Source organism: Clostridium sp. 19966 (assembly GCF_032335695.1).
GTDB lineage: Bacteria > Bacillota > Clostridia > Clostridiales > Clostridiaceae > JACTOJ01.
In genome coordinates, this window is record NZ_JACTOJ010000027.1 from 1 (window position 1) to 57,671 (window position 57,671).

General features: G+C 31.3%; 56 protein-coding genes, 3 pseudogenes and 1 other annotated feature (1 of these 60 running past the window's edge). Of the genes and pseudogenes, 9 read left to right on the forward strand and 50 right to left on the reverse strand.

Annotation, left to right across the window (positions count from 1 at the left end):
* The 30 genes and pseudogenes from IAI10_RS20290 to IAI10_RS20435 form a co-directional block, all read right to left on the reverse strand.
* A partial coding sequence (locus IAI10_RS20290; protein WP_315675135.1) for a BppU family phage baseplate upper protein occupies positions 1–1,347 on the reverse strand: 1,347 nt, incomplete at its 3' end.
* An 11-nt stretch (positions 1,348–1,358) separates the two neighbouring features.
* Complete coding sequence (locus IAI10_RS20295) at positions 1,359–2,057, reverse strand: distal tail protein Dit (RefSeq protein WP_315675136.1); 699 nt, start codon at positions 2,055–2,057, stop codon at positions 1,359–1,361.
* Between the two features lie 3 nt (positions 2,058–2,060).
* Entirely contained in the window at positions 2,061–4,505 is a 2,445-nt protein-coding gene (locus IAI10_RS20300; protein ID WP_315675137.1) for a hypothetical protein, read from the reverse strand.
* A gap of 16 nt (positions 4,506–4,521) precedes the next feature.
* Positions 4,522–4,674: a hypothetical protein gene (locus IAI10_RS20305; protein WP_315675138.1), complete on the reverse strand. Its 153-nt coding sequence runs from the start codon at positions 4,672–4,674 to the stop codon at positions 4,522–4,524.
* A gap of 41 nt (positions 4,675–4,715) precedes the next feature.
* Positions 4,716–5,072, reverse strand: a complete 357-nt coding sequence (locus tag IAI10_RS20310; protein WP_315675139.1) for a hypothetical protein — start codon at positions 5,070–5,072, stop codon at positions 4,716–4,718.
* A 55-nt stretch (positions 5,073–5,127) separates the two neighbouring features.
* On the reverse strand, positions 5,128–5,700 hold the full coding sequence (locus tag IAI10_RS20315) for a major tail protein (RefSeq protein ID WP_315675140.1): 573 nt from the start codon (positions 5,698–5,700) through the stop codon (positions 5,128–5,130).
* 22 nt (positions 5,701–5,722) lie between these two features.
* The gene (locus IAI10_RS20320; RefSeq protein ID WP_315675141.1) at positions 5,723–6,109 is read right to left on the reverse strand and encodes an HK97-gp10 family putative phage morphogenesis protein; all 387 of its coding nucleotides are present in this window, start codon (positions 6,107–6,109) and stop codon (positions 5,723–5,725) included.
* Positions 6,106–6,459 (reverse strand): hypothetical protein, encoded by a 354-nt coding sequence (locus IAI10_RS20325; RefSeq protein WP_315675142.1) that lies wholly within the window; start codon positions 6,457–6,459, stop codon positions 6,106–6,108. Before IAI10_RS20325 ends, IAI10_RS20320 begins: the two co-directional genes overlap by 4 nt.
* Positions 6,460–6,789 (reverse strand): phage head closure protein, encoded by a 330-nt coding sequence (locus IAI10_RS20330; RefSeq protein ID WP_315675143.1) that lies wholly within the window; start codon positions 6,787–6,789, stop codon positions 6,460–6,462.
* Positions 6,782–7,066 (reverse strand): head-tail connector protein, encoded by a 285-nt coding sequence (locus tag IAI10_RS20335; RefSeq protein ID WP_315675144.1) that lies wholly within the window; start codon positions 7,064–7,066, stop codon positions 6,782–6,784. The genes IAI10_RS20330 and IAI10_RS20335 overlap by 8 nt, the downstream gene beginning before the upstream one ends.
* A gap of 58 nt (positions 7,067–7,124) precedes the next feature.
* Positions 7,125–8,270 (reverse strand): phage major capsid protein, encoded by a 1,146-nt coding sequence (locus IAI10_RS20340; RefSeq protein ID WP_315675145.1) that lies wholly within the window; start codon positions 8,268–8,270, stop codon positions 7,125–7,127.
* A gap of 68 nt (positions 8,271–8,338) precedes the next feature.
* Positions 8,339–8,932, reverse strand: coding sequence for an HK97 family phage prohead protease (locus IAI10_RS20345; protein ID WP_315675191.1), 594 nt, complete (start codon positions 8,930–8,932; stop codon positions 8,339–8,341).
* Positions 8,916–10,166 (reverse strand): phage portal protein, encoded by a 1,251-nt coding sequence (locus tag IAI10_RS20350; protein WP_315675146.1) that lies wholly within the window; start codon positions 10,164–10,166, stop codon positions 8,916–8,918. Before IAI10_RS20350 ends, IAI10_RS20345 begins: the two co-directional genes overlap by 17 nt.
* A 17-nt stretch (positions 10,167–10,183) precedes the next feature.
* Positions 10,184–10,414 carry a hypothetical protein gene (locus IAI10_RS20355; protein WP_315675147.1) on the reverse strand — a complete coding sequence of 77 codons (231 nt, stop codon included), beginning with the start codon at positions 10,412–10,414 and terminating at the stop codon, positions 10,184–10,186.
* A 33-nt stretch (positions 10,415–10,447) separates the two neighbouring features.
* A complete protein-coding gene (locus tag IAI10_RS20360) occupies positions 10,448–12,115 on the reverse strand; it encodes a terminase TerL endonuclease subunit (RefSeq protein ID WP_315675148.1) in 1,668 nt (555 codons plus the stop codon).
* The gene (locus IAI10_RS20365) at positions 12,115–12,495 is read right to left on the reverse strand and encodes a phage terminase small subunit P27 family (protein WP_315675149.1); all 381 of its coding nucleotides are present in this window, start codon (positions 12,493–12,495) and stop codon (positions 12,115–12,117) included. Before IAI10_RS20365 ends, IAI10_RS20360 begins: the two co-directional genes overlap by 1 nt.
* Positions 12,496–12,657: 162 nt before the next feature.
* A complete protein-coding gene (locus IAI10_RS20370; protein ID WP_315675150.1) occupies positions 12,658–13,113 on the reverse strand; it encodes an HNH endonuclease in 456 nt (151 codons plus the stop codon).
* Positions 13,114–13,159: 46 nt separating this feature from the next.
* Entirely contained in the window at positions 13,160–13,573 is a 414-nt protein-coding gene (locus IAI10_RS20375) for a DUF4236 domain-containing protein (protein ID WP_315675151.1), read from the reverse strand.
* 50 nt (positions 13,574–13,623) lie between these two features.
* A complete protein-coding gene (locus IAI10_RS20380) occupies positions 13,624–13,884 on the reverse strand; it encodes a hypothetical protein (protein WP_315675152.1) in 261 nt (86 codons plus the stop codon).
* 71 nt (positions 13,885–13,955) lie between these two features.
* Complete coding sequence (locus IAI10_RS20385; protein WP_315675153.1) at positions 13,956–14,261, reverse strand: hypothetical protein; 306 nt, start codon at positions 14,259–14,261, stop codon at positions 13,956–13,958.
* 89 nt (positions 14,262–14,350) lie between these two features.
* Positions 14,351–14,701, reverse strand: coding sequence for a hypothetical protein (locus IAI10_RS20390; RefSeq protein WP_315675154.1), 351 nt, complete (start codon positions 14,699–14,701; stop codon positions 14,351–14,353).
* Between the two features lie 102 nt (positions 14,702–14,803).
* Entirely contained in the window at positions 14,804–15,274 is a 471-nt protein-coding gene (locus tag IAI10_RS20395; protein ID WP_315675155.1) for a hypothetical protein, read from the reverse strand.
* Between the two features lie 103 nt (positions 15,275–15,377).
* Positions 15,378–15,893: a hypothetical protein gene (locus IAI10_RS20400; RefSeq protein WP_315675156.1), complete on the reverse strand. Its 516-nt coding sequence runs from the start codon at positions 15,891–15,893 to the stop codon at positions 15,378–15,380.
* Positions 15,894–15,995: 102 nt separating this feature from the next.
* On the reverse strand, positions 15,996–16,517 hold the full coding sequence (locus tag IAI10_RS20405; protein ID WP_315675157.1) for a GIY-YIG nuclease family protein: 522 nt from the start codon (positions 16,515–16,517) through the stop codon (positions 15,996–15,998).
* Between the two features lie 631 nt (positions 16,518–17,148).
* Positions 17,149–20,010, reverse strand: a complete 2,862-nt coding sequence (locus IAI10_RS20410; RefSeq protein WP_315675158.1) for a hypothetical protein — start codon at positions 20,008–20,010, stop codon at positions 17,149–17,151.
* A gap of 25 nt (positions 20,011–20,035) precedes the next feature.
* A complete protein-coding gene (locus IAI10_RS20415; RefSeq protein WP_315675159.1) occupies positions 20,036–21,139 on the reverse strand; it encodes a hypothetical protein in 1,104 nt (367 codons plus the stop codon).
* 327 nt (positions 21,140–21,466) lie between these two features.
* Complete coding sequence (locus IAI10_RS20420) at positions 21,467–23,098, reverse strand: DUF3102 domain-containing protein (protein ID WP_315675160.1); 1,632 nt, start codon at positions 23,096–23,098, stop codon at positions 21,467–21,469.
* Between the two features lie 4 nt (positions 23,099–23,102).
* Positions 23,103–23,678, reverse strand: coding sequence for a hypothetical protein (locus tag IAI10_RS20425; protein WP_315675161.1), 576 nt, complete (start codon positions 23,676–23,678; stop codon positions 23,103–23,105).
* 477 nt (positions 23,679–24,155) lie between these two features.
* Positions 24,156–24,416, reverse strand: a pseudogene (locus IAI10_RS20430) (DUF3102 domain-containing protein); the annotation flags it as partial.
* A gap of 37 nt (positions 24,417–24,453) precedes the next feature.
* On the reverse strand, positions 24,454–24,753 hold the full coding sequence (locus IAI10_RS20435) for a hypothetical protein (RefSeq protein WP_315675162.1): 300 nt from the start codon (positions 24,751–24,753) through the stop codon (positions 24,454–24,456).
* A 171-nt stretch (positions 24,754–24,924) separates the two neighbouring features.
* Here IAI10_RS20435 and IAI10_RS20440 point away from each other — a divergent pair, with 171 nt between their 5' ends.
* Positions 24,925–25,143: a helix-turn-helix transcriptional regulator gene (locus IAI10_RS20440; protein WP_315675163.1), complete on the forward strand. Its 219-nt coding sequence runs from the start codon at positions 24,925–24,927 to the stop codon at positions 25,141–25,143.
* Between the two features lie 2,018 nt (positions 25,144–27,161).
* Complete coding sequence (locus IAI10_RS20445) at positions 27,162–29,513, forward strand: 5'-nucleotidase C-terminal domain-containing protein (protein ID WP_315675164.1); 2,352 nt, start codon at positions 27,162–27,164, stop codon at positions 29,511–29,513.
* Between the two features lie 236 nt (positions 29,514–29,749).
* Here the strand turns inward: IAI10_RS20445 and IAI10_RS20450 are convergent, their stop codons facing one another.
* The gene (locus tag IAI10_RS20450; RefSeq protein ID WP_315675165.1) at positions 29,750–30,712 is read right to left on the reverse strand and encodes an aldo/keto reductase; all 963 of its coding nucleotides are present in this window, start codon (positions 30,710–30,712) and stop codon (positions 29,750–29,752) included.
* Complete coding sequence (locus IAI10_RS20455) at positions 30,709–31,257, reverse strand: flavin reductase family protein (RefSeq protein WP_315675166.1); 549 nt, start codon at positions 31,255–31,257, stop codon at positions 30,709–30,711. The genes IAI10_RS20450 and IAI10_RS20455 overlap by 4 nt, the downstream gene beginning before the upstream one ends.
* A 282-nt stretch (positions 31,258–31,539) precedes the next feature.
* Here IAI10_RS20455 and IAI10_RS20460 point away from each other — a divergent pair, with 282 nt between their 5' ends.
* Positions 31,540–31,674, forward strand: a complete 135-nt coding sequence (locus IAI10_RS20460) for a hypothetical protein (RefSeq protein ID WP_315675167.1) — start codon at positions 31,540–31,542, stop codon at positions 31,672–31,674.
* A gap of 299 nt (positions 31,675–31,973) precedes the next feature.
* Here the strand turns inward: IAI10_RS20460 and IAI10_RS20465 are convergent, their stop codons facing one another.
* The 6 genes and pseudogenes from IAI10_RS20465 to IAI10_RS20490 form a co-directional block, all read right to left on the reverse strand.
* Positions 31,974–32,354 (reverse strand): MerR family transcriptional regulator, encoded by a 381-nt coding sequence (locus IAI10_RS20465; protein ID WP_315675168.1) that lies wholly within the window; start codon positions 32,352–32,354, stop codon positions 31,974–31,976.
* Positions 32,355–32,410: 56 nt separating this feature from the next.
* On the reverse strand, positions 32,411–33,565 hold the full coding sequence (locus IAI10_RS20470) for an aldo/keto reductase (RefSeq protein WP_315675169.1): 1,155 nt from the start codon (positions 33,563–33,565) through the stop codon (positions 32,411–32,413).
* Positions 33,566–33,608: 43 nt separating this feature from the next.
* Complete coding sequence (locus IAI10_RS20475; protein WP_315675170.1) at positions 33,609–34,727, reverse strand: metallophosphoesterase; 1,119 nt, start codon at positions 34,725–34,727, stop codon at positions 33,609–33,611.
* A 224-nt stretch (positions 34,728–34,951) separates the two neighbouring features.
* Positions 34,952–35,668 (reverse strand): MFS transporter, encoded by a 717-nt coding sequence (locus IAI10_RS20480; RefSeq protein WP_396334410.1) that lies wholly within the window; start codon positions 35,666–35,668, stop codon positions 34,952–34,954.
* A 488-nt stretch (positions 35,669–36,156) separates the two neighbouring features.
* Positions 36,157–37,346: pseudogene (locus IAI10_RS20485) on the reverse strand (class I SAM-dependent methyltransferase).
* 142 nt (positions 37,347–37,488) lie between these two features.
* The gene (locus IAI10_RS20490) at positions 37,489–38,007 is read right to left on the reverse strand and encodes a flavodoxin (RefSeq protein ID WP_315675172.1); all 519 of its coding nucleotides are present in this window, start codon (positions 38,005–38,007) and stop codon (positions 37,489–37,491) included.
* Positions 38,008–38,426: 419 nt separating this feature from the next.
* On the opposite strand from IAI10_RS20490, the pseudogene IAI10_RS20495 reads away from it, so the two are divergent.
* Positions 38,427–39,487: pseudogene (locus IAI10_RS20495) on the forward strand (IS1595 family transposase).
* Positions 39,488–39,625: 138 nt separating this feature from the next.
* Positions 39,626–40,162 (forward strand): GNAT family protein, encoded by a 537-nt coding sequence (locus tag IAI10_RS20500; protein WP_315675173.1) that lies wholly within the window; start codon positions 39,626–39,628, stop codon positions 40,160–40,162.
* A 216-nt stretch (positions 40,163–40,378) separates the two neighbouring features.
* On the opposite strand, the gene IAI10_RS20505 is transcribed toward IAI10_RS20500, so the two are convergent.
* From IAI10_RS20505 to IAI10_RS20530, 6 genes are all read right to left on the reverse strand, one after another.
* A complete protein-coding gene (locus IAI10_RS20505; RefSeq protein WP_315675174.1) occupies positions 40,379–41,491 on the reverse strand; it encodes an aldo/keto reductase in 1,113 nt (370 codons plus the stop codon).
* Positions 41,492–41,759: 268 nt separating this feature from the next.
* Positions 41,760–43,112, reverse strand: coding sequence for an MATE family efflux transporter (locus IAI10_RS20510; protein ID WP_315675175.1), 1,353 nt, complete (start codon positions 43,110–43,112; stop codon positions 41,760–41,762).
* Between the two features lie 100 nt (positions 43,113–43,212).
* Positions 43,213–43,428 carry a hypothetical protein gene (locus tag IAI10_RS20515; protein WP_315675176.1) on the reverse strand — a complete coding sequence of 72 codons (216 nt, stop codon included), beginning with the start codon at positions 43,426–43,428 and terminating at the stop codon, positions 43,213–43,215.
* A 157-nt stretch (positions 43,429–43,585) separates the two neighbouring features.
* Positions 43,586–43,810, reverse strand: coding sequence for a hypothetical protein (locus tag IAI10_RS20520; RefSeq protein ID WP_315675177.1), 225 nt, complete (start codon positions 43,808–43,810; stop codon positions 43,586–43,588).
* A gap of 153 nt (positions 43,811–43,963) precedes the next feature.
* The gene (locus IAI10_RS20525; RefSeq protein ID WP_315675178.1) at positions 43,964–44,116 is read right to left on the reverse strand and encodes a LysR family transcriptional regulator; all 153 of its coding nucleotides are present in this window, start codon (positions 44,114–44,116) and stop codon (positions 43,964–43,966) included.
* 32 nt (positions 44,117–44,148) lie between these two features.
* Entirely contained in the window at positions 44,149–45,054 is a 906-nt protein-coding gene (locus IAI10_RS20530; RefSeq protein ID WP_315675179.1) for a DUF362 domain-containing protein, read from the reverse strand.
* A gap of 300 nt (positions 45,055–45,354) precedes the next feature.
* On the opposite strand from IAI10_RS20530, the gene IAI10_RS20535 reads away from it, so the two are divergent.
* Positions 45,355–47,172: a beta-L-arabinofuranosidase domain-containing protein gene (locus IAI10_RS20535; protein ID WP_315675180.1), complete on the forward strand. Its 1,818-nt coding sequence runs from the start codon at positions 45,355–45,357 to the stop codon at positions 47,170–47,172.
* A 185-nt stretch (positions 47,173–47,357) separates the two neighbouring features.
* On the opposite strand, the gene IAI10_RS20540 is transcribed toward IAI10_RS20535, so the two are convergent.
* Positions 47,358–48,191: an AraC family transcriptional regulator gene (locus IAI10_RS20540; RefSeq protein WP_315675181.1), complete on the reverse strand. Its 834-nt coding sequence runs from the start codon at positions 48,189–48,191 to the stop codon at positions 47,358–47,360.
* Between the two features lie 93 nt (positions 48,192–48,284).
* Positions 48,285–48,485 (forward strand) — a binding site (T-box leader).
* A 47-nt stretch (positions 48,486–48,532) separates the two neighbouring features.
* On the opposite strand from IAI10_RS20540, the gene leuS reads away from it, so the two are divergent.
* Both leuS and IAI10_RS20550 read left to right on the forward strand, forming a co-directional pair.
* On the forward strand, positions 48,533–50,980 hold the full coding sequence (gene leuS / locus IAI10_RS20545) for a leucine--tRNA ligase (protein WP_315675182.1): 2,448 nt from the start codon (positions 48,533–48,535) through the stop codon (positions 50,978–50,980).
* A 73-nt stretch (positions 50,981–51,053) separates the two neighbouring features.
* The gene (locus IAI10_RS20550; RefSeq protein WP_315675183.1) at positions 51,054–51,380 is read left to right on the forward strand and encodes a HesB-like protein; all 327 of its coding nucleotides are present in this window, start codon (positions 51,054–51,056) and stop codon (positions 51,378–51,380) included.
* Positions 51,381–51,416: 36 nt separating this feature from the next.
* On the opposite strand, the gene IAI10_RS20555 is transcribed toward IAI10_RS20550, so the two are convergent.
* Complete coding sequence (locus IAI10_RS20555) at positions 51,417–52,208, reverse strand: GTP pyrophosphokinase family protein (RefSeq protein ID WP_315675184.1); 792 nt, start codon at positions 52,206–52,208, stop codon at positions 51,417–51,419.
* Positions 52,209–52,372: 164 nt separating this feature from the next.
* Between IAI10_RS20555 and IAI10_RS20560 the strand changes: the two genes are divergently transcribed.
* Positions 52,373–53,245 (forward strand): DUF2225 domain-containing protein, encoded by an 873-nt coding sequence (locus tag IAI10_RS20560; RefSeq protein WP_315675185.1) that lies wholly within the window; start codon positions 52,373–52,375, stop codon positions 53,243–53,245.
* Positions 53,246–53,301: 56 nt separating this feature from the next.
* Here IAI10_RS20560 and IAI10_RS20565 read toward each other — a convergent pair whose 3' ends face one another.
* From IAI10_RS20565 to tyrS, 4 genes are all read right to left on the reverse strand, one after another.
* On the reverse strand, positions 53,302–53,991 hold the full coding sequence (locus tag IAI10_RS20565) for a metallophosphoesterase (RefSeq protein ID WP_315675192.1): 690 nt from the start codon (positions 53,989–53,991) through the stop codon (positions 53,302–53,304).
* A gap of 4 nt (positions 53,992–53,995) precedes the next feature.
* Positions 53,996–54,262 carry an EscU/YscU/HrcU family type III secretion system export apparatus switch protein gene (locus IAI10_RS20570; RefSeq protein WP_315675186.1) on the reverse strand — a complete coding sequence of 89 codons (267 nt, stop codon included), beginning with the start codon at positions 54,260–54,262 and terminating at the stop codon, positions 53,996–53,998.
* A gap of 8 nt (positions 54,263–54,270) precedes the next feature.
* The gene (locus IAI10_RS20575) at positions 54,271–56,346 is read right to left on the reverse strand and encodes a hypothetical protein (RefSeq protein WP_315675187.1); all 2,076 of its coding nucleotides are present in this window, start codon (positions 56,344–56,346) and stop codon (positions 54,271–54,273) included.
* 288 nt (positions 56,347–56,634) lie between these two features.
* A protein-coding gene (tyrS, locus tag IAI10_RS20580; RefSeq protein ID WP_315675188.1) for a tyrosine--tRNA ligase crosses the window boundary here: on the reverse strand, positions 56,635–57,671 show its 3' portion. It continues 187 nt past the right edge of the window; 1,037 of the gene's 1,224 nt are visible here — the last part of the coding sequence; its start codon lies off the right edge, out of view — the gene reads right to left on this strand; it ends in the stop codon at positions 56,635–56,637.

Here is a 57,671-nt window from a genome sequence, read left to right on the forward strand (position 1 = left end):
TGTTGCTAATGTAAGTTGGATATTAACTCTTGTCCATGTAATGGGTGCTAATTTTTGAGTAACTGTATTAGATGATGAGCCCGCGCCGATACGAAAGCTTACATTTGAACCGTTTTGAGATTTTACATAAACAGTTAATGTAAAAGTTGCTCCAGCGGATAATCCTCTAGCAGTTAAATAGGTATACCAATCATTTATTCCAGTCGCTCCTGCGGTAGTTGCCGTTATTCTTAAAGAGTTATATGACCTTACTGTTGAACTAGAGTCTATTGCAATACTGTATCCACCTCTTGCAGCATAGGCGGAATTTAGCTGAATAAAATCTGAACCAACTATATAATTTCTTACACCAATCTGCACATTATCAGTATAGTTAAATGAATCTTCTGGCGCAGGACTCCATGTAGTAGCTTTGTCCCCTTCTTCCATCTTCAAATTGTCTACCCAATATACTGCATTTAGTTTAAATATTTCTATTCTTAAATAGCTTGCTGAAGCTACAAAGGTTTGAGAAAAATATGTCCATACTCCTGCTGGTATATCTGAGGCTCCATAGGTTTGTACTGTCCAATCGCTTCTAGCTATATTTATAGCCATAGCACTTATGGCAGTTTGAGAATATATCCAGCCGCTAATAGTATATTTTTTCCCACTAACAGTAGGAAGATTGCCATAAAATCCAGTTGAACTATTTGTGTAGCTTGTTGTATCTATTTTAAGTGAGTAAATGCCTTCCTTGCTTACAGTATTGTCTACAGTAGATTTTGCACCATTAGCAGTTCCCCACCAAACTGGAGCACTATATTCAAATCCACTATTTTGTATTAAATTTCTGCAACCAATCTGCATACTCTCCAAAGCATTTAATCTAGTGCTATACTTTTGGTCTAAGTTAGGATATATGCTTGTAAATTGGTCATTCCAATTTTGTGTCTGTGATAAAGCAGAAGATAAAGCAGTGAATTCATTTGTGCTTTGGATAGCACTATCATTTCTAATACCTTCTAACACATTAACTGTAAATGTCTTAGTGGTTAATATGCTGCTATCACTTCCGTATATTGCAAGTTCACATTCTAAAGCCCCCACTACCGCTAAAGCTTGGCTAGTAAGTTCTACAAGCACCTTACCATTTACGGCATCTTCTACCGTTACATTGTTGAATATAAGCTTGTTATCTGCTTTAACTGCAAATATTTTAACCGTATGGTTAGTTAAGTCCATAATCACCGAATTGCTATACAAAGTGAACTCTGTAAATCTACTCTTAGTATCATTCTGCTTAGCATCTATAGTCACATTAACATTCTTGTCTATATCTAGATTAATTCTTTTTATATACTGCATCATTTCACCTCCTACAAATACACCCAATTAGGTGTAATTTCTATTTTACTTACGTTTCCTGTCCATATTATAGAATTTTGTCCCTCCTGAAGCACTGGAAACTCTCCGCTCATCTGCTTATTACAATTAAAGCCGTCTTTGTAGCAATCCATTATAGTAGAATCTATAATTATATAGCTGTCTACATTGGCTAAATCTATCTCTGTAGAATTTACAAATAAGGTTATATTGCCAGTACCGTAAACTTTTATGATAGGCTTGCTTTCCCATGTTCCGAGGTTTAAAAGTGCACTTGGACTATTAGTTAAAATTATAGGGTTTAAGCCATCCTCCAGCCATCCGAATGGGTCTACAGTAAATTTAACATTAAAGCTACCTTTATACTTCATGCTCCTAGCTATATCATCACATTCAATTTTTTTAATTTTATAGAAAACGTCTATATCGTCACTAAATTTTAATTTATTTCCTCTTAGCCACTTACTAATTAGCCTGCATTGCTGGGTAAAGTTATCTCTATTTACAAAATTAAAAGCGATAGTTATTTCTTTGTCTACCCACCGCCCTTTATCTCTTATTAAACTTCCATTCCTGCCCTCTATATCTATAGTTTCTGTGTCCCTTTGTACAACTGGTATATTTACTCTATTAACTATTTTTAAGCCTAAATCTAGGCAGGATATATCATCTATTAAGCAAAAGTATTTCATATTCTATCTACCTCCTCTGCTTAAATTATTAGCTCTAGTAGCATTTAACAATTCCTTTTGGGTATATTTAAATGTCTTTTTAGCTATTATTTGTCCATCCATAGGCATTTCTATTGTAAGGTTTAAATCTCCACCTATACCAATCTTATTGCTTAATTTCCCTGCCAACTCATCAATCCATCCTGTATTATTTTCAAGTGGCATTACAGCCTCTCGACCAGCTTCACCTACACCAATTACGCTTGGTTTATTAAATATACCACCTTTAGCGTACCAATCTACTCCTATGCTCGGCATACTTGGAGGTACTAGAGAAAATTCGCCAGTCATTTTAAAATGAGGCAATGGAATATGGACATTGAACATACTGGACACTTTTTCTCTTATCCAACTCCATAAGTTTCCAAAGAACTCCTTAATTTGATTCCAGTGTGTAATAATCTGAAGCGGAATACCTAGAAATGGAACAAACACCGTTAAAATATCCAATCCCCATTTACTCAGAAAATCTTTAATACCATTAAATATCCATAGAGCTGTTTCTTTAACTTTATTAAACGCTTCATTAACGCCATCTCTAAACCATCCAACTTTGTTATAAGCTAATATAAAAGCACCAACTAAAGCAGTAATACCAATAATAATTAATGTTATAGGGTTCATGCTCATAACTAAATTTAAGGCAGCCTGCGCTAATGTTAAAGCACCTTCTGCTATGGTTGTAGCAACTATCTGTATCTTTGTAGCTATCCATGCTAATGCTTGCCTGCCTAGTTCCAGTGTCATTCTTGCCACATTTATAACGGCTTCGCCTATTCGTTTTCCAAAGTCAAGTACAGCTGTAGCTGCTTTTTTTATGCCATCTCCCATGTACATAGCTTTTATTTTCAAGGTGTCTAGTCCTGAGCCAAACACTTCCTGTGCTTTCTTAGCTATTGTAGTCGCTTTGTTGTATGTGTCCATAGCTGTTGTAATACCGTTTATAGTGCCTTTTACTCCGCTTAAAGTACCCCAAGCAATTCCTATGCCAAGTATTATATTTTTAGTTGCTTCGCCATGATTTGCAATAAAATTGAACAAGTCCTTTACTATTGGCATAAAAACTGAGCCTAGTTCCTTACCTACTTGAATTGAACTTTGAATAAATTTATCTATTTGTGTTTTATGTTCTTTAATTTGTACAGTGAGGTCTTGAAATAACTGAATAAGCGGAGGTAAAATCTGTTGAACCAGTGGAATTAATGATTTTGCCATTACTCCACCAGTAGCAGCCACTTGCATTTTTAACACTTTTAATTGTTCTTCTGTTTCATGTGCCTGTGCGGGGTCTATCCCAATGCCTTTTACTTTACTGGCTTCTTCCTTCGCTTCTGTATACTGCTCTAATAGCGGAACTAACTGAGCACCTTTTGCCCCTAGAACATCCGCAACGAAAGCTTCATCATTTCCTGAATCAGCGGCTTTTTTATAAGCATCACTTAATCTTTGTAATTGTTCATTTATAGGAAGAAACTTTCCTTGAGAATCTGTTAAGGTAATTCCATATTTCTGCAAAGTTGCTGTATTTGCTCCTACAGCTTCATCACTTTCTTTTAATTTAGAAGAGTATTCATCATTTTCTTTTTTTAAATCCTCAATTTTCTTTTTTACATCATCAGTAACTTTTTTTGTTTTTTCTAATGTAGCTATTTTTTCATTATTTTTTTGGATTGCTTCTTCAATTTTTTGATTACTCTTATCCTCAGAATCACCAGCTTTACCAATAGATTTATCCAAATTAGTTATTGTACTTATCAAAGGCTTTGCATCAGTGCCTGTAATACTTAATATCCTATTTAATTGCGTAGCCTCAGCTGTACTTAAATGCATTTTTTGACTTAGTAAATAAGCTTTATCTCCTGCTTCTATAGCACTTTCTGTAAACTTTACCAATCCAAATCCACCAGCTAATGCTGCACTAAATCCAACTATAGCATTTTTAACATTAAGTATTTTATTTTTAGTATTATCAACGCTCGTGCCAGCCTTCTCAAAAGCATTTTTAAAATCTATCTTTTTACTTTCATTACTTGTTTTAGCTAATTCAGTATCTACATTTTTTAATTCGCTTTGCATTTTAGCTAAATAAGCTACTGCATTATTAACTTTAGTTCCTGCGCTTTGAGTCGCATTACTAAATTCTCCAGTTTCAGTTTTAGCCTTTAAATACCCATCTTGTAACTGCTGTATTTTAGCTTTTTGCAATTCGATTGCTTTGTTAAGATACTCAGATTTATTTTTCAATCCATCTGTATCGCTGCCAAAACCTTTTATACTTGCAGAAGATGCTTTAAATTCACTTTGTAATAACCCCATAGCTTTATTAATTCTGCCTATGCCCTGTGTGAATAAATCATCAGTTATTCCAACCTTTACGGTCATACCTTGCAATTCTTCATTTCCTGCCATACTCTCACCTCACTTTCTAGAAAATAATATCGTCTATATAGCCTTTTTCTTCTTCATTTTTTATTCCGTTGACTTCACAATGTATCTCGTATAATGCGTTCAATTTTTTAGGGGTAGATTTCCAAAAACTTTCTTCAGAAAATCCTAATAAAGTAGTCCATATATACAAAAGCCAAGCCCAATCCCAATTATCAGATTCAGCTTGGCTTTCTATTCCCCCAAATTTTCTGTTTCATCATCTTTTTTTTCAGGCATTGTATCAAATAATGCTTTACCAAGTTTTCCAACAATATCATTCAAAAACTCTTTATTCATCATTTTACCGACTTGCTTAAGAGTTATATTTTCGTCCTCTTGCCTTACAATTCCGTATATTAATGCTCTTATGGCTTTTACTTTTGTATTTGCCAAATCATCAAGGATTTTTGGCATATTTGCATCATCACCATATATTTCTTCCATTTCACTAAAAACATTAAAATCTATATCAATTTTATATTCTTTATTTCCTAACTTAAATGTTTCAAAACTTGCTTTCTTTAAATCTTTAGCCTTAATATTAGCCATATTATCATCCTCCAAATTATATTTTTATTAAAATATAGAGTAGGGAAAACCTACTCTATGGCTGTGCTACTGGTATAGTTGGTACTGTAGTTAACCAACTAGCTAATGCAGTTACATCTGTAACATTAGCATCTTCATCTCCTATAAGTCTCCAGTTTCCGTCAAAATCTCTAGCCATAAATGTACCTTTTATGGTTGCAGTCTGAGATTTTACTTTGTCTGCCTGTGTTTCAAAGTTATCTGCTGTTAATTCAAATTTACCTTTGAATAATGCCACATATCTATATTTTCCATTAGCTTTCTTAGAACGAAATGCCATATAAACATATGGAGCAATATCGTCTTTATTTTCAATCAAAATGCCATTTACAACTTTTGAACCCTGTAGAAATGCTCTAGTTTCCAACGATAATTGATTTAATTCTATTTCTACATCTACACTTGTAAATTGAGATACTATATCTTCAACATTATCATCTGAATATTCTGTTTCTGTATCTGATTTAGGAGTTATCTTGGCAGATAATGTCCTCTCATATTTTTTTACCGTATCATATGTAGCACCTGCTAAAACATCAGTTAACATTTTTGCAAAACTAACATCTTTTAAACCTATTTGTCTACTCATAAATTATCATCCTTCCTATTTTCTATTCTTCATTTAAGCCATTTTGTATAGCTTGTTTTATTTTTTCTAATATTTGTCCTTTATTTTTTTCATAAGCTGGCTTCAGAAATGGTCGTGGAAGTCTTTTGCTATCTCCATACTCTACATACCAGCTATAATTAGCTTTTTTATCTATATCTCCAACCCAAACAAATTTACCATCTTTGTTTTTCTTTACCTTGCTTATTTTTAAGCTCTCTCTGAGCTTTCCAGTTCTGTCTTCAAAAGCTTTTGTGTTTTTAGCATCTGTTAATATTGGTTGTGCAGCTTCTACCAACGCATTATCTTGTATATTCACACCATTTTTGCCCATATTCGCAAGCTTATTTAGTAAACTTTCTAATCCTTCTACCTCAAAATCAGCACTCAACTTTCAATCACATCCTGTATGTAAAACCTTAAAGCCTTATGGAATAATTTTGTATCAGGCTCATAAAAATCTTGTCCCTGTTCATATGTGCAATTTTCAATAGTTTTCATAGCATTTTTTATTGTAACTTTTAAATCTTCTACATTTTCGTGGCTCCAAATGTCAACTTGCACATAATAAATAACAGATTCTGCTTCATCATCTGCAAAATCCGTTTCATTATCATTTAACTGTATAAAAGTAACATGAGTATCATTTATATTGGAATCATACCAACCATAAAAACTTTGGATATTTAAAGGTGTTAATACATTAGATAATACCGTGTCAATTGTTTGTATAATATCCATTTACAACACCTCCTGAGCCTTGATTACAATCTTTTCCTTATTGTAGCTAAAATAATCTACAGCTATAATATTAAAATTTCTATTGCTCCAAACTACCCTATATTCTTTGGTATTCAAATTATCTAAGGCTTTGGTGTACCTTACAGTAAATTGCATAATGTTTTGAAGCTGTATTTCCAAAGCTTTATATAGCTCTGTGCCGTAAAGACTATTTACAGAGCACCAGCAAGTATAATAATCATCCCATGTATCTATGGGAACACCTTTATCCTTTATAATATTTCTTTTCTGTATATTAATCCTTTGATTAAAACCATTAATATTAAGCATCTGCATCACCCACAAGAGATAATATAAGAAATATACTCTCAATTATTTTATCCTTTTGCATATTGCCGTCTATATATTGGCTTTTATTACCATACATATCGTTTACCAATTTATACATAGCTAAATCAGCCAATTTCAGTAACTTAACATCTGTTTTATAAGCTATACCACAGCAACTATCCAAATATATTTGTACTGTATCAATAAGGCTTTGTATATAAATATCATCATCGCTATAATCAACTCTAAGATAATTTTTAGCATCTTCTAAAGTCATGCAATCACTTCCCTTCTTTAATTTTTACTTAAAAAATAGAAGGGATTTAACCCTTCATTTAAGCAGACTTTACTTTTAATACTGCTAACTTTTGATTGTCTTGTATATCGCTATCAACTTCGATATAAGCACATACGCCTGTTGCATACTGTGTAGCATACTTCTCAGTTAAAATAGTGGTCTGTATATTAGAAGTTAATTTCATTGCCAAGCCGCTCATATCTCCAAATACTATTGCTTTATTTCCTGCTGCTACAACTGGCATATTTTCAGATGTGTATACAGGATGTCCAAGCAAAGAATAAGAAGATGGAGATGTTAAATCCTTTTGAAGAATATATTCTCCTTGAGTATTTTTTATTTTCTTTAATGCTGTTCTGGTAGTCTTATGCATAATAAAGCAAGCATTAGGTAAATAAAGGTCTGGTATCTTAGCTTCAAGGTCAAAAATATCATCAAAAGAAATCGTTACTCCAGCAGAATCCATTGTTTGTGATGCCGCTAATACACCTGTCATTTTTTCATCAGTACCAACTAGCAATTCATGTTCAAGAAATTGAGCTATCTTCTTTGCAACTTCATTAATTACAAAATTTGTTACATCAAAATCAGATTTATTTATTAAAGATTTAGATACTTTAGCAAGTACACCAACTATAAAACTTTGCAACTTAATAGTAGTAAACTTACCAGTACCTTCTGTAAGTTCAGTAAATTCGTCGATATATGCAGCAGATATAGATGAATTAGTTTCATCGTATCTTGGCAACACTAAATCACCAGATATGTTATAAACAGTTACTAAATTGTAAATAGGTGATAATTCCTTAACCTTTTCAAGTATCTTATTTGAAATAGAAGTAGGTATTATTCCACCATTATCTCCTGCACTTAATGCTCTATTTTCTCCTCTAACAAATGCAGCAAAACTTCTTGCTTCTTCTGCTGTTATGTCCTTCTTTTCTGTGTTTTCCATCTCCTTAACATCCTTTCTTTCTTCTATTTCTTTATTATCTTTTTCAGCTTGTGCTTCTAAATCTCTTTTTTCTTCTGCTTCAAGCTCTTCTGTCATTTTTAACTTCTTTTCTAATTCTCTCTTTTCAGTCTTTACCTTTTCAGCCTCATCGAGCTTGTTTTCATCCAAAAACTTTCTCATTTCTACCTTTTTAGCTTCCATAGCCTGTCTTATTTCTACACTATTCATATTAAAAATCCTCACTTTCATTATTTGTTAATATTTTTTATTAATTAATTTTGAATATAAAAAAAGAACTATAATTCAAGTTCTAATTCCAGTTTTCTTTTTCTTATTTCATCATTTTTATGTTTTTCAAGTTCATTTATATGTAAGTTATAACTTCTAGTATTAGCTTCGGAATCGAGGTATGCTGGTATAGGTGTAATTGTAACCTCTATTAGAGTTACATCTAATAAAGTTCTTAAGTCGCTTCCATCTTCTTGCATACTCCAGCTATCAGAATTACAGATAAATCCAAAACTGCAACCTTCTACTTCGCCAGATTTAACTAATTGGTATACATCATTGGAATAGCTTATATTTGAGTTAAGGGTTAGTGTAAACTTCAGACCAACATTATCGACCTCTAACTGCAAAGAACCTGTCTTTGTACTACCTAAAACCTTGTCAAAATCATGATTATATAGTCCCCAAATATTATGACCATCTGCTAATGTTTTATCAAAAGCTCCTTGTGCTACAGTTTCATAGAATCCCATAAATTGGCTTATAGTATTGAACTTTGTTATATATCCACTAATAACCATTCCATTATCTTCTAATGCTCTAGTTTCAACAGAATCTAATACAATTTTTCTATATTCAGTTTTATTATCCAACCTGTCCACCTCCCTTCGCATTAGCATTATCTTTAGCAGTCTGATAAAGGTCTTTAATTTTTAAAGTTCCAGAAGATGCTAATAAATCATCTCCATCTATAGCTTTAACCATACCAAGCTTCAATCTAACTTCATTCGGTGTCATAACTGAATTTTGAATATAGCTTGTATAAACTTCTGATTGCGTCTTACTATCCATCCTTAATAATGTCTGCTCATCAAAACTAAAATAAAAACCATTGGCTCTATCCTGTGCCGTTAACAATTTATAATTTAATTCAGCTTCAATGGATTCAAACAAAATTAGCAAAGTATTATTTAAATAACTTAAATTGCTTTGCTCCAAAGAGTTATTATTATAACCATCCATTATCCCAACTTGCCACGGCATTAATCCCATACTAGTACATATATCAACTTGCCCCATTTTTCTTAGTTCAGCGAATTGTGCATCGCTCAGTTTTAAAGAGAGTGGTTGCAAATTAAAGCCAGCGGGAACTGGAAATAGTCTTTTATTGGTATCATTATCCCAAAGCATATTAAACTTATTGTTAATTTTAGCCAATTCATTCTTATCTTTAATATCTGTCGTAGTTTGTATAACAACTTTATCTGTTAAACCACTTTTAAATAAATCGGCTTGGTAACTTTGCGCCGATTGGTTTGTACTAATAGTATCCTTAAGATTGTCTTTTACTGCCGTAGATATTATTCCATCCATAGTAAAACTTTTAAATACCAATACATCTTTATATAATGCAGTATACTCTTTGCCATCTTGACCACACCTATAATAAACTAAAATTGGATTTTGCATTGTAGATTTAGCTAGTCCAACATTATCTATTACAAATCTTGTAATCTCTACAGGGAATAAAGCATTTACATTCCCCCTCGTATCTCTGTTTATAATTGCTCCGCTTACTCCACGATGCTGACGTACAGCTTCAATTGCTTTTAAAAAATCTATTGAACTCATAAAGGGATTAGGATTTTGAATTAAGTTATATAAATAATGTTTAGTGGCTAACACCTCTCCATTTTCGGTACTTTGCTTTAATAAAAGAGGAACTTTTGCCACATCGGAAGAAATTCTATTTATACATTTAAAATATGTAGATTCTTTCATCTCCATATCTGTGCTACCAGTACCAATATAGTTACTATTCCAATCTAAATTAACAAAAGTATTCCAATCCATTGTCGCTGCTCTTTTTTCATCCTTCATTTTATCCCAAAACAATTTTTCACCTCCTCACATCATTTTTTACTTATAAAATAGCTGACAATAAGCAATTCTGCTGCTAAAATATACATTCCAACCGCTTTATTTAGCATAAAAGTAGTTCCAAATATAATAAAAAGGCTTAATATAGTAAACAAATCTGCCACTGTATTAGCCTTTATTTTAGCTATTTTATTAAGTTTTTTATGTATTTTCATAGTTATTTTTGCTTTAAAACTGGCTAATTTAGCCTTTAATTTGTTCATATTTCACCTTCTTATCATGTTTTATTGAATTTATTACCATCCCATCTGTTCTAATGCTGCAATTGGGTCATAGGTATCACCTATATTATTATAAATTGCTCTACTTAAAGCCATTAACATAGCTATAATACCATCAATTTTATTCTTAGCTTTTGATTTATCATACTTTACATTTCCCGCTGGGTCTTCTGTTGCTACAACATTAGAAGCCATCCATGTTAATAAAGGATTATTTGCAATAACTAATCTTTTATCTAGCATCATTATTTCAAAATCTCTTATGGAAGGACTCATATCCCTATATCCTTGTCCAAAGGAAAATACCGTATATTTCTTCTCAAGTCTACTTCTAATATCACCACTACCCCATCTATCAAATGCAATTTCCTGAGTATCAAAAGCATATTTATTATTCAAATCATCGATATAATTAAACAATTCTTCATTATCAACATAATATCCATTTAATAACAGCAAATCTTTATTCTTAGCATATAAATCATATCTCACGCTATCTCTTTCAGCTCTATCAAACAGAGTTTCTTTGGGTGTAAATAGATGTGGATATATAATAAATTTATTATTATCTTCATCATAAAAACATTGTACATAAGCAATAATATCCTTTATAAATGCCATATCTAAGCCACACCAACACTTCATTCCTTTTAAGCTATTTATATCTACATCTCGTAAACATGCTTTCCAATCAGCCATATTTATAGCATTTTCCCCATCCAAGGCTACATGCTGATTAAGATATAACCTACGTGCCTTTGCCTGGAAAGATTTTATTCTAGTTGCTTTTACTAAAAAATCCTCTAAATCTTCTGTTTTTCTAAATGTTCCTATAGCTGGATTCGCATTTATCCATTCCTTAACATCTAACAAATCACATTCCTTCTTTGCTTCAAAAATATTTGCATAAAACTTTTTATCACTATATTTACCTTGTTTTACATCATTGGCATAATTGTAAAATTCAAATTCTAAATTATGAGGGTCTTGTCCACTTGATGCAGTAGTAGTAATCAAACATAGAGGTTCATCCCATAGCCCCATACCAGTCCTCAGCTTTGTGTAGGCATCCGAATTTTTATATTCATGAGCTTCATCACACACCATTATATAAGTTGCATAACTATCAAGGTTTGTTCCATCATTTGCCAATACTCTTAAATAACTATTAGTTGCTTTTCTATACATTTGCTTTGTAGATTCTGTTATCTTAACATACTTTTTAAGAGTCTTATTATTTTTAATCATCAAATTTATAGTATTAAATAAATTATTTGCCTGTTTTTTATCATTTGCCACGATGATATACTCGGCTCCAAACGTAGCATCAGTAAAATATAAATAAATTATTATTAATGCTGTAATAGTTCCCTTACTATTTTTTCGGGCAATATCTAATAAACATTCCTTGTGTTTTCTCAATTTAGTTTCTTTATTTTTAACACACAATATTTCTGTCAAAGTGACAAATTGAAATTTTAAAAGCTTAATGGTCTGCCCTTTTTTACCCTTATCAAGCTGAAGTTTACTTACAAATTTATAAAATTTTCTTGCCTCAGTTTCATCATAAAAAAATTCGTCATTATCCCATTTCTTTTTCAATTTTTCTATAAGTGCATCTAAATTATAATTAGTTTGTTCTTCTACATTTTTAGCAATTAATAACTTATCAGCTTCATTCATTATTTAATCACCATGTCTTCCATTTCTTCATCATCATTTGCACCACTTATAGAGGAATTATTTTTATTCATTCTACTTCTTGCGGCAGGTGTAAATCCTAATTCTTTTGCCCATGCTCTCATATCTGCTAAAGCTTTGTTACTAATTGCAATTTCTGGACGTTGCTGAACATATCCATTAGGTGTAGTAAATGTATATCCTTCTTCTTGTAAAGTTTCTTCACAATTTTTCCATTTGGCATAAGATTGGCAGTAACCTTCCAATGCTTTAATATCTATTTGTTGTAATTCTTCTCCATCAACTTCCAATTCACTAATAATTCTTTTCCATTCCTTTTTAGCTTCTAAATCAAGCCAAGCAGGACATTTTATTTTAGGCATTTTATCACCTACCTTTCTATTTTTTTATTTTCAACTCCCCCTGATGGAAAAATATCAAAAATTTTTACGTGACATGGCACATGCGACCTCTTGCAAGGCTTTGACAAATTTGTCATACCCCCGCGGGTTATTTGATTTACACTTTCTTTGACTTTAAAAAAATTATTTATACTCTACTTTAAATTTATTACATAACTCCAATAATAGCCTTTGCATATCCTGCTTACTCTTGCCACCTCGCTTATAAGCAGCATGGATAACATTGTGTATACCTTTAGAGCAAGGAAACATATTATTAAAATCTAAACGATGTTCCCAACCACCATTATCTTTAATCTCTACAATATGATGAACAGTATCAGCACCAACAATATTATTATTTATATACCACTCAAACAAATCCAACCCACAATAAAAGGATAGCACATAATCTCTTACTGCTATCCAATCTTTACTATTATAAAATTCTTGTTCTTTTTTATCCTCACGCCTTGCCTTATACTCTCTATAATTCTGCTTCCGTAACTCTTCTGCTATAACTCTATGCTTACTACAATATTTATCTGCATAGTCTACTAATTCTCTACATCCTGCATAACTGCATAATTTTTTTAACATATTAATTCCAACTTCCATATAAATAAAAAAGAACCTAGAATTTAATCTAAGTTCTCTTCATCTCTTTTATTTTATTTCCAATAACTCCAATTCCACATATTATAAAAAATAATATATCTAATGCACCAAGCACATATAATAATATTCCACTCTTAAATGTTAATCCATCTAAAATTAAAATAAATATGTAAAATCCAATACACAACTTAAGCAATTGCCATAAAGTCAAATCACTACTGGCATTACTACCACTGTTATTATTTTTATTATTCCTGCTTTGCTTATTATTAGTTAACTGCTCTCTAACATAAAATCCATCTTTATTTGCACTTGTATATAAACCTTTTTTATTAACGCCTAATCTTGCATTCTTGCCACCAATGCTAACACTGCTAATACCATTTTTTGTAGTATTAACTCTAATGTGCTTACCTAGCTTAAAGCTTTTAAACAAAAACATAATATCACCTTCTTACAGGAATATTATACCACTATTTAACATAAAATACATTAGATATTCTCCACGCTATTTTTAATTATTAATACATCTTCCATCAATGTATCTAGTTTTTCAAGCATCTCATTCCATTCTTTTTCAGTAAAATTTTCTTTATTTTGTAATTCCCACTTTAAATCTCTTATATCTCTGTAAACAAAATTTATTTCCTGTTTTACTATAGTCTTTTTAATATTTTTAATACTATCATTTATATTACCAACAAATTCATTATTATCATACTTTTTTAATCTAGCCATATACTTTTTATACATTATAGCATTCCTCCCTATTTTATATTTTAAATTTGCTCTCGATTAAATCTATAGCGACAACCCTATCGCCATTACCATTCTTTAAAAACCTTCTTGCATATCCCAGCTTCAACTTCAGTAATCATTTCATCTTCAAGCAAATCTTCTAGTACATCCAATCCCTTAATAACAAAATAGCATCCCAAAATATTTTTTATATAATCTACGAATATTTTATTCACATCTTCATTAATTTGATTTATATTTTCTTCCATTTTCCTTACATAATCTGCATTAATTCTCATGTCTTTTAAACATTCTCTAATGCATTCACTTTCTTTATATTCCTTAAAAAAAGCCTTAAAATAATTTATCTCAGCTTCATTAAAATTTATCATAATCAAATTCCTCCAATTTTTAATTAATTTTGGGCATAAAAAAACACCCTATAAAATTAGGATGCCTTTTCCTTTAAAATTTTCAGCGTTTACTTGATATTTTCATTTTTCTTTTTTGTATTAAACTTAATATCTTTTTTATTTTCATTCACAAACGTAATTGTTCCAGTATTTACATCATTAATTACTTGAAGATAAAATTTGTATACTCTATATTTTTTAACTGAAACAACAATATAGCGCGAAAACAATATACAATAAGCTACATATGCTATAATTTTTAACAGTACATAAGTTGGTATAATATTTATTAATGGTGATAAAAATACAAGAACTATTGAGATTAACACAGTTTTATCAATATCAATTATTTTATCCTTTAACTCACTTTCTAATATATATTTATCTTCGTCATTTAGCTTTTCATAATTCAATGCCATTTCTAAAGCAACATTTCTAAGTTTTTTCCAACTTTTTGCATACTCACTAATTTTATTAATATTAAGTATATTTTTTATTTTAATATTATTATTTGAATTTTTCTATTCAGCAGCCTTTTCTTCTTCATTTGATTCTACTCCATCATGAAATGTATCATAGTTATCTAATATATTGGTTACATACTCAAGCTCTTTTATATATTTATATTTTTTCTTATATTTTCTTTGATTATACCAAAGACATACTACATGGGCTAATCCAATATATACAAAATACATAATTATAAAACCAGAAATTTCATTAAAAAAGTTCAAAAAATTCATTTTGGTCTCTGGTCTATCTTTTGCCATTGTTGTATAAAATGTTATATAAAATGTTATTAAAAAAGTCCCCATATTTAGCATTACAGATAAAATAAAATTAAAATCAGACTCTTTGTATTTTTCCTTATTTACTTCATTCTGTAACTCTATTTTTTTTACGATTAAACTTTTTTTATCTTTTTTCATAAATTCATTAAATAATTTTAAATTTTCTTCACTTTCATCTTCTTGATTTTTTCTCCAAAGCATTTTATCACCTCAATATATCCATATTCGACATAAAAAGGTATTTTCCTGCTTTTGGCTTATAACAAAAGAGCCTACTTTATGTAAGCTCTATATAAACATTTATCTATAAATTATTTTTTATATAATCAATTTTTGAATTAATATATCTTTCTAAAATATCTATTTCTTCTTTTGATATTTTAGGTATATTTATAGATTTTTGTCCTGGCAATGGCTTCATCAAATCTCTTACTCCTAACAAATCTTCAACTTTTAGTTTGTTTAAATATTGTTCTACTACATTAGATTTCCAATATGCTAGATTGAAGCATTTATTACAGCAAAATTCACCATTTACATAATTATTATGTTCAAATGTAAATTCTAAAGCTTTATAAAATTGCTTTGGTGCATCAGATATATCTTTATATATATAAAATTTACTATAATCTATTTCTGTTCGATTAAAAGTTTTTTTATCATAACTACATATAGTATATCCTTTTTTTGTGCAATATGCACATATTCCTTTAGTATCATCAATAACATATGGTACCGAGTCTAAATGCTCTGATATGCTGTGTAATCTTTTATAATCTTGATTACAAACTATACAATGAAATTGTTTATTTTCTTTCAAATCAATCATCTCCCATAAAAATTATAGTTTTACCTTATATTTCTACAGGAGATGATTATTTCCTTTTATTATTCTAAATATTTTAAAAATAATATGTATTAACTAATCCACATATACCGATGCCCATCTTGTGCCTTTTCTTATACTATTAATTAAGCTAATACTAACATTGTACATTTTCGCTAAATGCTTATCTGTATATTCACCTTCAGCCATTAGTTTTTTTATTTCTATAACCTTTTCTTTATTTAATTTGGTGCAATGTCCATTGCTTTCGCCTGTTTGAGCCTTACACATATTACCAGTATCTCTAACAGTTTTACTAGCTCCACCATGCCTTTGTTTATTTATAATATGCCATTCATCAATTTTTTCGATATACTTAATCCACCAATCTTCTCTTTCCTTTAATTTATCTGGTGGACACTCTTCAAGAATGCTATACTTAATCCTTTTACTATCTTGAGCATAAGCTTCAACCAATTCTTTGTAATCATGTTTCCCACTTTTAATATTTGCACTGTGAGTGCTCCATCTTCTAGCAATATCCTTACTTTGTCCAACATATACATTTCCAGTTTCTATGTCCTCTATCAAATAAATGCCGCTTGTTTTTTCTTTCATTTTTATCAATCTCCTATCTTTTTTTGAATTTAAAATAGGATTAATTTTTATCCACTAGCCATATTTTAATTTTAAAATACGGGTGCTATATACATTTTATAAACCACTTATTAATAATCCGTTATTTTATAACGTTTTATAGTAATCGTTTAAATATAAAAAAAGATGCTACACTTAACGCCTATGCAGCATCAATTTTTAAAAAATAAAATTAATTAAAGATGAATAATTAAACTACCTATTTTTGCAGGAGGAATAAAAGCTTAAATAAGTAGTTTATAAAATGTATAAATCATATAAAAATATCTAAAAATTTTTTGAATTTATTTTTTAAAAACTATTGCTATTTACTTTTTAAAATGTTATGATTAAATGGGATGTTTTAAATTTTGTTTAATAAAAAAATAAAAGAGTAGCCCACTCGTGCCACGAACGTGAGCATAATATATTTATATTAATAATAATAATAATAATAAAAGGCTTTTTTTAATAGTATATACCGCTAGAGTAACCATTTTACTGGCTACCCCAACTTGATATACACCAATACGTATAAGTTATATCCAAGAGAGTTTTATTACTGCTCTTTATTCTCTCTCCTATAAAGGTGTCAACTACACCTTAGAAATGGCTATATAACTTGCTTCAGAAAAACATCGGTAGGATTTTTTACTATTTTATATTCCATGTTGTAAAGTTTGAAATCTCCATCTTTATTAACATATTTTAGATATTCAATATTTTCTTTTTGCTCTTCAAAAATTCTTAAAAATTCCGACCTGTGTGCAGCAAATAATACAGTTAATAAAAATCTACCAATGCCAAATATTTCATATTTTTTATCTTCTTGAACCTCTAATCCCTTTTCCTTTTTCTTCTCGTTCCTAGCTTTTATTATATCTTTACATTCAATGTCATATTTTTTTATAATGCTTTTTATATCCTCGGATTTTACTTTTAATTTACTTATTTTGCTTATACATTCTGCTTTTTTATCTACTGCGTCTAAATATTTTTGACTATTTATCTTTTTAATTTCTTCTTCCGTTGCCCCATCTGTTATTTTTTTTGTCCATATTGCCTTAACTTCATTTTTATATTCCTCAACAATTTTAATTATATTATTAACCCTATCTTTATCACACAAACTTGTTAATATCTTTACTTCATTTTGGAACATTTCTGAAAATGTGATTTTATCTTTTTCTTGAATCCTTTTAGCATTTATATTTTTAAATTCTACATCTATAATATCTTCCAAGTAACACATTGTACTATTATACTTTTTAAAAGCTACTTTTTTATTAGCTTCTTCAAGTAAGTTTTTCTTTTTTGAATTACCAGTGTATTTCATGAAATTAGGCTTTGTTGTTTTAGTATAATACCCTTCCAACCCATTAGCTTTTACAAAATATTTATAATCTTGCTTATCCTCTTGTAATGCTAACATTTCCATATATAATTCTGTTTTCTTTTTACTAGCAATTCTATTATTTGCATTACATACAGTAACAACCTTATACTTTAATCTTAATATATCTAATTCTTTTGCATTGTCTACTGTAAACTCTTTTTTAGCTTTATCTATTTCAATACAACTCATAACATCCAACTGGCAAATATTTGCATATAGCTCTTCATCAAACTCATTACTTTTGTTGAATTTGTCCCAAAATTGAGTGTTTAAAATTTGGGATAAATTTATTATCTCTCCTATCTTATTTACAGAGGTATTTATATCTAAATCCGTTTTATCCATTGAAGTATTATATCTATTTGGTTTTTTAGCTTCAACCTGAGATGTAGGAACTAAAAACTTATCATAATTCATTTTAATTTTATCTATTAGCTGTTTATTATCTGTCATGAGCATTTGGTCACTATCGAAATCGGCACTTGATAATCTTTCCAATGTATTTTCCTGCAAGGAATTTACACAAACAATTTGATTACTAAGATTAAAATATTTATCTATGGCTTTACATTCTACATTTTTACCTACAAATAAGTTACCCATAGTCACATGAGGTGAACGACAACCTAATAGCTCTACTCCATAGTTAAAATTCTTACAGTGTATTTCACCCTTACTCAAAACACTATTCCCATTAAAGTAAAAAGGATTGTTTTTATCTTTTACAGTAGCTTTTAGCATTTCTAATCCATTGCCAAATAATACACTATAATTTCCCTCTATTAAAATATGACCTTTTCTTATATTTTTAATAAAACTATCCCTTACATCTCCTCTAAAATCTAAATACATTTGTGTCTTAGTAAATTTATCATTTAAATTCATCATAGTGAGCATGAAGTCATTAGTGCTATTTATACTAGCATCATCTATATCTTCATTATCACTTACTTTCATTTTAAGGTGATTTCTCATTACCCTCGGGTCATTAAGCAGTTTATAAAGATAATCCATAGATGGCTGAAGAAATTCTAAAGTTTCATTCCTATTAAATCTAACTGTATTTAATAATTGGTAATGTGTTTGTACATATTTTCCCATAAGATGATGAGTTGGTTTATCATATTTTACAACACCCCAAGTATCTTCAATTTGCATAAGCCAATTTTGGATTTTGCCAAATTTACTATACTTAATACAACTTTTAGTACAAATTAATTTTATATCCTCTATATTTTTTGCAAAGGTAAATCCATTTAATTGGCTTACATCTGTTATTCCCGCGGAAGTGAAAAACTGCTGAATATTAGTGTTGAAGCAAGCACCTTTAAAAAATCTATTTCTTAAAAGCAACATTCCTTTATTTACATACTTATCTCCAAATACACTTCTGTCCATTAATGCTTGTCCATCCCATATATTATTTTCTATCTTTATTTTAGATTTTTGAGTATGTAATCTATCTGTGCCATTATTATTTACAACTGTAGTTGCCATAACAGTATCTTCAAATTTGCTTATGTATTCATCAATTATCAATATATTTTCTTTTTTAATGCCTGTAATAGTATCTATAATACTGCTAGTTGTAAGTGCTATATAAGCTTCTATAGCTGCTAAATCAATCTCTACACCTTCATCATGGCAAATATCCATATAGCTCCAATCCATCATTTTTTTATATAAATCTTCTCTTATAAACAAACATTTACCAACTCTACTGCTACCACTACTACGTTTAAATCTAACATAATGAATCTTTTTACTAGCTATAGTAATATCAAATCCATTCTCATACAACTCTTCTCTTAGTTGTTTGGTAGATTTTGTAATAGTTTTATTGTCTACATCTTTAACACTATACTTAAAAGTTACACTAATCACAGCATTGGTATATTGTTTATTATCGACCATAAAAAATTCATTTTTGCGTGGAGATATTTCATTAATTTTTATAGCTTCCAAAGAATAATCCAATGATGCTTTATACCTTTTATAATTATCATTTTTAATTTCTACACCGTTATATATATCCTTAGCTTCTAATTGTAAAATATTTGTATTTATATTATTAATCATAAATCCTATTCCCCCTTAATTTTAATTAATAAGATAGACCATCATCATAATCATCCAAATCACGAAGCACTTCATCCATATAGGCATTATCACTATAAATATTGTTTTTAGGTCTGATTTTACCTATATGTTTAGTTAAACAAGAATTTTTGCTACTATTATCTTTATTAGGATTACTTCCCCAAAATCCATTATCTTGTTTTTTAGTTACTACCTTAACAACATTGTCTGATTTATATTTAAGCTTTTCTTTTTCTGCTTTAAGTTGTTCTATTTCCTCTTTAGCTTTTGCAAGTTCTACTAATAAATTAGCTTGCTCTAATTCCTCAATTTTCTTTTTAGTATTATTAATTTTTTTACTTGCACTACGCCTTGCATTACTTTTAACCTTATCTGTATGTACCAGCTTATTCCATTCAATTTCTTGCTTTAAACACGCTTCAAATCTATTTTTATTATCAATAATTTTTCCTTCTGAATCCTCATATTCCTTAGCAGCTACATATGTTTTTGTATAATGCTTTTCAGGTGTTAGATAGCTGTTGTTGTAATATATAAGTCCTACATCTTGTAAAATTCCTAAATATCTGCTTACTGTACTGCTATTATACCCACAAGCAGCAGAAGAAGATTGTGTTATGTACCCATAACGAGCATCGCAATTAAAAACCCTGCAACAAGCAATATAAAATCTACATATATTAAGCTTATCTATATTTTTATATTTTTTATCTTTTAAAGCTAAAAATAAGTTATCTAAATCCTTGTCCATAATTTTAAAATACTCTGTGTCAGGCAAATTAAAGCCAACATAAAATAGAGTATTAAATCCTAAATTACTTATGTTTTCTATTGGTTTAAACTGCATATCAGCAACTAATATAAGTTCATTTTCAATTAATTCATTAATTCCCTCTATAATTTTTTCATTGATTCTGCGATTATTTGCAGAATATAGATAATTTGCTAATATATTTATACTATTAATACTAAATCCTTTTGCAGATATATAATTGCGTTGTAGTAAACTATATATAGCTATAGCTGCATTGGAAAAAAATTCATTTAAATATAAATTATTATCTAAAATACTAAAAGACTTATTTAAATTCATTTCAATTTTTAACATGTTACATCCCTCCAAAAAATTTTTAAACATGTTACCACAAATTTATTTGTGTAACATAAAATTCACTTTATTATATCTTTCCTCTTTATTACTGTTTCCTATTTATTCACTGCGATGTTGCACGTATATTGTGTAACATAAATTTTGCAGTGCACGAAATACGTGTAACTTTACAAGTTCAGCTATTAATGTTACACGTATATTGTGTACTGGTATCAATATTATTTTTTGATTAATTAAATTCCAGTACACGTTTTTCGTGCAACATTAACACCTATCTATATTTGCTTATGGAATCTATTATAAAATGCAAGAGCTTCTCAAAATTTATCCGCTTATTTTATCTTTTATTGCATTTAGTAATTTCATTTTTGTTTCTGCTTCTTCTTGCTGTTTTTTGGGCTTTGCAGTAAATTTATCTGGGTGGTACTCCTGTGCTCCTAATATATATAATTTTTTAGCTAATTTTTCATTGCTTAGAATTTCTTTTAACAGTTTCTTTTCTTCAACTGTAAAAATATCCAAATCAGCTTCTCTTTGCTTTTTATCTCCCAGCAAATCTTCCCAAAAATTATTATTATTAAAATTATATTCTTTATATTTATCTGCTATTTTTTTAGCTAACTGCTCTAATTCCGCATGGAATTCTTTTATATGTACCAATTCTGTGTCAGAATTTTTAACTAGCTCCCTATAATATGTTTTTGTACTTACAACATTATAAAAATCTACATTATACAGATTCATACCTATTTCAAAAACATACTTAGATACTTGCTTGAACCCTTTAAAAACTTGCATAAAATCCCTTTGATTAGCATATTCTCTAAGCAAATATGTTTCATCATTTTTTACGAATTTTGCTTTTGCATCTTTTACAGCTTTATTGTAAGCTTCTTCTAATTCTTTCTCTTTTTCAATATTTTTTGCATTAATAAACTTGTCTACTAATTCCATATATTTTTTATTTATTTTATAAAACTTAAATAGTTTTTCTATTTTACTTCTATAATTTTTATCAGCACAATAATGTGCAAATAATTCTTTATCTTTATAGATGCAGATATATTCTGTATCTTCAATAAAACCTCTAGCAATAGTATATTTATCCTTAGTAAATACAAAATCTTTATTTTCATTAAAGAGCCTTTGTCTCTTTTTTTCATCTTTTTCCCAAGCAAATTCAACATTGTTTTTCCATGATAAATCCTTTGTTTCCAAGATATTATAGTAGCAGCAGTTATCATCATAATGCATATAACTATTACTTATATCCAATCCATCTAAAAATTTTCTATAATTATTTTCATTTTTTAAAAATGGTATATTTAAATTATTATCTTCTATAATTTTTTTCAACTCAGAATGTGTAATCTCTCTTGCTAAATATCTACTTAATAGCATACTTTCATATTTATCGAACTCTAAGGTGCTATTTATATCATTGTAAAATTCACCAGTTTTCAAGATAATTTCATTTGTAATTTGTATTGTTTTAACCCATTTATCATCTTCATAGTTCCCTACCGTATTATCTTCAATTAATTCCTTAATATTAGTGTTTTTATTCTCTTTAACTGGTATGTTTTTAGCTTTTTTCATAATAAGTTGTAATTCCCTCGTTGACATATTCTCTATATCATTATTGTTTAAAAATTCTTCTCTATCCTTGGGTTTTATAGAAGATAGTATATATAATTTTTCTATTCCTAAATCGGAAGGCGTCTTCCCTTTTATTTCTTCAATCTCATCAAATTCGTTGGCGACTTTCATAAACTTTCTAGCGGTTCTATCTGTAAATTCTACTTTTTCTTCAAGCCATTTCCCCCATTCGCCATGTGGTAGACTCTCCTTAACCATTATTAACCTTCTACCTATCCCTAATATGTTCTTTGCGGTTTGTTGTTTTAACTCGATTATTTGTTTTGTAAGTAAATTGATTTGTGTTTGTAAGTCCATTATTTTATTTTTCCTCCTCTAAATTAATAATTTCATCTATAATAACGTTAAAGCATACAACTTCATTTTCATTTCTGTCAGTTAGATAAGCTAATATATCATCTTTTTTTACTTTTCCTATTAATATTTGCATATTGTTTAATCTTCCCCTTGACCTAACTCTTGCTCCATTTGCAAACCTCATAGCTATATTCTTATCAGTTGTCCAACTATAAACATTTTTATTTTTTGCATCATCAACATAAAATCGTGAATATTCATTCTCTCCCCTATATACTGTTGCATACCCTTCACTATCAAAATTTAGTTCTTTAAAAATCAAATTTAATTTAGCAGCCCTTATCCAAACCTTAATATTTTTATTTCTAAAATATTGATGTCCTGCATCTATATCATTCCACCACCTTAGGAATAAATAATATTTTAATTCCTTTTCTACATATAAGGAACTTTTTAACAAATCCCACATAATTTCTCCTCTAGCAAAAGAATTTACGTCTAGTAATATTGTGTTGAATTTATCAATTTCATTTTTATATTTTTCCTGCATTTCTTTCTTGTAATTTTGTAGTTCCACCATAATATTTTTCCTCCTAAATTTTGTAATTAATTTTTTATTTATACGATAAACTCAAAAAACTTTTAAAATCATGTTGACTTAGTAATGGTAGTGTTGTACACTATAGTTAATCAAAAATACTAACGATAATATGTTATTATCATTCCTATTCCTTTTCACTACCTTAAGGAAGTACCGTGTATAAAACGCATGGTTACTGGTAATAATAAAGATAAGTAAGAGACGACAGTAAAAAAGTGTACGAAAAATTATAGGTATTTAAAAGTGCTAATTTTAAACACCTTGAATAGATAGTAGTAAATCTAAAAAAGAGTATAAGAAATAAAAGTAAGTTAATTGCAAAAATTAAATAGTAGTAGTTTTAAAAAAGTGTGCAGAAAATAAAAGTCTGGATGCTTATTTTGGGTTTTGAATATGGTTCACTCCTCATATTATCACCCTTTTTCTGTGTTGTCAAATTTTTTTGAGCAATTTTTATTAATTTTTTTGTAAATGTTCATTTTGAACCTTTAGAATCCATAATTCTCTAGTAGTCATTTCATCTACAGTCTTAGATTGTCCGTTGACATTATGCGTTTCTAAGATAAATTCTTCTCGTTGGTCTGAAGGTAATTCTAAAATATTATATACTTTACTAATAGATAAATTACGAAGCGTTTCGGAATTTGGAAAAGATTCAGCAACTCTTATAAAATTCCTTGCAGTATCTTGACTAAACTCCACCTTATCTTCAAGCCACTTTCCCCATTTTTAATTTGCATAATCAAAGCTCTTATTAATTATTTATAACAAATTTACAATTAGTAGTCTGTATATGTATATCCAAGCTTTCATCAAAATTAAAGTCTTCTATGGACACAATTTCGTCCAATTTTATTCTAAGTGGTGGCTCAACTTCATTTTCGGAAGTACCTAAAGCTATGTAGCCATTAGCAAAGCTAATTTCTGCGTTTTCTATGTATTTATCTAACATTACCTCGTCTGCTCCAACGTAGATGTAGATTGCCAAATCCTTTCCATCTAAATTTTGCAGAGCCTCCTGAAGTCCTTTTTTAATTGTGATTTCTTTTATCATTTTTAATTCCTCCTATAAATTTTATTTGTTTTTGCTTTAACTCGCTGTCCATGTTTTAAGTATACTATGCATACAGCTATCTGTCTACATATACTTTGTAAACATTATGTGAACAAATATTTTTTGACAACTATCTGTATACAGTATATATTTATTATAGGAGGTGAAATTTTGATAAGGGTTAATATTGATAAAATATTAGAGCAAAAAAATAAAACAGCTTTTTGGTTAAGTAAGGAAACAAAAATAGGATATAACAATCTTAAAAAATTAGTAGATAATAATACAAATGCTATTAAATTTGAGAACCTTGAAACAATATGTGATGTACTAGAAGTAAATTTAAGCGATGTGTTAGAAATCATAAAAGAAGATGAAAAAGGTAGTTGAGGATTAGCTCAACTACCTTTTTGATTTATCAAATACCACACCTTTTTATAATCAATTCATCAGATACCACAGTTTATTATAAAAAGTTCACCAAAAACCACACCTTAAGCTTAAAATATATATTAACTTCTAAAAAAATATAGTTTTTTAATTAAGGTGTGGTATTCCATGAATTAAGGTGTGGTCTTTGATAAACTTAGTAAATTCTGACCCCCAACAAAGATAAGATTTTTACCGACATTTTTACGAAGTCAATGAAATGCTTATAATTTAAATCTATGGTCATAGAAATGCTTATTAAATCTTTTAAAGTCAGCAAAATGCTTGCTACACCTTAATATCTGCATTTATGGATAAGCTTTTTACAAACATTCTATTGACCTATAAAACTCCCATTTTTGTTTTAAACATTCCCCAAAATGTTGCAATGTATCATCAATCTGTTATCGTAAGTCATGTTTTTGTTATCGTAAAGCAGGGAAGTGTTAGATTTAAATTATTAAACAGCCATAAATCTAGTAATACCAATACTTAAGAGCATCGTAATATAATCCACATTTATCTTTAATACATTGTATTTCTTTCCACCAAATCGAAAAAAGACAACCTTACGAACTTAACCGACATTACTACGAGAGTTACCGACAATTTAACGAACTACGCCTAAACCTAGTAATACCAAGGTTTTATAGACCAAGATAACACTTTCATGTATTAAGATAACATGTTCCTGATTAACCACAACAAAAACAGGACTTTTGCCGACAATTTAGCGAGGTTGAAAGTGTAAAAGACATTTTTACGAGATATGCCGACAAAAATACGAAGATATAAACATACCTTATTAATAAAAACTCATGTTTTTGTTAGGTTTAATTCCCCATTTTGTTGCAGGTATTCCCCACTATGTTGTAATTATCATGAAACTGTTAGGCTTAATTAATTAAATAGCTATAAACCTAGTAACATCAACAGTTTAAGGTATATTATTATATCTTGCTTAATTCCAAAGCCGACATTCCCACGAGGTTTACCGACTTTTATACGAATTACGCTTAAAGCTAGTAATATCAACGTTTTGCAGTAAACATAACAAAAACAGGAGTTACTACAACACTTTGGGGAAAATTTTTTATAAACATAGTATTTATGCTATTATTATATACTTCGTATTTATGTCGGTTATCTTCCCTTCGTATTTATGTCGTTTCGTATTTTTGTCGGTTAAATTGTATAGATTCCAAAAATATGGATATAATTAAAACGATAAATATTTAATCATTTTTTCCTATTTAAGCTGCATCTTCGGATGTGGCTTTGTTTTTTATGCATATTTATCTTTTATATGTTATAATTAAAATATTCAAGAACATGTGCCTTAACAAAGCTTTATAAAGGTACTAACCTAGTAAAATCAAGCCTTTTAGTATGTCATAGTCTTCTTTCTGCCTCTGGAGCAGGCACTGTGTTGGTTCGAATCCAGCTTGGGCAGCCAAAAAAGACTTAATGACGATTAAGTCTTTTTTATTTTAAAGAAAAAGGCACATGCTTTTGAAGAATTTATTCTCAACTGTAAAGTAAGAAATTTATCAAAGCATTCACCATGATAAATTCCATTATATTTATTAAGAACATTTTATTCATACAACATGGTAATTATTGACATTTTAATTTTTACATTATAAAATTATATTAGACGGCTGCGGTGATATAAATAATAGGGAGTGATAGTATGCTATTAATATCAATTATTGGATTAATTGCATCTTTGCTAAGCATAATAAATAATGGTTCGTCTATTATTTCTAAACTTATGCATAAATAAAAGCACTCCCGACAAGATTCGCTACCTTGGGATTTATTATATTTATGCCGTAGTCCGTCGTCCTTAATGAATCGATATTTTTTCTTCTTTATTAATAATATTACAAATTAACAGTATTTTAACATAAATATCCATTTACTATATAAAATCGATGTTAAACTGTAATAGATTATTACATAAGGTGGGATAAAAAATGTATTTAAAAAAAATCACTAAAAAACTCTTTATATTCTTACTTTTCTTATCTATTGCCTTTGGAAATACAGCCTTTAAAACTACTGTATTTGCAGACACTCCTGCTAAATCCTTCACTATTTTTCATACAAATGATATGCATGGACATGTACTTGATGCTTTCAACAAATCAAATACTTTAACTCAAATAGGTTTAGATTATGTAGCCTCTGTAAAAAGCAACACTCCAAATTCCTTACTTATAGATGCTGGTGATGCCACTCAAGGGGTACCCTTTGCAACTTTAAGTAAGGGATCAGATGTGATAAAACTAATGAATTCAGCTGGCTATGACGGCATGGTTTTAGGAAATCATGAATTTGATTATGGACAGAATCAAACCATAGCTAACGCAAAATTAGCAAACTTTCCTGTGATATCTGCAAATGTACTGCAAAATGGAAAAGCCTTTTTAGATGGCATAAACAGCAATAACGGAATGTATTTTATAAAAACCATTAACGGAATTAAAGTTGGATTTTTCGGTATAACCACTCAAGAAACCTTATACAAAACCAATCCTGCAAATATAGTTGGATTAACCTTTGCTGATCCAATATCCACTTCAAAATCAGAAGTAAGTAAATTAAAGAATGAAGGCGCTGAGATAATTGTAGGTATTATGCATATAGGCAATGATACCTCCAGCAGTCCAGTAAGCACTGATATTGCAAAAAATGTGGATGGCATAAATATTATAATAGACGGTCACAGTCACTCTGTAGAAAATACAGTAGTAAATGGTACTCTAATTGCTCAAACAGGCTGCTATTCTGCTAATTTGGGAAAAATAGATGTTTCCATTGATGCTTCCGGAAAAATTTCGTCCTCAGAAACCCTCATGGCTCCATCAGATATTCAAAAAAACTACACTCCTAACAATACAGTTCAGACTTTAGCAAACAGCATTAACGCTTCTCAAGCTTCTATATATTCTCAGGTTGTTGGACACACTGACACTACCTTTTGGGCTGGATCAGTAAATGGACAATCCGTTGCAAGATTAGGTGAAACGAACCTAGGCGATTTGGTTGCAGACGCTATGTCGTACAGTGCTAAATCACAAGTTTCCAATACAGATTATTCATCTCTTCCCATAGTAGCCTTAGAAAACGGAGGAGGCGTTCGTGATGTAATTCCTGCTGGAGATATAAATAAAGGACAGATAATATCAGTTTTACCTTTTGGAAATATATTATCTCTCAAGGAGATTACCCCTGCTATTCTATATCAAGTTATAGAAAATGGCGTATCTAAAATAACTGGACAAGATAAGACTACAGGATTGATAACTGGAGCCGACGGAAGATTTCCTCAGGTATCAGGAATGCGCTTCGAATACAATCCAAATAGTCCTGTTTCAAGCAGAGTGGCTAAAATTGTTTTACTTAACAAAGACGGAAGCGACGGAAAGATACTTGATAGAAATGATAATTCTACCAAGATAGTTTTAGCCTCTAACGACTTTGAAACAAGCGGCGGAGATGGCTATACTATGCTTGGCAGTTTAAAAAACATAGGTGAAGGCAATGCTTTAGATGTGATAACAGAGGATTATATTCAATCACTTACTGCCAAAAATGGAGGAAGCTTTTCATATCCAATGTATCAAGGAAGATGCAAGGCTATATCAGACTACTCTCCTGTTCCTTATAACTCATCTATAACCGTAAAAAATGGAGATACCCTTTTAGCTAATGCTAGCTTACTATATTCTGTAGATAATAGCCAGGCTCAGGAAGCTTCAACAGATAGCAATGGTGTATTATTAATTAACAATTTGCCTTCCGGAGCTCATTCTGTCAGAATTCTATTTAACTCTCTCACCTCAGAAAATTATATCAATAATTTAACTGGTGCAGGAACAGCTTCAAATACACCTGTCACAGCTTCATTAGCAGCTGCTGATAATAATTTAATAGCCGATAAAGCTGCTGCTGATACGGTAACCGCTAAAATAAAGGCTATACCCGAAAATGTCACTCTAGCTGATGCTGATTTGATTTCATCTGCTAGGAAAGCTTATGATGCTCTTACCTCCTCTCAAAAAATCTGGATTACAAATTACAGTAAACTCACCGATGCTGAAGCTGTAATAAAAAATTTATTGCAAAATCAAATTAATAGCAATCCTGAAAATACAACTAGCTCTGGCGAAACATCTACTAAAGCTTCTAATGAAATAACCTTACCCAAAACAGGTTCTTTCATAGACGAAGATATACTGGAAGCAGCAGGTGTGAGTTTAATACTCTCAGGAACTATTCTTATTATATTTAAAAGGCGTTCTAGATCAGGCAGCATTAAATAATATTCTTCTGTATAAATAAAGTTACTTCTAGCGGGCTTCAATCCGCTAGAAGTAACTTTATTTTTCAGGAAACGCTACAGATGATAAAATATTCAGATGCTGCATACAGCATATTCAGAAAGATTACTTCCACTCTTTGTTCATTATATTCACTCCATTGTTTAAGGTATAAATTTCTTCGAATATAATATTACGCTTCCTTCTTTTTCTATTATTCTATTGATAAAAACAGTTCTCTATAAGGCACCAACAACGGCATGTGGCACATAACACTCTTCAAGAAATACCACATCTTCATCTGTCAGCTTTACATCAAAGCTTCTTGCTGCATCTTCATAATATTTCACTTTCGTTCCACCAATGATTGGTGCCGTCACGCCTTTTGCAAACTGCCATGCAAGGGCAATCTGTGTCATGGTGACATTCTTTTCTTTAGCCAGCTTTGCAACATGTTCTACGATTTTCATATCACTTTCCATTGTAGCATTATACTTCTGTGCCGCCATTTTATCTGTCGCACTTCTTTTACTCTCTGATTGCCAGGTTGGTCTTGACAAATGTCCTGCTGCAAGTGGACTATATGGTATTCTTGCCACGTTCGTTTCATCGCAGATTGGAATCAGTTCTCTCTCATCCTCACGATAGAGAAGATTGTAGTGATTCTGCATTGATACGAACTTTGTCCATCCATTCAATTCTGCAATGTGTTGCATCTTCATAAACTGATATCCGTACATGGCTGATGCTCCAAGGGCACGTACTTTTCCAGCCTTTACAAGTCCGTCAAGCGCTTCCATTGTTTCTTCAATTGATGTTCCATAATCAAATCTATGAATAATATAAAGATCCACGTAATCCGTTCCCAGACGCTTCAGTGAACCATCTATTTCTCTGTTAATTGCTTCTTTCGAAAGATGTCCTTCATTAAAATAAACCTTAGTACCAATTACAACTTTTTCTCTGGCAATATTATTCTTCAAGGCACGTCCAAGATATTCTTCACTTGTTCCATGTGAATATGTATTGGCGGTATCGAAGAAATTAATGCCGAGTTCTAATGCCTTCTTTACAATTGCTTCAGTATCTTCTAGATTCAGTGTCCACTGATGAAAATCTTCGGATGCCTTTCCAAAGCTCATACATCCCACACATAACTGTGATACCTCAATACTTGAATTACCTAATTTTGCATATTTCATTGTCTGCTCCTTTCATTAGCTCCTTTTGCAATTACATCACCCATGCTTAAATAATTATAATTTGGCATCTCGAATAAAACTGGTTTAAACTGTGTATAATCAATTTTCCCATTAGCATTTATAATTGTTTCATCAGCAAATGTATGTACTATCTTGAGAATAAAGTTTTCAAATACACCTACTTCATATATATCAGCCACAGTACACTCCATTACAACTTTTGCATCTTTAATCATTGGCGCGCCTGTTTCTCCAACTTCATACCCAAATACTTCTGATTTATCAACCTTACTTCCCGAATTGCATCCACAATAATCTGCTTTTTTTAGTAGTGCTTCATCAATTACATTAACTGATAATGCTTTTGACTCCTTCACTCCTTGATTTATAAAATGTGGCTTAGCAAGACTCACCAAAAAACTATCATGGCTCACAATCCCTGTATGTGCCACCAAAGTCCATGTTGGTTTTCCGTTTACCATTGCACCGACAATTACAACAGGTGTAGGATATATTCCTAATGTTGCTCCTAAATCTTTTTTCATATTTCTTTACCTCTTTCATTTTATATGATACATATTGCTACAACCATAAAATCATACTAGTATGAAAATAAAGTATGATTAATTCTCTGCTATAGACTATTTATATTGCATACTATATTTTCGCCTCCTTAAAATATTATTGTTATATTAATCTCTACTCATATACCATAAACCCTTAACTTAACTTAAGGTCAATAGGTATTTTTTTTGAATAAAATAAAATATGGGGTTTTAAAATATGCAGTTAGGATGTAAAATTAATATAAAAAGGGGGGAATTTACATGAGAAAATTAATCAGTTTAATTTTGGGTATAATATTAATTGTAGCTGTTATAAGAATAACAGTAGCTATACTTAAGGTTTTATTTGTATTATTTGTACTATATTTAATATATGACGCTATAAAGCATTGGTAATACATAAAATTGTTGTTAAAATAGCGCACTCGCTTACAAGCGAATGCGCTAAAATTAATTAATATTTAAATACACTTTTTAAATATATTTTCTATGTCCTTCTGATCAAGCTGCTTAAAGCCTTGCATAATTGCACCTCTGCAAGCTTTCTGAGCCATTATCTCAAATTTAGAATCATTAATACCAATTTGGGATAAAGTACTATCTAATCCTATTGATTTTATTTATCATTTACATTTTCTTATATCCTGTACTCTTAGCAAAAGAAGGCTTTAAACCATAAGCTACTATTATCAAGTTTAATCTTTTCTTAATTCTTTTTCTTTTTTACCTACTGTCTGTTCATAACCTTCTATTTTGCGATTAAGGCGTTCCAGAGTTATCTTCATCTCTTCCATTTTTTCAGCAAGATGCTTGCGCTGATCAGTTAATAATTCTTTTCTAGCCTCTACCGTCTCACTCCCCTGCTGAAATAAAGCCACATATTCAATTAAGGCTTCAATTTGCAATCCAGCACCTCTCATGCATTTTATAAATTCTACCCATTTGCAGTCTTCCTCATTATAATCTCTAATTCCACTTTTGTTACGATTTACACGAGGAATTAGTCCTATGCGTTCATAGTAGCGTAGAGTGTCTTGTGAAATTCCAAATTTTTCACTTACTTCTGTAATAGTCATATACTTTTCCACCTCCTATTATAGCAACATAGCCGTTTGTCTTTAAATATTACATTTTAGTTTCCAAACAGATTAGTTGCTTGTTTCATTTTGTTTATGACATCTACACTAAATGGACAATTCTTCATGCAGGAACCGCATTCTACGCATTCTCCTGCATGATGCTCCAATAAAGCATAATGATTTTTTAAGGTTTCAGGGACTTCTTCTTGAATTAATGCTAAATCTAAATATTTATTTACTGCGGCAATATCAATTTTTTTTGAGCATGGTGCACAGTGCCCGCAATACATACAGTGTCCGCTAAAGGAACTTCTTGGAGCATTAGCTAGTACTTCACTGTAGTCCTTTTCTTTATCCTTTGCTGAAACATAAGCAGTAGCTGCTAATATTTGATTAATATTTCCTACTCCCACCATTACTGAAGCTACTGCTGGTCTAGTTAAGCAGTAATGCAAACATTGTACTGGTGTCAGTGCTTTCTTAAAGGGAGATTCTTTTTCACTTAATAATACTCCAGCAGCATATCCCTTCATAACTGTAAGTGCTACTCCAGCATTTTGACAAGTTCGATAAAGTTCATCTCTTTTAGAATCTATGCCTCCATAAGTTCTATCTTTAAAAGTATTCTCTTCAAAAAGTATATTTACATCTTCACTGGCTGGTAACATATCATAAGCAGCATTGATACTAAATAAAATCACATCTATTATTCCTGTCTCCACTGCTTTAAAAGCAATATCAGTATTATGCGTAGATATTCCTAAGGACTTAATAATTCCTTTTTCCTTTAATTCTTTGGCATATTTTATTATTTCTCCATTAAAAATATTATCAAAATCCCTCTGATCATCCACGTAATGAATCATTCCTACATCAACATAGTCCAACTGCATTCTAGCTAAAAAGTCTTCATAGGCATTTACAACTTCTTTAATATTTCTTGTACGCCTATATTGTCCTCTATCCCAAGTAGAGCATAGATGACCTTCAATAACAAAACTGCCTCTAGGATATTTGCTCAAAGCTTTTCCCACATTACTTCTTACTTCTGGGTTAGAATTATATAAGTCAAAAAAATTGATGTCTTCCTTCATTGCACAATCAATAATTTCTTCACATTGCTCATAGCTTTTATTTTCAAAGCCTTCACCTCCAATACCTATAGCACTTATTTTTATTCCTGTTCTTCCTAAACTTCTATACTCCATAACACACCTCTAAATTAAAAATATTACCTTAAGTGAACTTTAACTACCTTTTCACGTTCACAATGACATATTCTGAATGAGAACCTGTTCGAATCGGATATCCCCATCCTCCAATACCAGATGAAACAATAATTTGATAATTGCCTATTCTTTTATATCCATAATTCAGTTCTCCAATTCCAAGCACTTTGTTAAATAATCCTTCTGGCCAAATCTGACCAGCATGAGTATGACCAGATAATTGTAAATCTATTCCTTCTAGGCTATTTTGCTTCAATTCGCTAGGTTGATGATCTAATAATAAAAGGAAATTATTAACGTCAGCATTTTGAAGAAGTTCTTTACTTGTTTTTCGATTTATCTCAGAAGAGAAACCCTTATCTTTTCTTCCAATGATAGTTAATTCTCCATTTACTTTATATATCTCATCTTGTAATACATGGACCCCATTCCTCTCCAATTCATTTTTTAATTGATTTTCATCAAAGCTAGGAGTGGCAGAATATGTTGCCTTATCATGATTTCCATAAATATAATAAGTTCCATAGGTGCTCTTTATATTTCCTAACAGCTTTGCTGCATTTTTCATTTGCAATAAATTTGTTCTTTCGTCAACGATATCTCCGCAAAGAGCTACAATATCTGGCTTATTGTCCTCTATTTCTTTACAATATTTCATAAGCTCTTTTTCATTCATGGTTGTACCAAAATGAAGATCTGAAATCATAGCGATTTTATAACCTTGATCTCGTATTGCTTTTCTTGTATGAACAGTATAGTCAGTTTTCACAACATTTTTCATATTGTAATAACCATAACCTAGAATCATTGACGCAATAATTATAGGAATAAAGCCACACCTAAAAAGCTTATTCCAAATATTAATTTTTATACCTTTTTTCTTATGTAAAGCTACAAATATAAAATTAAGTATTTCCATACATAAAGCTACTGCGACAATATGGAATATAATCAAAGCACCAACTCCAAATAAATTAGCAGAAAAAATAACTGCCAAAAGTGTCAAAAAAATAGAGGCTATTTTTATTTGAATACTTTTTAGTTTTATGCCCCAAAAGTCAGCAATGCGTAAAAAATAAAAATATAAATAAATTCCAATAGGAATCAATAGAAAAATTGGTAGTATTATATATGCTATCATCAGCATATCCTCCTCACGAAGAAACAATTTCTTAATTATTGAATAATTATACTGCTTTTTGTGCTCCATTTATTAGTGACTTTTGATATATTTAAATTTATAAACATCATAATTAGGGGTAATTATAGACACGTTTGTAGATTATACTAAAATACTCTTTATGAAGGAATATTTTAATAATTAAAGTTCACTAATCATACTGCTATACTTGTTTACGTAAGCATTTACACAAAAAGCAGAAAATTATTCGAATGGTAAGTATTGAGAAAATTATGCTTTAATATTTTAACCTGCCTTCTCAACGAAATCATAATAGCATTTAGAGTTAACTCTAAGTCAAGTATTTTATAAAAAGAATTTCTCATACTTTTCATTCCACCAGCTATCATTATACCAGCACCTAAATAATCAATTCTTTCATCTGTAGAAATTCTTTTAGAATCCTTAAAGAAGATTTGAACGCTTAGGATTGAGATTAATGCAATTGGAACATTAATATAGAACACCCAGTGCCAGCTAAACACATCGACTATCCAACCACCAATCAGTGGTCCAATAATTGAAGCTGCACTGTAGCTTGCCGTAGCATATCCAATAATTTTTCCTCTCTCCCTTAAGTTCGTATACAAGTCTGCATAAATGATAAACGGCATAGTATTCATTCCGCCTGCACCTATTCCCATAACGGTTCTCGCTATCAAGAAAAATATAATATTACCTGATAATGCTTGAAATATTGAACCAATGGCAAATAATAATGTGGCTATTTGATATGTTTTTTTGTTTCCAATACGTTCTCCTAATTTACTCCAAAGCGGAGTCACCACTGCCATTCCCAATAAAAAGACAGCTACTATCCACCCCATGTATTGAATTCCATGTAAATCACTTATGATTGATAGTAAGGCAGTATTAACAATCGTCCCATCTAAACCTGCCATTGCATTTGACAATAGCAGGGCCAGTGTTACAATAAATATTCCTTTTTATTCATATAAAAAAACTCCTCCCAAGTAAGCTTAAATTTGTACTGTACAATTTATAACATGCATAAAATTCCTTATATTACTTTGATATTTATTAAAAATTAAAAAGCTGTAACGTATAAAACAATAATACGCCGCAGCTAAAGCTAAATATTATCTATCACGTACTTTATTTGGTTACCAAACACAAACTCACTACTTTATAGATAATTTATGTACATTTAATTACCACGACTTTTGATTCTGAAATATTAACGATTCTACTTTCGTTAAGTGACAGCCTAATTATATGACCTAAAGTTAGCTTTAAGTCAAGTACTTTTTCTATTTTAAAAAAAGACGTGCCAAAATTATGACATGTCCTTTTTGAAATAGCAATGATTGTACACTTATGTTTGTCGTTTTTTGGGTTTTAGTTTTTATTTTTTCTATTTCATCTATATTTACTCTTCTCTTTTGTACAAAAATTCTCTTGTAAGCTCTAATTTATTATTGTTTCCCTTGGCATATAATATTTGATGAAGATCAATCATACCATTGTTAAACGATGCGGCACAAGATGCTAAATACAGTTTCCATATTCTAACAAATCTCTCATCAAACATTTTTAAAATTTCTTGTCTATGCTTATTAAAATTTTCATACCAACAAAGTAATGTTTTATTATAATGCCTTCTTAAGCTTTCAATATCTAATGTATAGTAGTTGAATTCGGTCCCAATGTTTACAATTTCAGTCAAACTAGGTACTACACCACCAGGGAATATGTCCTTTTTAATCCACGAATCTCCTGAAGATTTTTTTCTTCCACTAATATAATGCAATAAAAATAATCCTTCTTTTTTAAGCACTGCATCTATGTTCTTGAAGAATAGTTCATAATTTGATCGTCCAACATGTTCAAGCATTCCAACACTTACTACTCTATCAAACTTCAAATTTGATTTTTTCAAGTCGCGATAATCCATCAATTCAACTGTCAAATATTCCTCTAGGTTTTCTGCTTTAATTCTTCTGTTCAATTCTAAATATTGCTGTTGACTTAAAGTAATTCCAACTCCATGCACTTTATATTTTTTTGCAGCTTCAATTAGAAGATATCCCCATCCACAACCAACGTCTAACAGTTTCATACCTTCTTTTAACTGCAATTTTCTTAAAATATGATGAATTTTATTTTTTTGAGCTTCAATTAATGTATTATTTTTATTTTCAAAATATGCACAAGAATAACTCATAGTCTCATCTAGCTAAAGCTTATAGAAGTCATTTCCTATATCATAATGTGAAGTAACTTCTTCCTTTTGATTCTTTTTAGATGTAGAAGAAAACATCAATTTACTTAATGCACTCTCATTCACATCAAAATCGTCTAACTTTCCTAAAACTATGTCTAATGCATCATATAAATCTCCTTTCTCCATATCTAATACCTTATCCATATATGCTTCACCTAAAGCTAGAGAAGTACTAGTTAGCAATAAGCTCTTATTTATATTGCCATTAACTCTAATAACAAATTTAGGTTCTCCTTCACCTATATTTAATTCTTTTCCATCCCTAAATATCACTTTAAATGGTGTCTGATTTTCCTGTTTAAATATTTTTTGATTACTGTACTTTCTAATGACATAACCTTCAATTTCCTTTCACTCTTATCTTGTTTTGCTAACTTATAATAATCATTTGTATAATTCATAGCCTCTATCTCATTCCAAGTGAAATGCTAGTCAATGAACTTTGTTAATTGGCTGGCATTTCATATCTAAACACTTTTATTTAATCCAATTAACAATGGAATTTTTTGCATTCTTTACACTGCTTCCATGAATTGAAAGTCCATTTTTTACTTCTGCATTATGACATAGCTTCTTAATATCTTTTTCACTGTGTCCCATACCGCTTCCTTCATGTGTACAAAATGGCATTATTATCTTTTCATCAAAATAATATTCTTCTAGGAATGAAAATACTGGCATTGGCATAGTTCCCCACCAATTTGGATAACCTAAAAATATAACATCATAATCCTCTATATTCTTTAAGTGATCTGTTAGATTCGGTCTTACATTGCCACTAAGTTCATGCTTTGCAACTTCTGTACATTCTTTATAATCTGCTGGATAATCATAATCTGCTTCTATTTCAAACAAATCTCCATTGGTCTCTTCTTCAATCATTTTTGCCGCTACTTCAGTATTTCCCACTACAAGATTTACAATTCTTCCATTAGAATAATTTGCGCCTCTTCTTGAAAAATAAGCTATTAATACTTTTTTATTATCTAAATTCATTTTATTATCTCCTTTTCTTTTAACTTTATTTATTAACTTTAATTGTAATTCTCACATTATCTCCAGCTGAAACCAACTTAGAAATTTTATAGATTTACTTTACTACTTAGAGCAAACTCTAAGTCAATTGATATTTTTTATTTTTTTATAAAAAGCATCTAACTTTTTTATTAGCATTTAAGATAACAATATTTAAATTGTAATTCTACATATTAAGTCATTAATTACCGAAGTTGTTTTTTCATTCCATTTTTCAGTTATTTGTACAGATATATACAAATAACTTTTTGTTGCAGTCTTCATATACTACAATAAAAAGTTTTTTAAATTGGCTCTATTAAAGAATAGCGTTGAATTTTGACTACAATCTATAGAATTGGCTATAATAAGAATATACGAATGATAACGGAGGTCTTATTATGCCAACTGTAGAGTCAGTAAAGAATGATATAGAGGCTTTAGGTACAGCAGGACAAGAGGAAATACTACACTATCTTGAAGAAGTGTTTGTGTTAGGCTCATTTGCTACAGAATTTACAAATGAAGTTAAGGAAAACAGATTTTCAAGGGGGAAAGTCTGCCCTCATTGTGGTCATGATGAAGTATCCAGAAATGGGAAATATAAAGAAAAACAAAGATATATCTGCAAGTTCTGCCGAAAGACTTTTACCGACTTTACACTCTCTCCAAAGCATAATAGCAAGAAAGATGTTAAGCAATGGATACAATATGCAAGTGCATGATAAATGGCTATTCCATAAGAAAATGTGCATAGGAAGTTAAAATAAGCATACCCACATCATTTTACTGGAGGCATAAAATATTGGACGCAATTAGAGCCTTTATGGGTATCTGAAGTGTGGGTGGTGTTATAGAAGTTGACGAGGCGTTCTTTAGGGGGTCCTTTAAAGGAAACCATAGGAAAAACACTACTTTTACAATTCCCCGAAAAGTCCATAAAAGAGGTGTTAAGGGTAGTTATAGCAGTAAAGATGAAAAGAGAAAAAGAGGTATCTCAAAGGAACAGGTATGCGTTTTATGTGCTATGGATAGAACAGGAAATCTTATTACTGAACTTATATGTAAAGGAAGAATGAAGCATACAGATTTAGAAAGGCTCTTTACAGGTAGAATTGAGGATGAAGCCATTCTTTGTACAGACTCCCATAAGAGTTATATTCAGTTCGCCCAAAATTTAGGCGTAGAACTCCAACAAATTAAGCGTGGTAAACATAAAGAAGGCATATATCATATACAACATATTAACGCCTTCCATAGCAAATTAAAGAAGTGGATGAATAGGTTTAATGGCGTTGCAACTAAATATATTGCTAATTATATGTATTGGTTTAAATGGCTTGAAATCTTTAATACCGAGAAAGATACTATAAAGAGCAAAAATTTATTGGTTCAATCCCATACCTCTCATACTGACACAAAATTAAAGGATTTTAGGATTAGAGAAGCAATCTATGTATAATGCGTGTAAAATATTTGAAATTATACCTCTACATGTTATATAATAAAGTAAATAGAGAATTGTAGATTTTTGTGGCACAATGTTAAGAAATGTGAAGCAAAGAAAGTTTATATAATATACATGATGAGGAGGATTTTTATGAAGAACCCATATGAAATATGCCCCACTTTTGAAACAGAAAGTTTTATTTTAAGACTCGTTTCAGAAGAAGATTCCGAAGGTCTACTTAAATGTTATTCTGATAGTAAGGCACAAAAAATTTTTAACTCTGATAGGTGTACAGGTGATTTTTGTATTTACACAATTGAGGATATGTTACAATGTACTAAAGCTTGGCTTTGTGCATATTCTCAACAAGAATTTATACGCTTTGCAATTATAGATAAATCACTATCTAAAGCTATTGGAACAGTAGAAATGTTTGGTTATGCTGGTAAATATAAAATTAAAACGGGAATACTCCGAGTTGATGTTTCTTCTAAATACGAAAATGCAGATTACTTAAACGAAATATTTAGTGTTTGTAACGAGAACTTTTTTGATTTGTTTGAGGTTGATATGATTGCAACTAAGGCAATACCTCAAGCTGTTGAAAGGCGGAATACATTATTAAAAATTGGCTTCTGTGAAGGCAATGCATATGAAGGAGAGCACTATTTTTTGCGTTCAAAATAAACATAATCTACAGTAAACTTAATACATAATATTCTTAAGATGTGCATTAAGGGAACTTTTAACAAGTTCCCTTAAAAAATTGCATATTATCAACACTGTTCTTTAACATAGCCTTTAAATTAAGTTATTGATATTCTTCTGCATGTTCTACTGTATGAATCCCATGTCTAAACTCCATTCTCTCAATCAGTGCTTTTCCGTCTTTTGTATTTCGACTTATCTTCTAATTTCAAATTCTTCAGCAACATTCACAAGCAAATCCCTGATTTTCAAGTGCTGTGGACAAATTTTCTCACATCTCCCACATTTGATACAATCGCTTGCTTTTCCATTCTTCACAGTATAGACATTATGATAATAATAATCTGTATTCCAATTGTTAAATACCTTTTTCGCATTCATGCAGGCAAATAAATCCGGAATTGCAATATTCTTAGGGCAATCATCTGTACAATAGCGGCATGCTGTACAAGGAATCAGATTCTGAGCCTTGAACACTTTACATACTTGATTTATTGCCTCCTGCTCTATGCTAGATAGAGGATTAAAATTTTTCATGTAGCTGATATTATCTTCCATCTGCTCCATGTTGCTCATTCCAGAAAGCACCATCATCATTCCCCCAAAACCAGCAGCAAAACGTATTGCATAACTAGCTATACTTCCACCATGCAGTGAATCTAGAATTTCTTTTGCATTATTGGGCAGATTTACAAGATTGCCACCCTTGGTAGGTTCCATAACGATAACTGGCTTATTATATTTACGGCAGACTTCGTAGCATTTCCTGCTCTCAACGGCAGGATCTTCATAATCTACGTAATTGAACTGTATCTGAACAACTTCGATTTGAGGATATTCAATTAGTATCTGTTCTAAGACAGAAGCTTTATCATGAAATGATATGCCAAAATGTTTTATCTTCCCTTCTTCTTTCAGTTCTAGTGCTGTTTCATAAGCTTCACATCTTTTGAACTTTCCAAAAATATTATTACTTTGTGCATGCATCAAATAAAAATCAAAATAATTTACACCGCAAGCTTTTAACTGACTTTCAAATAAGGGACGTATATCTTCTTTTTTTTGAAAAAAATGTGTAGATAATTTATTTGTTAAAATATACTGATCACGAGAATAACGCTTAGCCAGGCAATCCCTCAGTGCCGTTTCACTTTTGCCGCCAATATATCCATGAGCAGTGTCAAAATAATTGAATCCATTTTTTATGAAAGTGTCTATCATAGGCGAAAACTCGGCATAATCAACCTCGTTATCTTTCATGGGCAATCGCATACACCCAAATCCAAAATTTTTTTTAATTTTATCCATACTTTAAAACTCCTTTCCATATCTACCAACACTTCTGCCATGAAGCGCAGCAATTCCTTTTTCAGCTTTCGCTTTGGGACAAAATTTTTTATGTCACTTTAACTGCGTCCCATGCCACTTCATTGCTTAAATATTACCAAGACTCCTTCCTGCCTCTTGTGCTCCCTTTAAAAATTGAACACATAATACGTCTGAATTTCCATTTGTCCTTGGACTTCCACTTACTGCAATTACTTTCATATAATTTCGCTCCTTCTATTAAGTAAGGCTAAACCGCCTTAAATTTTGTCCACCTATCTTTTTTATAATGCCATTCATAAATAACAGACTTCACAATCCAGTCAACAAACATTGCCACCCATGTACCGAGCATACCCATATGAAATTGAAGTGCAAAAACATAGGAAAGTGCAATTCTGCAAAGAATCATTGAAACAATACTTACAACCATAGGAAACTTAGCATCCCCGGCGCCTCGAAATACAATCGGAAGCATATAACCAGATGGCCATATGAGAATCATCATGACTGCATGTGCTATAACAATCGTCCATGTCATGGTATTTGCCTCAGCAGATAAATGATATACTTTCAGAATCAACGGCATGCATGCCAAAACAATAGCTGAGCTTACTATAAAACTAATATGCATAATCAGTCGAACTTTCTTTTTATAATACTTTACCTGTTCATATTCTCCTGCTCCTACACATCTTGATATAATAACAGAAAGCCCAAGATTCATTGCCATACCTGGAAGAACTTCAAACATAACTATGGTTCCTGAAACAGAGTTAGCTGCGATGGAAGCAGTTCCAAATACAGAAACTATACTCAATACAACCAGCCTTCCCAGATAAAACATTCCATTTTCAAAGCCAAATGGCGCCCCGATATTTAATATTCGTTTCAACATCAATAAATCAAAACTCTGGGTTATGAAATTTGTAATTCTAAGTTCAAAATCTTTTTTATGAGCTAAAAATAATATAATTACAGCTGCTCCAGCTCTTGAAACCAGAGTAGGTATTGCAACCCCCAAAACTCCCATATGAAATCCTGTCACTAGCAGTGCATTACCTGCAATGTTTAATATATTCATAATCAGCATGATTTTCATTGGCAGTTTTGCATTTCCCATAGTTCTAAATATTGCTGCTCCAGCATTATAAAGTGCAAGAAACGGCACAGAAATTGCTACCACCATAAAATACTGGTTTGCTGCACCTTCCACTTCTTTTGTAATTGAACCAAACAGGTTATGCAGAATCAGCGGCTTACACAAATAAAGCAATGCAGTGATAATAATAGCCAATACCAAAGCTGTCTTTACCAGTTGATTTGCTGCCTTTCTCGCATTGCTTATCTCTTTTCGTCCAAGGTACTGTCCTGCTATAACAGCTCCTCCAGTTGCCAGTGCTGCAAAAATACTAATAATTAGTGCCATAACAAAGTCAACTAATGAAACACCGGACACTGCTGACTCGCCGACCTGAGCCACCATCATAGATGCTGCCATCCCCACGGTGTACTCTAATCCCTGTTCAATGGTCAGCGGTAAAAATAATGAAAATAAATCCCTGTTTGTAAAAAATCGCTTTTTATCTAATATTTTTTCCATAAAAATTACTCCTTTTCTTTTGTAATTTCATAATATCTTTTACCCTAAAAAAGAGCAATTTCACTTACTAATCACCTTAATAAGTTAAACTTATTCGAAATTATTTTTTATCATTATCTGCCAGCAACGTTTGTAGTATATCAGCAAATTCTCTTACATCTTCTGCATCTCTACCTTTTTTCCAAAATGCATAATAATTCCTCTGTATCTGATTTTTCTCCTGAAGAAGAGGTAATCTGCGAATAGGAATTTGCATATGCATAAAGTTTTTACCTCCTTCTACTGGCATAAATCCCTTGTTTCCCGCAACCAGCATTCTCCCTTCTTCTAAATTTTCTGCAAAAACAAAGCTGCCATTAAATCCCATGGTATTTTGATAATAGTTCTGCTCATTTTCCTGTTGTTCTTTGGAAGCAATCAGTATGCAAGGGGGGCTCTCTTAAGATCTTCCATTGTCAAAAACCTCATATTGTTCAAAGGACTCCTGGGGCTGATATTTCAATAAATAAATACACTGTGCACAAATGATAATTAACATATGCTTCTGATAACGCTCGTCTCTGATCACTGATTACCATATCCACATCTTCATTCCGCAAAAAGTCATACAAATCCTCATGATTTCCATTTACTATCTGAAGGTCTGTTTCTGTATATCTCTGAGAAAACACTGCCAGAGACTGTTGAAGTTCCTGCATAGCAAAGCTCTTACAATATCAGACCCTGAGTTGATTTTCGCTATTTCCTACAATCTTACGTGTCTCCCTTTTTAGCCTTTCTGCCTCGTCCAGCAATAAAAGGCTATGCTTATAAAAATATTCACCTGCAGAAGTCAAAGAAAATTTTCTGTTCTAGCGTATGATTAACTCCACTCCTAAATCAGCCTCAAGTGCCTGAATCTGTTGAGAAATAGCCGACTGTGAAATAAAGCACTCCTCCGCTGCTTCTGTAAAGCTGTTTCTCTCAACAATCTTTGTAAAATATTTCATTTGCCTAAGTAGCATCATAAACCTCCTTTTCTTCATAAAACTTGTACTTACCTTTCTATTTCATATAAATCATAGTTCCTGGTTCCAAGCTCAAGCTCTTCTGCATGTTCTACTGTATGAATCCCATGTCTGGACTCCATTCTCTCAATCAGTGCTTTTCCGTCTTGGGCTGCATATACTAGGTCAACACATGCTTGATCCAATGCAACGGGGTCCAAACCTGCAAGTATTCCAATATCATCCATTTCCGGTTTTGCCGGATTAGAGTCACAGTCACAGTCTACAGATAAGTTATTCATAACATTTATATAAACAATATTTTTTCCTACATAATCAGCAACAGCTTTTGCTGCTTCTGCCATTGACTCTAAAAAGTCATCCTTTGGAGTGTTTAGCCCAAATCCTGTAGTTTCCCTTCCTGCACTATGAATCAAACTCTTTCCCATGGAAGATGCAATTCCTATTGACATATTTTTAAGCACTCCGCCAAATCCCGCCATAGCATGCCCTTTAAAATGTGCTAAATTAATTACGAAATCATAATTTGCTAAATGCGAGCCAACCAAATCTTCTTTAAGATGTTTTCCATTAGTCACAGGAATACTCATAGAACCATCTGCATCCATAATATCAACAGGGGCAATGGCTGTGAATCCATGCTTTTCTACTGCATGACGATGAGATATAGTATCTGCTCGTCCTCCACCATATGCAGTATTACATTCTACAATCGTTCCATTAACTAGCTGAACTAGCGGTGCAATTAATTTTGGTGACAAAAAATGATGTCCTCCTGGTTCGCCGCTAGATATCTTTACTGCCACTCTTCCTGTTGCTTTATGTGCTAGAGCTTCATAAATTGCAATTAAACCTTCTGGACTTATATCTGTGGTCATATAAACTACAGCTTTGCTTTTATTATCACTGTTTTTCTTACTTGTTATTAACTCCATAGCAATCCTCCCCTTTTTCTATCCTTATTTTATTTCCTTGATTTTCATAAAATTATTTTTCAATTTCTATTTTCAAAGGTAATGATACTCCTTTGAGTTAACTCCAAGTCAATAACTTTTTATATTTCTATCTAGGATGAAAGCATTTTAAATTATATAAAGATTTATTCTGTCTTTTTTAAATACATCTATATTTTCCACCTATTATATGTCTTTATCTACCGACATTATTTAATTGTTTAATTAAAATAGACTTGTAAGGAACTTTCAGAAAACTAGGATAATTATGAGGTGAAAAATATGTTAAAACCAATTGATCAAAAAAACGTAAAGCTTTTACCAAGTATCTTCAAAGAAAGATATGAATTGAACCGCAAATATCTCTTGAGCTTGAAAAATAATAGCTTACTTCAGAACTTTTATTTAGAAGCAGGAATCATATTGCCTGGACTTCAAGTGTTGCATAATCCAGATACCGATGATATATTTTGGGGCTGGGATGCTCCAACCTGTCAGCTGAGAGGTCATTTTTTAGGACATTGGCTATCAGCTGCTGCTTCCGTATTTGTTATCGATGATGATTATGAAATGAAAGCAAAGCTTGATAAAATAATTGATGAGCTGAAAATGTGCCAGGAATTAAACGGTGGTGAATGGGTTGGTTCCATACCTGAAAAGTACTTTAATAAGCTAGAACATTCTCAACATGTGTGGTCACCACAATATGTAATGCATAAAACGCTTATGGGTCTAACCCACTCCTATATAATAGCAGGAAATGAAAAAGCATTATCAATTATTGACAAACTAAGTGATTGGTATATTCAATGGACCGATGATATGCAAAAAAAGAATCCACATGCTATCTATAGTGGTGAAGAATCTGGTATGTTAGAGATATGGATCACCCTTTATGAGGTAACAGGTAAAGAAAAATATCTTGAACTTGCAAAAAGATATAGCAATCCAAGAATTTTCCGTGATTTAGAGGCTGGACGCGATACCTTAACTAATTGCCATGTGAATGTCAGCATACCTTGGGCGCATGGAGCTGCAAAGCTTTATGAGGTGACAGGCAATGAAAAATGGAGAAAAATTACGGAAGCGTTTTGGAAGAACGCCGTGACAGACCGTGGATATTACTGTACTGGTGGTCAAGGTGCCGGTAAATATTGGACGCATCCTTTCAAGCTTGGTCATTTTCTAAGCGAAACTACTCAAGAATTTTGTACCGTATATAATATGATAAGATTAGCTTCCTATCTCTACAAGTGGACAGGAGATACCTCTTATGCCGATTACATTGAACTTAACTTATATAACGGCGTACTTGCTCAACAAAACATGGAAACTGGAATGCCAACATATTTTCTTCCATTAAAATCTGGAGCCACTAAAAAATGGGGAAGTGCAACTAGGGATTTCTGGTGCTGCTATGGAACTATGGTGCAGGCTCAAGCTATGTATAACTCACTGATTTACCTTGAAGATAAGGATAGACTTATCGTAAGCCAATATATACCTTCGGAAACAAACTGGGACTATAACAATACCAATATCAATATTGCACAAACCATAGATATGAAATCATATAATGCCCTTGCTCTCTTCGATGAAAGAGATGAAAGTCAGATGTCTAGATGGTTGCTTAAATTCAAGGTTAGTGCGGAAAGAAATGAAAAATGCACTCTTTCTTTCAGAGTACCTAAGTGGGTTAAAGAAAAACCTACATTGACTATTAATGGCAAAACAATTGATGATTTACAAATAGAAGCTGGGTATATTAATATTCATAGAGAATGGTCAACAGATGAAATAAAAATATACTTTCCATGCAAAATAGAAGCAAGTCCGCTGCCAGATATGCCTGACACATATGCGTTCATGGAAGGCCCCATCGTTTTGGCAGGTATATGCGATGGAGAAAGAAAACTATATGGTGATATTAATAAGCCTTATGAATTCCTAACCCCACAATATGAACATACTTACAGAATATTGCCATGGAAGCAAGGCTGTTATAAAACTTTTAACCAGGAACAAACCATCAAATTCATGCCTTTATATGAAGTTACGAATCAAAAATATACTGTTTACTTTAATGTATCTGCAAAATAATTAAATAAATTGCCCATCTTTATCTATATATCATAATCACAGAGAAATGATATGAACAGAATAAGATGGGCAATAAAATTACAAAGTATAATTCTATATATGTAGACATTAGTAAAGGCGCAGCAAATCATATAATTCTTAATTTATCATTTTTCTAGTAAATGCTTTCTTATACTGTGAAGGTGTTATTCTATTCCCTCAATTTTCTTAAATAGCTTCATAAAATATTTTTCATCCGAAAAGCCGCATGAATAGGCAACTTCTTTAATCGATATGTCATAATTCATCATAAGTGACTTAGAACTATCGATTCTTGTTTTATTAATAAAATATTTGAAAGAATGATTTGTAGTTTTCTTTAATAATGATGATAAATAATCTGGATTATAACCAAATTCGTTGGCTATGTCAGTTAGAGTGATTTCTTTATAGTAATTTGCTTTAATCCAATCTATGATTCTAGCTATATTATAAGGTATAGAATTGCTGCTTTTATGCTGCATTTCAATAAATTCCTGAGATATCTCCATTGCCAAGAAACTAAGTGCATAGTCTAAAATCTGATTTGAATAAATCATTTCCTGTCTTGATAAATCTAGAAGTTGATTTAATAATAATGGAGCTCTTTGTGTAAATGAAACTTCTCCCTTCTCTGGCATGATATAAATATTTTTTGTTGAATCTTCTTCCCTTTGTTTCAACATTTCAACTGCAAAGGTTTCCTCTGTCATTACAGTAACTTGTTCATTTATCAAAAAGTGAACCCAAAGATAAGATAATTTTCCTTCAGATGGCCTGTATCCAAAGTGTTCTTCATTTGCTTTTAAAAATATGTATTGATTGGGGCCAACTTGGAAATTAACACCCTCTTGTGAAATATATAGAGTTCCTTCCTTAACCATAATCAATACATTCATATCAAAGCAGCGTTTATGATGCAGAAAATTATTCTTACTTATCAAGTTTCCACACCAAACATATTTTAGTGAGCAAGAAGCATCTGATAGAAAATATCTCATCTACGTATATACCACCTTTATTATTATTTGTAATAATTGGCATTCAAAGCTTGACGTCAGCTCTATTATATCTTATAATATATTAAAATTCTATATTTTGCGTTGAAATGGAGTAGTAATGTAAATATAGCTTAAGAGAGCTGCTGGTTGCTGTGAAGCAGTGCTAATATGACATGAACTCGCCATGGAGCTTGTTTGGCATTAGTCAAGCACGGTATTAACCGATACAATTTCAAGCGAGGCTTTATTTAAAGCCTAATTAGAGTGGTACCACGGATGTCCTTCGTCTCTTTCTTAGACGAAGGGCTTTTTTATTTTATATAAGCAAGGAGGAAAAAAATATGGCAAAATACAATACAAAAATTGATGAAAAATGGCAAAAAAAATGGGAGGAAACTTCTCTTTATAAATTTGACGAAAACAAACCTGGCAAAAAACTATATGTATTAGAAATGTTCTCCTATCCTTCCGGCGCTAAGCTTCATGCAGGACACTGGTTCAACTATGGTCCTACAGATTCTTGGGCTAGAATGAAAAGGATGCAGGGCTTCAATGTATTCCAGCCTATGGGTTTTGACGCTTTTGGGCTTCCTGCAGAAAACTATGCTATAAAAACAGGAATTCATCCTAAGGATTCTACTTTGAAAAATATAGAAACTATGGAACAGCAGCTAAAGTCCATGGGTGCTATGTTTAACTGGGAGCATGAGGTTATAACCTGTATGCCTGATTATTATAAATGGACTCAATGGCTTTTCTTAAAGCTTTACGAAAAAGGATTGGCTTACAGAAAGAATGCTCCTGTAAATTGGTGCCCTAGCTGTAACACTGTTCTTGCTAACGAGCAGGTTTTAGATGGAGCCTGCGAGAGATGCGGAACAGAAGTTACAAAGAAAGACCTTACTCAATGGTTCTTCAAGATTACAGATTACGCAGATGAGCTTATAGAAAAGTTAGATGAATTAGATTGGCCTGAAAAAACAAAAACTATGCAAAAGCATTGGATTGGAAAATCTATTGGCTCGCAGGTAACTTTCAAAGTTGCTGATTCTTCACTTTCCTTTGATGTATTCACTACAAGAGTTGATACCTTATTTGGTGTAAGCTATGTGGTTCTTGCTCCAGAAAACCCACTAGTAAATGATTTAACTACTGAGGCGTTTAAGGAAGCGGTAGAAAAATATAAGAATGAGGCAAAGAAACAGAGCGATATTGAAAGGCAATCATTGACAAGGGAGAAAACCGGTGTATTTTCAGGTTCCTATGCTATAAATCCTATAAATGGCCAAAAGGTTCCTATATGGATTGGAGATTATGTTCTAGCTACCTATGGAACAGGTGCAGTAATGGCAGTTCCAGCTCATGATGAAAGAGACTATGCCTTTGCTAAAAAATATGATTTACCTATTGAAAAGGTAGTTGATGGAGGCAGTGAAGAATTATTCACGGAAGATGGAGTGCTTGTAAACAGCGGTGATTTCACAGGGTTTACCTCTGCTGAAGCTAGAGAAGCCATAGTTGAAAAGCTTACTTCACTTGATCTTGGATCTAAGAAAGTAAATTATAGATTAAGAGACTGGTTAGTATCAAGACAGAGATATTGGGGCGCTCCTATACCTGTAGTTCACTGTGAAAAATGCGGTATAGTGCCAATACCTGAAAGTGAATTGCCTGTAACTCTTCCTTACAATGTAGAATTTACACCAGATGGAAAATCACCTCTTGCAAAGAGCGAGGAATTCATGCATACTACTTGCCCTCACTGTGGAGGTCCAGCTTTGAGAGATCCTGATACCCTAGATACATTTGTATGTTCTTCCTGGTATTATTTAAGGTATGTGGATAATAATAATAGCGATATACCTTTTGACTCAGAGAAAGTTAACAAGATGCTGCCTGTAGACAAATATGTAGGTGGCCCGGAGCACGCATGTATGCATTTATTATATGCAAGATTTATCACAAAAGCTCTAAGAGATATGGGATATGTTAATTTTGACGAGCCTTTTAAATCTCTTACACACCAAGGACTTATATTAGGACCTGACGGACTTAAGATGAGTAAATCAAAGGGAAATACTATATCTCCTGATGATTATATCAAACAATATGGTGCAGATGTATTCAGACTTTATTTGATGTTTGGTTTTGCTTATTCTGAGGGCGGAGCTTGGAGCGATGATGGTATAAAATCTATAGCTAGATTTGTTGATAGAGTTGAAAGAACCATGGATAGCTGCATAGAAATAATTAACTCTGTGGAAAGCAGCAATCAAATTGGAAAAGCAGAAAAAGAACTGAATTTTTGGAGACATACAGCTATAAAGGGCGTAACTGAGGATTCAGAAAAAATGCAATTCAATACAGCCATAGCTAGAATAATGGAATATACTAATGCTTTTTCAAAATATTTAGCAGAGGAAAAAAAGAATGCTGATTTTCTAAAAGGATGTACAGAAGACTATATAAAGCTTCTAGCACCTTTTGCTCCACATTTTGCAGAAGAAAATTGGAGTTTAATAAATCCTTCAAAGGATGATAATTACTCTGTTTTCGACACTACTTGGCCAGTTTTTGATCCTTCAGCTCTTATAAAGGATGAAGTTGAAATAGCAGTACAGATAAACGGGAAAATAAAGGCTAAGGTGATGATTGGAACTGATATGACTGAAGATGAAATAAAAGAGACAGCTTTAGAGACTCCAGAGGTTAAAGCTCTTACTGAAGGAAAAACAGTAGCCAAAGTAATTGTTATAAAGGGAAGACTTGTCAATATAGTTGTAAAATAAATCCTTGCTTTTTAAAAGAAAATAGGCTATTATATTGATAATACTTTTCAATTAATATAGGTGGGTGATGAAAATGGAAAAAGTTACTATAAGTCAAGATGCATATACTGAATTTAAGTCATTTTTAGATGAAAATAATATAGATAAATACAGCATTAGAATTAACTATGCAGGCTCTAGCTGCAGCGGTCCTGTTTTTAATATATCTGTTGATGATTCTAAGGAAAATGATATAGTAGAAAAGCATGAAGAGGTTTCTTTCTTAGTGCAATCAGATTTAGTAGATGAATTTGGTGGCTTCATTATTCTTTCAAGCGAAGAAAATGAAGGCAGAGGCCTTTCTCTTAGACCTCTTATTGCACCAGAAGGCGGCTGTGCTTCTTGCCAGGGCTGTCACTAAAACAGAGGCAAAAAAAGCGGCAAATAGCCGCTTTTTTTAATCCTTATATTTATCTATAGCCTTTGAGGTTAATTCTCTCAGATTATTGAGCTCCGATACCTCTCCTTCTTCAATGAGCTTATTAAGAATATTTTGATATCTTATAGATTCACTAAATTTACCCATAGAAGAAAGCATCAATATATTATTCATAACGTCAGAGATTAAATCTGACTTAACTTCAAAAAGCTTTTGAGCATCCTTTATTTCATCCTTTATCTCAAGCATTTTTTCATCTAATTGAAAGGCTGCATCTGCTGCAAATTTTAGTTTGTCCTTAACATCTTGAGGAATATTCTGCTTATATTTATAATTTAAGGAGTGTTCTATAGTAGCCCAAAAATTCATAGCTAAAGTTCTTATTTGAAGTTCTGCTAATATTTCTTTAGGGCCTTCCGCCATATTTAGCGGATACTTTATTATCATGTGATAGCTTCTATATCCGCTTAATTTAACATTTGCTACATAATCTTTTTCATACAAAACCTGCATGTCTTTTCTTTCTCGTATAATCTCTACCACTCTTGTTATATCATCAACAAATTGACACATGATTCTTATGCCTGCTATATCTTCCATCTCATACTGAATCCTGTCCATTGGTATATTAAACTTATTTGCTTTTTCTAATATGGAGGATATCTCCTTGACCCTTCCGGTAATAAATTCTATTGGGGAATATTCATTTTTTCTTCTATATTCTTTTCTTATACTTCTAAATTTAACTTTCAGTTCTTCAACTGCTTGTTCATAAGGAGTCAGAAATGTTTTCCACTCTTTTATTGCCATATAAACCACCCTTAATAATTTTTGTCACCACTATATTATACCAAAAAAGAAGCCCTATAAAAAATTATTTTATGGACTAATGTAAAAAACATATTTAATTTGATTTTTTATGTTTGCATACATTATAATATTATTATATGTCGAATAAATCAAGAGGTGTTATTATGAGCTTAGAAGACAACAAACGACAAATATTTTCCGGAATAGAACATTTAGGCTTTGATAATGTCAAGGAAGTAAATTTATATAAAGAAAAAGAGGAAATAAAAAAAGAAATTAAGATTGACGAAACCGCTAAAGATTTATCTTTGCTTTATGATAAAGAATTAATATGTCCTGTATGCGGCCACAGATTTAAAGCAAAATGTGTTAAAATAAATTCCTACAGAGTTGAAGGTAAGGAAAGTGATTTTCACATATTATACTCAAGAATTAATCCTTATTTTTATGATGTATGGATTTGCGACAGCTGTGGATACGCTGCAATAAAAAAAGATTTTTTAGCTATAAGAGAATACCAGCTAAATAAAGTGAAAGAAAATGTAACTAAAAAATGGCGAGGAAGAACTTACCCTAAAATATATGATTTGGATATAGCTATAGAACGTTATAAGCTTTCATTATTCAACTATATGGTTATAGAATCCAAAAGCAGCAGTAAAGCAATGAATTGCTTAAAATTATCCTGGATGTATAGATTAAAAAATGATGTAGAAAATGAAAATTTATTCTTGAAGCAGGCCTTAGATGGATTAAATAATGCTTATTATAATGAAGATTTTCCTATTTATGGCATGGATAGGTTTACTACCATGTACTTAATCGGCGAACTTTACAGGCGTCTAGAAAATTATGATGATGCAACCTTGTGGTTTAGCAATGTGGTAACTGGAAAAGGATCTTCTCCTAAATTAAAAGAAATGACAAGAGCTCAGAGAGATTTAATAAAAAAAGAAGTTGAGCAACCTCAGGAAGAAGAAGCTGTCAATAATGAAAGTAAAAAAGGCGGTATTTTTAAGTTTTTTTTAAGGAAATAAATTTATTAGCATAAAGCACCCCAAATGCCAATTTGATATAGCATTTGAGGTGCATTTTATTCTATTATAGTAATTGGATCAAAATTTATGTAATCACAGGAGGTTAATAGATACTCTGTGCCATTCATGCTTCCGCTTAATATATTATGATTAAAAGGACCATGCAGATGTCCATAAATAACCTTTTCCACTTCATATTCATTAAATATTTCCGTAAAACCAGATAACTCAAATCTGTCATTAGTAGGCGGATAATGAATCATAGCTATAAATTTGGAATATCCTGCTTTTTTCGCCTCCTCCAAGGAGAGCCTTAATCTTATCAGTTCCCTATCATATATTTTTCTATCTTTTTCTTTAAAATAGTCTCCTCCTGGGCATAGCCATCCTCTGCTGCCGCAAATTGCATAGTTTTCATATGTGAAAAAGTTATTTTGTATAAAGTTCATTTCACTAAACATGGAATTAAGCTTGGATATGCTCCCCCACCAATAATCATGGTTGCCTTTTATCAGTATTTTTCTACCAGGCAAGGCATGTATCCATTGCAATTCCTTTATCCCGTCTTCCATTTTCATGGACCAAGATATATCACCTGCAATTAGTACTGTATCTTCAGCCTTTATCTTGCTAACCCAATTCGCTTCTATTTTTTCATGATGTCTATACCACTTATCTCCAAAAATATCCATAGGCTTATCTTCACTTAGAGATAAATGTAAATCTGATATTGCATATAATGCCACTTTATCACCTGCCATCCACTAATTCATCTAAATCTACTACATAAGCTATTATCTCTGCTATTGCTTCGTATAATTCTGGCGGAATGCTATCTCCAATATCTACATTTGTAAGCAAATCTGCTAATTCTTTATTTTCAACTATTGGAACATCACTCTTTTTTGCTTCCTCCAAAATTTTATCTGCTAAAAATCCTATGCCTGTAGCAGTAACAATAGGCGCTTCATAATTTTTTTCATATTGAAGAGCTGCCGCTTTTTTTCTCTTATACATTTTTCCACCTATACCATAACATTTATTTTATTTAAGCTGCCATCGTTAAAAAATTCTCTGCAGTTAACTAGATTAAATTCTTCCTCTTTTTTAGAGATGCTTATGCTTATATCATAACCATTGCTATTAATTTTATTTTCTAGTTTTGTCTTAGTACTTTCAAAAATATTTTGCCATTTATCCAGGCATTTTATTTCTATTTGCATCTTTTTATCTCTTACCGTTACAAAGCTATCTATACTTCCCAGATTTTTAGTGGAAATAGTAAGCGCAATTTTTATGTTTGTAGAATCTAATTTTTTACCGCTTTTTCTATCATCCTTTATTATCAATTTGCAGGGATAGTTATTATCATAGAATTTAATTGGCATATCCATATAATAATATTGATCAGAAATAGTATTATATACCTTTATGTCATTAATATTTCGCTTTATCTCGTTGAATATGCTGCTATATTCTGATCTATCTTTTAATGTACTTGAATTAACAATTTTCTCAACTAATTCTTTAACAGCTGAAAATTTCTCTTTCATTTCAGCTATTACATCTTCCCCATTTAAAAGTTGAATTTTATTAGTTACTTTACTGCTTTGATATTTAATGGATGTAGGATTATCTAACTCTATACTTTCCTTTAAATCACTAAGCAATTTAACAAGCTCATGTTTTGAAGCATTTATATTTGTAGTGTTATTTACTTTGTCTATTATTTTATTTAATGCTTTGCTAACATTGCTGCTTTTATCTATATTCATACTTTTTATATCAGTTATTATTTTTTTTATATCATCAAAATTCTGAGCACTGCCACTGCTATTTAATTTTTCAGTCAAACTATCCAAATTCTTTGCGATAGACTGAACATTTTTGCTAACTTCAGAATTTCCGCTAGCCGCAACCTCATCATTCATTACTACCTTTTGCAGTATATTTTCAATATCCTTATCCTCTAATTCTATATTACCCTTCATGGCATCTTCAAATATATTTTTTATACTGTTTATAGTCTTCTCATAATTCACCCTGCTGCTGCTTTGAGTATTATCTTGTATTACCTTATCTAGCTGCTTTAATATCTCATTATTATCCTGCTGCTTCAATACATTTACTGCATGGTTTAAATCGCTTTTGCCTATATTACTTTTCTCCAATACATCGGATATTATATTCTTAATATCTATGTTTTTCAAATCTATTTTTTCTGATGCAATTTTATCTATTAAATTTGTTATAACCGTTTTGCTGCTATTAGCCGATTCGCTGTTATTAGCTGCTTCGCTTAGTTTAGCGCCTTTAGAGCTTAAATTAGACTGTACAAATTTATTATCAGGAATATCCGCTTCCTTATAATTAAAACTCATCTCTTCATTCTTAGACAGAGTATTATCTAAATTTTTTATGCTTTTATTTATGCTGCCTTCTTCTTTAACTATGGCTTTAAAGCTTTCTATGTTTTCAGAATTAATATCTATTCCATTCTCTATCATAGAAAGTAAATCCTTTGAAGACATACCTTGCAAATCATCAAAAAACTTAGTTAATATTTTCTCCATTTGCTGACCCTCAGGACTATCAATATCTATACCTTTTGATGCAGCATATTTCAAAATAAAATTCTGTCCCTCATTCTGACCATCATCCTTCAATTTAGCTATAAAATCCATTAAAGACTTAACCTTTGAAATATTTTCTCTGCTAAGTGTTATTCCATGGGAAAGCATATCCTTTAAAATATCTTCATCAGCGCTGGTCAATCCATTTTCACTGATTATCTTTGTGAAGGATTCATCATCTACTGCTTCCTCCTTACTATTATTGACCATTTTTAATATTAATTTACCATCTTCAAAACCAACCACCTGCAATTTTACAAGTTTATCTGGTAAGTTTTTTATTCCATCCTCTATTTCTGCAGTAAACTGCCAGCCATCAGGCGTTCTTACTGTGATCTCATTAGAATCGCTTTTTTTATCGACAATTTTAGCTGAAAAACTATCCCCTAATTCAAAATTAAGCTTTCCAGAGATTTTTTTATTATCCGTAGTTGTATATACTTTTCCTATTCCTAAATTTCCATTCATTTGCGCGCCTCCTTCCCTTTTCAATAAAACTATATAAATGTTTTATCTCCATGATTTTTTATATTAAAATTTTCATATCGCCGCAAAATACTTATAGTAATTATTATATCGTACTTTTTTATAGGATTCTTCATACAAAATAAAATTTTTATGCAATATTAGATTCCATTTTTCATAAGACATATAAACATTTTTTTAAAACGCAGCCTACTAATATTAAAGCCGCTTCAAATAAAGTTTAAAACAAAAACTTTTGTTTTTTCCTATTTGAAGCGGCTATCATAGTTGTTATTTTTCAATAACTATTCTATTGTAATTTTTCTTACCTCTTTTTATAAGTGCAAAGCCTTCATTAAAGTCTTCCTTAGCAAGTATTCTATTAAAATCAGTAACCTTCTCCTCATTAATAGAAAGTCCATTTTGCTGAATAAGTCGCTTTCCTTCTCCTTTGGATGGTATTATTTTATTTTCTAGCAGTACATCCAAAAGAGCTTTCCCTAAGTCAGTTTCTTTTATTTCACAGGTTGGAACGTTCTCCATATTCCCATTTCCACTGAATAAAGCTTCTGCAGCTAACTGAGCATTTCTAGCATCTTCTTCGCCATGCACAAGCTTTGTAACTTCATAGGCTAAAACTTTCTTAGCTTCATTTATAGCTGAATCCTTAAGAGCACCTAATCTTCTAACCTCATCCATAGGCAGGAATGTCAAAAGTGCAAGACACTTTTCTACGTCGCTGTCATTAACATTTCTCCAGTATTGATAAAATTCATAAGGAGAAGTTTTTTCTCTATCTAGCCAAACTGCTCCTTTTTCTGTCTTTCCCATCTTCTTGCCTTCACTATTTGTAAGAAGTGTAAAAGTCATACCATAAGCTGGTTTAGCTTCTTTTCTTCTTATCAAATCAACTCCAGCCAGAATGTTAGACCATTGATCGTCTCCGCCCATTTCCATTACGCAGTCGAATCTTTTATTAAGTTCAAGGAAGTCGTAGCCCTGCATAAGCATATAGTTAAATTCTAAGAAGGAAAGCCCTCTTTCTAATCTCTGCTTAAAGCATTCTGCTGTAAGCATCTTATTTACAGAGAAATGAACGCCTATTTCCCTGATAAAGTTTACGTAGTTAAGCTCCATCAGCCATTTAGCATTATTCTCCATTACAGCTTTTCCTTCGCTGAAGTCTACAAATCTAGACATCTGCTTCTTAAAGCATTCACCGTTATACTCTATCTCTTCTCTGGTCATCATTTTTCTCATATCGCTTTTGCCTGTAGGGTCTCCAATCATAGCTGTGCCGCCGCCTATTAGGGCTATAGGTCTATGTC

What these genes read in the sequence shown, in the direction of transcription:
- IAI10_RS20560 (WP_315675185.1), top strand. Translation starts at nt 52,373, where the DNA reads ATGAGCTTAGAAGACAACAAACGACAAATATTTTCCGGAATAGAACAT.
- IAI10_RS20505 (WP_315675174.1), bottom strand. Translation starts at nt 41,491, where the DNA reads ATGGATAAAATTAAAAAAAATTTTGGATTTGGGTGTATGCGATTGCCC.
- IAI10_RS20300 (WP_315675137.1), bottom strand. Translation starts at nt 4,505, where the DNA reads ATGGCAGGAAATGAAGAATTGCAAGGTATGACCGTAAAGGTTGGAATA.
- IAI10_RS20510 (WP_315675175.1), bottom strand. Translation starts at nt 43,112, where the DNA reads ATGGAAAAAATATTAGATAAAAAGCGATTTTTTACAAACAGGGATTTA.
- IAI10_RS20480 (WP_396334410.1), bottom strand. Translation starts at nt 35,668, where the DNA reads ATGGCAGGTTTAGATGGGACGATTGTTAATACTGCCTTACTATCAATC.
- IAI10_RS20500 (WP_315675173.1), top strand. Translation starts at nt 39,626, where the DNA reads ATGAAGAACCCATATGAAATATGCCCCACTTTTGAAACAGAAAGTTTT.
- IAI10_RS20570 (WP_315675186.1), bottom strand. Translation starts at nt 54,262, where the DNA reads ATGTATAAGAGAAAAAAAGCGGCAGCTCTTCAATATGAAAAAAATTAT.
- IAI10_RS20295 (WP_315675136.1), bottom strand. Translation starts at nt 2,057, where the DNA reads ATGAAATACTTTTGCTTAATAGATGATATATCCTGCCTAGATTTAGGC.
- IAI10_RS20490 (WP_315675172.1), bottom strand. Translation starts at nt 38,007, where the DNA reads ATGAATTTAGATAATAAAAAAGTATTAATAGCTTATTTTTCAAGAAGA.
- IAI10_RS20410 (WP_315675158.1), bottom strand. Translation starts at nt 20,010, where the DNA reads ATGATTAATAATATAAATACAAATATTTTACAATTAGAAGCTAAGGAT.
- IAI10_RS20355 (WP_315675147.1), bottom strand. Translation starts at nt 10,414, where the DNA reads ATGAACAAATTAAAGGCTAAATTAGCCAGTTTTAAAGCAAAAATAACT.
- IAI10_RS20455 (WP_315675166.1), bottom strand. Translation starts at nt 31,257, where the DNA reads ATGAAAAAAGATTTAGGAGCAACATTAGGAATATATCCTACACCTGTT.
- IAI10_RS20475 (WP_315675170.1), bottom strand. Translation starts at nt 34,727, where the DNA reads ATGATAGCATATATAATACTACCAATTTTTCTATTGATTCCTATTGGA.
- IAI10_RS20555 (WP_315675184.1), bottom strand. Translation starts at nt 52,208, where the DNA reads ATGGCAATAAAAGAGTGGAAAACATTTCTGACTCCTTATGAACAAGCA.
- IAI10_RS20335 (WP_315675144.1), bottom strand. Translation starts at nt 7,066, where the DNA reads ATGACTTTAGAAGATGCTAAAAATTATCTTAGAGTTGATTATAGCGAT.
- IAI10_RS20470 (WP_315675169.1), bottom strand. Translation starts at nt 33,565, where the DNA reads ATGGAGTATAGAAGTTTAGGAAGAACAGGAATAAAAATAAGTGCTATA.
- IAI10_RS20435 (WP_315675162.1), bottom strand. Translation starts at nt 24,753, where the DNA reads ATGATAAAAGAAATCACAATTAAAAAAGGACTTCAGGAGGCTCTGCAA.
- leuS (WP_315675182.1), top strand. Translation starts at nt 48,533, where the DNA reads ATGGCAAAATACAATACAAAAATTGATGAAAAATGGCAAAAAAAATGG.
- IAI10_RS20380 (WP_315675152.1), bottom strand. Translation starts at nt 13,884, where the DNA reads ATGTATAAAAAGTATATGGCTAGATTAAAAAAGTATGATAATAATGAA.
- IAI10_RS20420 (WP_315675160.1), bottom strand. Translation starts at nt 23,098, where the DNA reads ATGGACTTACAAACACAAATCAATTTACTTACAAAACAAATAATCGAG.
- IAI10_RS20465 (WP_315675168.1), bottom strand. Translation starts at nt 32,354, where the DNA reads ATGACTATTACAGAAGTAAGTGAAAAATTTGGAATTTCACAAGACACT.
- IAI10_RS20520 (WP_315675177.1), bottom strand. Translation starts at nt 43,810, where the DNA reads ATGCAGGAACTTCAACAGTCTCTGGCAGTGTTTTCTCAGAGATATACA.
- IAI10_RS20540 (WP_315675181.1), bottom strand. Translation starts at nt 48,191, where the DNA reads ATGAGATATTTTCTATCAGATGCTTCTTGCTCACTAAAATATGTTTGG.
- IAI10_RS20535 (WP_315675180.1), top strand. Translation starts at nt 45,355, where the DNA reads ATGTTAAAACCAATTGATCAAAAAAACGTAAAGCTTTTACCAAGTATC.
- IAI10_RS20395 (WP_315675155.1), bottom strand. Translation starts at nt 15,274, where the DNA reads ATGCTTTGGAGAAAAAATCAAGAAGATGAAAGTGAAGAAAATTTAAAA.
- IAI10_RS20460 (WP_315675167.1), top strand. Translation starts at nt 31,540, where the DNA reads ATGAGAAAATTAATCAGTTTAATTTTGGGTATAATATTAATTGTAGCT.
- IAI10_RS20315 (WP_315675140.1), bottom strand. Translation starts at nt 5,700, where the DNA reads ATGAGTAGACAAATAGGTTTAAAAGATGTTAGTTTTGCAAAAATGTTA.
- IAI10_RS20360 (WP_315675148.1), bottom strand. Translation starts at nt 12,115, where the DNA reads ATGAATGAAGCTGATAAGTTATTAATTGCTAAAAATGTAGAAGAACAA.
- IAI10_RS20385 (WP_315675153.1), bottom strand. Translation starts at nt 14,261, where the DNA reads ATGATAAATTTTAATGAAGCTGAGATAAATTATTTTAAGGCTTTTTTT.
- IAI10_RS20325 (WP_315675142.1), bottom strand. Translation starts at nt 6,459, where the DNA reads ATGGATATTATACAAACAATTGACACGGTATTATCTAATGTATTAACA.
- IAI10_RS20405 (WP_315675157.1), bottom strand. Translation starts at nt 16,517, where the DNA reads ATGAAAGAAAAAACAAGCGGCATTTATTTGATAGAGGACATAGAAACT.
- IAI10_RS20425 (WP_315675161.1), bottom strand. Translation starts at nt 23,678, where the DNA reads ATGGTGGAACTACAAAATTACAAGAAAGAAATGCAGGAAAAATATAAA.
- IAI10_RS20390 (WP_315675154.1), bottom strand. Translation starts at nt 14,701, where the DNA reads ATGGCATTGAATTATGAAAAGCTAAATGACGAAGATAAATATATATTA.
- IAI10_RS20530 (WP_315675179.1), bottom strand. Translation starts at nt 45,054, where the DNA reads ATGGAGTTAATAACAAGTAAGAAAAACAGTGATAATAAAAGCAAAGCT.
- IAI10_RS20445 (WP_315675164.1), top strand. Translation starts at nt 27,162, where the DNA reads ATGTATTTAAAAAAAATCACTAAAAAACTCTTTATATTCTTACTTTTC.
- IAI10_RS20450 (WP_315675165.1), bottom strand. Translation starts at nt 30,712, where the DNA reads ATGAAATATGCAAAATTAGGTAATTCAAGTATTGAGGTATCACAGTTA.
- IAI10_RS20415 (WP_315675159.1), bottom strand. Translation starts at nt 21,139, where the DNA reads ATGTTAAAAATTGAAATGAATTTAAATAAGTCTTTTAGTATTTTAGAT.
- IAI10_RS20515 (WP_315675176.1), bottom strand. Translation starts at nt 43,428, where the DNA reads ATGCTGGTTGCGGGAAACAAGGGATTTATGCCAGTAGAAGGAGGTAAA.
- IAI10_RS20310 (WP_315675139.1), bottom strand. Translation starts at nt 5,072, where the DNA reads ATGGCTAATATTAAGGCTAAAGATTTAAAGAAAGCAAGTTTTGAAACA.
- IAI10_RS20550 (WP_315675183.1), top strand. Translation starts at nt 51,054, where the DNA reads ATGGAAAAAGTTACTATAAGTCAAGATGCATATACTGAATTTAAGTCA.
- IAI10_RS20340 (WP_315675145.1), bottom strand. Translation starts at nt 8,270, where the DNA reads ATGAATAGTGTAGAAATAAGACAGGCTATGGAAGCTAAAAAGGTAGAA.
- IAI10_RS20375 (WP_315675151.1), bottom strand. Translation starts at nt 13,573, where the DNA reads ATGTTTTTGTTTAAAAGCTTTAAGCTAGGTAAGCACATTAGAGTTAAT.
- IAI10_RS20370 (WP_315675150.1), bottom strand. Translation starts at nt 13,113, where the DNA reads ATGTTAAAAAAATTATGCAGTTATGCAGGATGTAGAGAATTAGTAGAC.
- IAI10_RS20525 (WP_315675178.1), bottom strand. Translation starts at nt 44,116, where the DNA reads ATGCTACTTAGGCAAATGAAATATTTTACAAAGATTGTTGAGAGAAAC.
- IAI10_RS20575 (WP_315675187.1), bottom strand. Translation starts at nt 56,346, where the DNA reads ATGAATGGAAATTTAGGAATAGGAAAAGTATATACAACTACGGATAAT.
- IAI10_RS20365 (WP_315675149.1), bottom strand. Translation starts at nt 12,495, where the DNA reads ATGCCTAAAATAAAATGTCCTGCTTGGCTTGATTTAGAAGCTAAAAAG.
- IAI10_RS20330 (WP_315675143.1), bottom strand. Translation starts at nt 6,789, where the DNA reads ATGCTTAATATTAATGGTTTTAATCAAAGGATTAATATACAGAAAAGA.